The sequence below is a fragment of the Sphingopyxis sp. H115 genome, assembly GCF_001468465.1.
GTDB lineage: Bacteria > Pseudomonadota > Alphaproteobacteria > Sphingomonadales > Sphingomonadaceae > Sphingopyxis.
In genome coordinates this window covers 55,534-110,959 of record NZ_LNSA01000001.1, presented here as the reverse complement: position 1 = coordinate 110,959, position 55,426 = coordinate 55,534, and the positions used below count along the sequence as shown (strand labels likewise).

57 protein-coding genes and 2 tRNA genes (2 of these 59 running past the window's edge) are annotated in these 55,426 nt (G+C 63.7%); 21 read left to right on the top strand and 38 right to left on the bottom strand.

Features of this window, described 5'->3' with window-relative positions; all coding sequences use genetic code 11:
• From ATE71_RS00565 to mazG, 9 genes are all read left to right on the top strand, one after another.
• Positions 1-592 carry the 3' portion of a septal ring lytic transglycosylase RlpA family protein gene (locus ATE71_RS00565; protein WP_235587846.1) on the top strand. It extends 383 nt beyond the left edge of the window, so 592 of the gene's 975 nt are visible here — the last part of the coding sequence; its start codon lies off the left edge, out of view; the stop codon is at positions 590-592.
• A gap of 11 nt (positions 593-603) precedes the next feature.
• Positions 604-1,857 carry a D-alanyl-D-alanine carboxypeptidase family protein gene (locus tag ATE71_RS00560; RefSeq protein WP_152998571.1) on the top strand — a complete coding sequence of 418 codons (1,254 nt, stop codon included), beginning with the start codon at positions 604-606 and terminating at the stop codon, positions 1,855-1,857.
• Positions 1,854-2,474 (top strand): dTMP kinase, encoded by a 621-nt coding sequence (tmk, locus tag ATE71_RS00555; RefSeq protein ID WP_058801429.1) that lies wholly within the window; start codon positions 1,854-1,856, stop codon positions 2,472-2,474. Before ATE71_RS00560 ends, tmk begins: the two co-directional genes overlap by 4 nt.
• On the top strand, positions 2,471-3,445 hold the full coding sequence (locus tag ATE71_RS00550) for a DNA polymerase III subunit delta' (protein WP_058801428.1): 975 nt from the start codon (positions 2,471-2,473) through the stop codon (positions 3,443-3,445). The genes tmk and ATE71_RS00550 overlap by 4 nt, the downstream gene beginning before the upstream one ends.
• A 38-nt stretch (positions 3,446-3,483) precedes the next feature.
• Positions 3,484-5,061 (top strand): methionine--tRNA ligase, encoded by a 1,578-nt coding sequence (gene metG, locus ATE71_RS00545; RefSeq protein ID WP_058801427.1) that lies wholly within the window; start codon positions 3,484-3,486, stop codon positions 5,059-5,061.
• On the top strand, positions 5,061-5,837 hold the full coding sequence (locus ATE71_RS00540) for a TatD family hydrolase (RefSeq protein WP_058801426.1): 777 nt from the start codon (positions 5,061-5,063) through the stop codon (positions 5,835-5,837). Before metG ends, ATE71_RS00540 begins: the two co-directional genes overlap by 1 nt.
• 13 nt (positions 5,838-5,850) lie before the next feature.
• Entirely contained in the window at positions 5,851-6,615 is a 765-nt protein-coding gene (locus ATE71_RS00535) for an MBL fold metallo-hydrolase (RefSeq protein ID WP_058801425.1), read from the top strand.
• Positions 6,612-6,788, top strand: a complete 177-nt coding sequence (locus ATE71_RS22645; protein WP_201022895.1) for a hypothetical protein — start codon at positions 6,612-6,614, stop codon at positions 6,786-6,788. The genes ATE71_RS00535 and ATE71_RS22645 overlap by 4 nt, the downstream gene beginning before the upstream one ends.
• Positions 6,789-6,851: 63 nt before the next feature.
• Complete coding sequence (gene mazG / locus ATE71_RS00530; protein ID WP_058801424.1) at positions 6,852-7,625, top strand: nucleoside triphosphate pyrophosphohydrolase; 774 nt, start codon at positions 6,852-6,854, stop codon at positions 7,623-7,625.
• On the opposite strand, the gene hflX is transcribed toward mazG, so the two are convergent.
• The 7 genes from hflX to dusB form a co-directional block, all read right to left on the bottom strand.
• Positions 7,603-8,955 carry a GTPase HflX gene (hflX, locus tag ATE71_RS00525; protein ID WP_058801423.1) on the bottom strand — a complete coding sequence of 451 codons (1,353 nt, stop codon included), beginning with the start codon at positions 8,953-8,955 and terminating at the stop codon, positions 7,603-7,605. The genes mazG and hflX overlap by 23 nt on opposite strands.
• Positions 8,952-9,455, bottom strand: coding sequence for an RNA chaperone Hfq (gene hfq, locus ATE71_RS00520; protein ID WP_058801624.1), 504 nt, complete (start codon positions 9,453-9,455; stop codon positions 8,952-8,954). Before hfq ends, hflX begins: the two co-directional genes overlap by 4 nt.
• Before the next feature lie 119 nt (positions 9,456-9,574).
• Positions 9,575-10,954, bottom strand: coding sequence for a sigma-54-dependent transcriptional regulator (locus ATE71_RS00515; protein ID WP_058801422.1), 1,380 nt, complete (start codon positions 10,952-10,954; stop codon positions 9,575-9,577).
• Positions 10,944-13,235 carry an ATP-binding protein gene (locus tag ATE71_RS00510; protein ID WP_235587845.1) on the bottom strand — a complete coding sequence of 764 codons (2,292 nt, stop codon included), beginning with the start codon at positions 13,233-13,235 and terminating at the stop codon, positions 10,944-10,946. The genes ATE71_RS00515 and ATE71_RS00510 overlap by 11 nt, the downstream gene beginning before the upstream one ends.
• A gap of 92 nt (positions 13,236-13,327) precedes the next feature.
• Positions 13,328-14,746, bottom strand: a complete 1,419-nt coding sequence (locus tag ATE71_RS00505; RefSeq protein WP_058801420.1) for a sigma-54-dependent transcriptional regulator — start codon at positions 14,744-14,746, stop codon at positions 13,328-13,330.
• The gene (locus ATE71_RS00500) at positions 14,743-15,834 is read right to left on the bottom strand and encodes a two-component system sensor histidine kinase NtrB (RefSeq protein ID WP_058801419.1); all 1,092 of its coding nucleotides are present in this window, start codon (positions 15,832-15,834) and stop codon (positions 14,743-14,745) included. The genes ATE71_RS00505 and ATE71_RS00500 overlap by 4 nt, the downstream gene beginning before the upstream one ends.
• Positions 15,831-16,844: a tRNA dihydrouridine synthase DusB gene (dusB, locus tag ATE71_RS00495; RefSeq protein WP_058801418.1), complete on the bottom strand. Its 1,014-nt coding sequence runs from the start codon at positions 16,842-16,844 to the stop codon at positions 15,831-15,833. Before dusB ends, ATE71_RS00500 begins: the two co-directional genes overlap by 4 nt.
• A gap of 96 nt (positions 16,845-16,940) precedes the next feature.
• On the opposite strand from dusB, the gene ATE71_RS00490 reads away from it, so the two are divergent.
• Together ATE71_RS00490 and ATE71_RS00485 are read left to right on the top strand one after the other, a co-directional pair.
• Positions 16,941-18,119, top strand: coding sequence for a bifunctional 2-C-methyl-D-erythritol 4-phosphate cytidylyltransferase/2-C-methyl-D-erythritol 2,4-cyclodiphosphate synthase (locus ATE71_RS00490; protein ID WP_058801417.1), 1,179 nt, complete (start codon positions 16,941-16,943; stop codon positions 18,117-18,119).
• A 3-nt stretch (positions 18,120-18,122) separates the two neighbouring features.
• Positions 18,123-18,680 (top strand): CinA family protein, encoded by a 558-nt coding sequence (locus tag ATE71_RS00485; protein ID WP_058801416.1) that lies wholly within the window; start codon positions 18,123-18,125, stop codon positions 18,678-18,680.
• Between the two features lie 200 nt (positions 18,681-18,880).
• Here the strand turns inward: ATE71_RS00485 and ATE71_RS00480 are convergent, their stop codons facing one another.
• Together ATE71_RS00480 and lipA are read right to left on the bottom strand one after the other, a co-directional pair.
• Positions 18,881-19,324, bottom strand: a complete 444-nt coding sequence (locus ATE71_RS00480; RefSeq protein WP_058801415.1) for a type II toxin-antitoxin system RatA family toxin — start codon at positions 19,322-19,324, stop codon at positions 18,881-18,883.
• 7 nt (positions 19,325-19,331) lie between these two features.
• Positions 19,332-20,267, bottom strand: a complete 936-nt coding sequence (gene lipA, locus ATE71_RS00475) for a lipoyl synthase (RefSeq protein ID WP_058801414.1) — start codon at positions 20,265-20,267, stop codon at positions 19,332-19,334.
• Positions 20,268-20,329: 62 nt separating this feature from the next.
• Between lipA and ATE71_RS00470 the strand changes: the two genes are divergently transcribed.
• The 3 genes from ATE71_RS00470 to ATE71_RS00460 are packed head-to-tail and all read left to right on the top strand — an operon-like array spanning position 20,330 to position 22,936.
• The gene (locus ATE71_RS00470) at positions 20,330-20,968 is read left to right on the top strand and encodes a carbonic anhydrase (RefSeq protein WP_058801413.1); all 639 of its coding nucleotides are present in this window, start codon (positions 20,330-20,332) and stop codon (positions 20,966-20,968) included.
• A 13-nt stretch (positions 20,969-20,981) separates the two neighbouring features.
• Positions 20,982-21,560 (top strand): hypothetical protein, encoded by a 579-nt coding sequence (locus tag ATE71_RS00465; RefSeq protein WP_058801412.1) that lies wholly within the window; start codon positions 20,982-20,984, stop codon positions 21,558-21,560.
• Positions 21,561-21,610: 50 nt separating this feature from the next.
• Positions 21,611-22,936 (top strand): chloride channel protein, encoded by a 1,326-nt coding sequence (locus ATE71_RS00460; protein WP_058801411.1) that lies wholly within the window; start codon positions 21,611-21,613, stop codon positions 22,934-22,936.
• Here the strand turns inward: ATE71_RS00460 and ATE71_RS00455 are convergent.
• Entirely contained in the window at positions 22,933-23,337 is a 405-nt protein-coding gene (locus tag ATE71_RS00455; RefSeq protein WP_235587844.1) for a PaaI family thioesterase, read from the bottom strand. The genes ATE71_RS00460 and ATE71_RS00455 overlap by 4 nt on opposite strands.
• Before the next feature lie 47 nt (positions 23,338-23,384).
• Complete coding sequence (ettA, locus tag ATE71_RS00450; RefSeq protein ID WP_058801409.1) at positions 23,385-25,064, bottom strand: energy-dependent translational throttle protein EttA; 1,680 nt, start codon at positions 25,062-25,064, stop codon at positions 23,385-23,387.
• A gap of 126 nt (positions 25,065-25,190) precedes the next feature.
• Here ettA and ATE71_RS00445 point away from each other — a divergent pair, with 126 nt between their 5' ends.
• From ATE71_RS00445 to ATE71_RS00435, 3 genes are all read left to right on the top strand, one after another.
• On the top strand, positions 25,191-26,609 hold the full coding sequence (locus tag ATE71_RS00445) for a M20/M25/M40 family metallo-hydrolase (RefSeq protein ID WP_058801623.1): 1,419 nt from the start codon (positions 25,191-25,193) through the stop codon (positions 26,607-26,609).
• 148 nt (positions 26,610-26,757) lie between these two features.
• Complete coding sequence (locus tag ATE71_RS22360; RefSeq protein WP_082664993.1) at positions 26,758-27,042, top strand: hypothetical protein; 285 nt, start codon at positions 26,758-26,760, stop codon at positions 27,040-27,042.
• 167 nt (positions 27,043-27,209) lie between these two features.
• Positions 27,210-28,439 (top strand): DUF2235 domain-containing protein, encoded by a 1,230-nt coding sequence (locus ATE71_RS00435; protein ID WP_058801407.1) that lies wholly within the window; start codon positions 27,210-27,212, stop codon positions 28,437-28,439.
• 9 nt (positions 28,440-28,448) lie between these two features.
• Here ATE71_RS00435 and ATE71_RS00430 read toward each other — a convergent pair.
• The 5 genes from ATE71_RS00430 to ATE71_RS00410 form a co-directional block, all read right to left on the bottom strand.
• Positions 28,449-28,525: transfer RNA gene (locus ATE71_RS00430), tRNA-Pro, on the bottom strand.
• Positions 28,526-28,561: 36 nt separating this feature from the next.
• Positions 28,562-30,037 (bottom strand): M20 family peptidase, encoded by a 1,476-nt coding sequence (locus ATE71_RS00425; protein WP_058801406.1) that lies wholly within the window; start codon positions 30,035-30,037, stop codon positions 28,562-28,564.
• 122 nt (positions 30,038-30,159) lie between these two features.
• Positions 30,160-30,235: transfer RNA gene (locus ATE71_RS00420), tRNA-Ile, on the bottom strand.
• An 80-nt stretch (positions 30,236-30,315) separates the two neighbouring features.
• Entirely contained in the window at positions 30,316-31,329 is a 1,014-nt protein-coding gene (locus ATE71_RS00415; RefSeq protein WP_058801405.1) for a polysaccharide deacetylase family protein, read from the bottom strand.
• Between the two features lie 25 nt (positions 31,330-31,354).
• Positions 31,355-33,001 carry a histidine kinase dimerization/phospho-acceptor domain-containing protein gene (locus ATE71_RS00410; RefSeq protein WP_235587842.1) on the bottom strand — a complete coding sequence of 549 codons (1,647 nt, stop codon included), beginning with the start codon at positions 32,999-33,001 and terminating at the stop codon, positions 31,355-31,357.
• 169 nt (positions 33,002-33,170) lie between these two features.
• Between ATE71_RS00410 and ATE71_RS00405 the strand changes: the two genes are divergently transcribed.
• Positions 33,171-33,644 (top strand): Lrp/AsnC family transcriptional regulator, encoded by a 474-nt coding sequence (locus tag ATE71_RS00405; RefSeq protein ID WP_058801404.1) that lies wholly within the window; start codon positions 33,171-33,173, stop codon positions 33,642-33,644.
• Positions 33,645-33,727: 83 nt separating this feature from the next.
• Here ATE71_RS00405 and ATE71_RS00400 read toward each other — a convergent pair whose 3' ends face one another.
• Positions 33,728-35,035 (bottom strand): tetratricopeptide repeat protein, encoded by a 1,308-nt coding sequence (locus tag ATE71_RS00400; RefSeq protein ID WP_058801403.1) that lies wholly within the window; start codon positions 35,033-35,035, stop codon positions 33,728-33,730.
• 171 nt (positions 35,036-35,206) lie between these two features.
• Positions 35,207-35,500, bottom strand: coding sequence for a hypothetical protein (locus tag ATE71_RS00395; protein ID WP_058801402.1), 294 nt, complete (start codon positions 35,498-35,500; stop codon positions 35,207-35,209).
• Positions 35,501-35,568: 68 nt separating this feature from the next.
• Here ATE71_RS00395 and ATE71_RS00390 point away from each other — a divergent pair, with 68 nt between their 5' ends.
• The 3 genes from ATE71_RS00390 (at position 35,569) to ATE71_RS23135 (ending at position 38,466) form a co-directional block, all read left to right on the top strand.
• Complete coding sequence (locus tag ATE71_RS00390) at positions 35,569-37,929, top strand: hypothetical protein (protein ID WP_058801401.1); 2,361 nt, start codon at positions 35,569-35,571, stop codon at positions 37,927-37,929.
• Between the two features lie 86 nt (positions 37,930-38,015).
• A complete protein-coding gene (locus ATE71_RS22770; protein WP_235587841.1) occupies positions 38,016-38,138 on the top strand; it encodes a histidine phosphatase family protein in 123 nt (40 codons plus the stop codon).
• Positions 38,116-38,466, top strand: a complete 351-nt coding sequence (locus ATE71_RS23135) for a histidine phosphatase family protein (protein WP_414892268.1) — start codon at positions 38,116-38,118, stop codon at positions 38,464-38,466. Before ATE71_RS22770 ends, ATE71_RS23135 begins: the two co-directional genes overlap by 23 nt.
• Positions 38,467-38,606: 140 nt before the next feature.
• Here the strand turns inward: ATE71_RS23135 and ATE71_RS00385 are convergent, their stop codons facing one another.
• The 20 genes from ATE71_RS00385 to ATE71_RS00295 all read right to left on the bottom strand — a co-directional run.
• The gene (locus tag ATE71_RS00385) at positions 38,607-38,867 is read right to left on the bottom strand and encodes a DUF1467 family protein (protein ID WP_058801400.1); all 261 of its coding nucleotides are present in this window, start codon (positions 38,865-38,867) and stop codon (positions 38,607-38,609) included.
• A 16-nt stretch (positions 38,868-38,883) separates the two neighbouring features.
• Positions 38,884-40,518 carry a ribonuclease J gene (locus tag ATE71_RS00380; RefSeq protein ID WP_058801399.1) on the bottom strand — a complete coding sequence of 545 codons (1,635 nt, stop codon included), beginning with the start codon at positions 40,516-40,518 and terminating at the stop codon, positions 38,884-38,886.
• Positions 40,515-41,300, bottom strand: coding sequence for a type III pantothenate kinase (locus ATE71_RS00375; protein ID WP_058801398.1), 786 nt, complete (start codon positions 41,298-41,300; stop codon positions 40,515-40,517). The genes ATE71_RS00380 and ATE71_RS00375 overlap by 4 nt, the downstream gene beginning before the upstream one ends.
• 13 nt (positions 41,301-41,313) lie before the next feature.
• Positions 41,314-42,117, bottom strand: coding sequence for a biotin--[acetyl-CoA-carboxylase] ligase (locus ATE71_RS00370; RefSeq protein WP_082664990.1), 804 nt, complete (start codon positions 42,115-42,117; stop codon positions 41,314-41,316).
• Positions 42,039-43,469, bottom strand: coding sequence for an NADH-quinone oxidoreductase subunit NuoN (gene nuoN / locus ATE71_RS00365; RefSeq protein ID WP_058801397.1), 1,431 nt, complete (start codon positions 43,467-43,469; stop codon positions 42,039-42,041). Before nuoN ends, ATE71_RS00370 begins: the two co-directional genes overlap by 79 nt.
• Positions 43,466-45,019, bottom strand: a complete 1,554-nt coding sequence (locus ATE71_RS00360) for an NADH-quinone oxidoreductase subunit M (RefSeq protein ID WP_058801396.1) — start codon at positions 45,017-45,019, stop codon at positions 43,466-43,468. Before ATE71_RS00360 ends, nuoN begins: the two co-directional genes overlap by 4 nt.
• The gene (nuoL, locus tag ATE71_RS00355) at positions 45,016-47,064 is read right to left on the bottom strand and encodes an NADH-quinone oxidoreductase subunit L (RefSeq protein WP_058801395.1); all 2,049 of its coding nucleotides are present in this window, start codon (positions 47,062-47,064) and stop codon (positions 45,016-45,018) included. Before nuoL ends, ATE71_RS00360 begins: the two co-directional genes overlap by 4 nt.
• A gap of 4 nt (positions 47,065-47,068) precedes the next feature.
• Complete coding sequence (gene nuoK, locus ATE71_RS00350) at positions 47,069-47,374, bottom strand: NADH-quinone oxidoreductase subunit NuoK (protein ID WP_058456728.1); 306 nt, start codon at positions 47,372-47,374, stop codon at positions 47,069-47,071.
• A complete protein-coding gene (locus tag ATE71_RS00345) occupies positions 47,371-47,982 on the bottom strand; it encodes an NADH-quinone oxidoreductase subunit J (protein ID WP_058801394.1) in 612 nt (203 codons plus the stop codon). The genes nuoK and ATE71_RS00345 overlap by 4 nt, the downstream gene beginning before the upstream one ends.
• A 12-nt stretch (positions 47,983-47,994) precedes the next feature.
• Entirely contained in the window at positions 47,995-48,477 is a 483-nt protein-coding gene (gene nuoI, locus ATE71_RS00340) for an NADH-quinone oxidoreductase subunit NuoI (RefSeq protein ID WP_058801393.1), read from the bottom strand.
• Positions 48,474-48,905, bottom strand: coding sequence for a hypothetical protein (locus tag ATE71_RS21935; RefSeq protein ID WP_152998569.1), 432 nt, complete (start codon positions 48,903-48,905; stop codon positions 48,474-48,476). Before ATE71_RS21935 ends, nuoI begins: the two co-directional genes overlap by 4 nt.
• A gap of 50 nt (positions 48,906-48,955) precedes the next feature.
• Positions 48,956-50,008, bottom strand: coding sequence for an NADH-quinone oxidoreductase subunit NuoH (nuoH, locus tag ATE71_RS00335; protein ID WP_058801392.1), 1,053 nt, complete (start codon positions 50,006-50,008; stop codon positions 48,956-48,958).
• Complete coding sequence (locus ATE71_RS00330; RefSeq protein WP_058801391.1) at positions 50,005-50,229, bottom strand: hypothetical protein; 225 nt, start codon at positions 50,227-50,229, stop codon at positions 50,005-50,007. The genes nuoH and ATE71_RS00330 overlap by 4 nt, the downstream gene beginning before the upstream one ends.
• Positions 50,226-50,504 (bottom strand): hypothetical protein, encoded by a 279-nt coding sequence (locus tag ATE71_RS00325; RefSeq protein WP_058801390.1) that lies wholly within the window; start codon positions 50,502-50,504, stop codon positions 50,226-50,228. Before ATE71_RS00325 ends, ATE71_RS00330 begins: the two co-directional genes overlap by 4 nt.
• Positions 50,501-52,513 (bottom strand): NADH-quinone oxidoreductase subunit NuoG, encoded by a 2,013-nt coding sequence (nuoG, locus tag ATE71_RS00320; protein ID WP_058801389.1) that lies wholly within the window; start codon positions 52,511-52,513, stop codon positions 50,501-50,503. The genes ATE71_RS00325 and nuoG overlap by 4 nt, the downstream gene beginning before the upstream one ends.
• Entirely contained in the window at positions 52,506-52,856 is a 351-nt protein-coding gene (locus ATE71_RS00315; protein WP_152998568.1) for a hypothetical protein, read from the bottom strand. Before ATE71_RS00315 ends, nuoG begins: the two co-directional genes overlap by 8 nt.
• Entirely contained in the window at positions 52,856-54,145 is a 1,290-nt protein-coding gene (gene nuoF, locus ATE71_RS00310) for an NADH-quinone oxidoreductase subunit NuoF (RefSeq protein WP_058801387.1), read from the bottom strand. The genes ATE71_RS00315 and nuoF overlap by 1 nt, the downstream gene beginning before the upstream one ends.
• Positions 54,145-54,324 carry a hypothetical protein gene (locus ATE71_RS00305; RefSeq protein WP_058801386.1) on the bottom strand — a complete coding sequence of 60 codons (180 nt, stop codon included), beginning with the start codon at positions 54,322-54,324 and terminating at the stop codon, positions 54,145-54,147. Before ATE71_RS00305 ends, nuoF begins: the two co-directional genes overlap by 1 nt.
• Positions 54,324-54,992 carry a complex I 24 kDa subunit family protein gene (locus tag ATE71_RS00300; protein WP_058801385.1) on the bottom strand — a complete coding sequence of 223 codons (669 nt, stop codon included), beginning with the start codon at positions 54,990-54,992 and terminating at the stop codon, positions 54,324-54,326. Before ATE71_RS00300 ends, ATE71_RS00305 begins: the two co-directional genes overlap by 1 nt.
• A 429-nt stretch (positions 54,993-55,421) precedes the next feature.
• A protein-coding gene (locus ATE71_RS00295) for an NADH-quinone oxidoreductase subunit D (protein ID WP_201022902.1) crosses the window boundary here: on the bottom strand, positions 55,422-55,426 show its end. The gene runs 1,213 nt beyond the window's last position; only the last 5 of its 1,218 coding nucleotides appear in the window; the start codon falls outside the window, past its right edge — the gene reads right to left on this strand; its stop codon occupies positions 55,422-55,424.

The following is a 55,426-nucleotide window of genomic DNA, read 5'->3' as shown; positions in this document are numbered from 1 at the left end:
GCTGATCGACCTGTCGCGCGGCGCGGCGGAACAGTTGGGCCTGAGCGAAGGTGTGAGCGGGGTGCGCGTGCGCCGGACCAGCCCACCCGCCGCCGAACGCGCCCAGCTTCGTGCCGGCCAACCGGTTCGCGAACGGATCGCAACCCCCGGTTCGTTACTCGCGATTCTGCGCCGCAAGATGAAGGAACTGCCCGTTCCCAAGAGTGTAGCGGTGGCTGCGGCGCCGATTGCCACACAGCCTGCGGCGCCGATCGCCTCGGGTAAGGCGAAGCCCGGCGACGATCGATTCATCGTCGAGGGGCCGGGGGCAACGAAACCAGATACAAAGCCTGCGCCGGTCGCCAAGCCCGATCTGGCCAAGCCCGTTGACTCCCAGGTCGCCCCCAGTGGCTTCGTCGTCCAGGTCGGCGCGTTCAGCAGCGAAGCGCGCGCCAATAGCGCGGCAAAGTCGGTTGGCGGATCGGTATCGAAGTCCGGCAGATACTGGCGCGTGCGCATGGGCCCGTTCGCCGGAGAGGCCGAAGCGCAGGGCGCGCTTGGCAAGGCGAAGGCCAAGGGCTTCCGCGACGCGGTGGTCCAGCGCGACCGGTGACGCGCCGACCGATGCGGCAAAGGGGAATATGGGCGAAGGTCGGGGCGGCGGTCCTGACGCTCGCCGCGCTGGCGGTTGCCCTTCCGGCGGCGTCGGCGGGTGACGCGCGACTAAAAAATGGCCCCGCCCAGAACGCGCCAGCCCAAAAGGCAGCCGCAAGCCGGCCGCTATACGTCACGCAGGCGCCGATCGTGATGCTGAAGGATCTCGATTCAGGCGCAATCCTTTTCTCGCGCGGCGCTGACAAGCGCTTCGCTCCCGCGTCGATGGCAAAGGTGATGACCGCCTATGTCGTCCTCGAGCTGATCAAGAAGGGCGAACTCGACCGCAACCGGCAAATCACGGTCAGCGAGGCGACGTGGAAGAAGTGGAACGGCGGCAACGGCGGATCGACGATGTTCCTGCGGCCCGGAGAAAAAATCTCGGTCGACGAACTGCTCAAGGGATTGATCACCGTCTCGGGCAATGATGCAGCGGCAGCGCTGGCGGTCGGGATCGACGGCAGCGAAGCGGCTTTCGTCAAACGAATGAATGCAGTGGCGGCCGATATTGGAATGGCGTCGAGCCGGTTCGGGACGCCCAATGGCTGGCCGGACGGTGGTGTTACCAAGGTGAGCGCTGCCGACCTTATCACGCTCGCCGACCGGCTGATCCGCGACCATCCGAGCGGCTATGCGCGCTATTTTTCACTGTCGAAGCTCCAGCACGGCACGTCGCCGGACGGCAAGCCGATCGTCCAGCCCAACCTCAACCCGATCCTCGGCCGCTTCGAGGGGGCAGACGGGCTAAAAACGGGTCACACCAGCGAGGCGGGCTATTGCTTCCTCGGCTCAGCGAAGCGCGATGGCCGCCGGCTGATCATGGTCGTCGCGGGGATGCGCAGCGAAAAGGCGCGGCGCGACGAGGCCGAACGGCTCATGACATGGGGTTTCGAAGCTTGGGAGGGTAGGGAATTACTCCCCGCCGGCGCAAGCGTCGGGCGCCTTGATGTCGGCAAGGGCGCCAAGCCCGCCGTCGCGACCGAAACCGGCATGGCCGTACGGATGACGGTTCCCAAAGGCTATGTCGGCGGCTACCGCGCGGTCATGCGTTCCAAGACTCCCCTGCCGGCGCCCGTCGCGCGCGGCGCGCGGGTGGCAGACCTCGTCGTCCGGCCCGACGGCCTGCCGCCGCAGACGACACCGCTGCTGGCCTCGGCCGATGTTGGCGAAGGCGGCTGGTGGGCACGCGCACGGACCGGATTCTACCGGCTGACCGGGCTGTGACCGGGCGCTTCATCACGCTGGAGGGCGGCGAGGCGGTCGGCAAGTCGACACAGATCGCCGCGCTCACTGCCGGAATTGAAGCGCACGGGATCGAGGTTGTGGCAACGCGCGAGCCGGGTGGCAGTGCGGGCGCCGAAGCGATCCGGTCGCTGCTGATGGAAGGCAGCGACGACCGCTGGGACGCGCGGAGCGAGGCGCTGCTCTTTGCTGCAGCGCGCGCCGATCATGTCGCACGGCTGATCCGACCGGCGCTGGCGCGCGGCGCGTGGGTCTTGTGCGACCGCTTCGTCGATTCGAGCCGCGCCTATCAGGGCGGCGGCGGCGGGATAACCGACGCGGACCTGATGATGCTGCACGACTTCGGGTCCGAGGGGCTGATGCCCGACCGCACCTTCCTGCTCACCGTCAGCGCTGACGAGGCGGCGCGGCGGCTGACCGAACGGGGGGGTAGCGATCGGATGGGGAGCAAGCCGGCCGATTATCAGGAACGCCTTGCCGCGCGTTTCGTCGACTTGGCGCACGCCGAACCGGACCGCTGGCGGATTATCGATGCCGACGCGCCGGCCGCGCACGTCACTGCGGCGATCCTCGCCGAACTGGCCGGGTGGCTGCCATGATCGGGCACAGCGATGCCGAAAAGGCGTTCCTCGAAGCGTGGCAGGGCGACCGGCTTCACCACGCCTGGCTTCTTGCGGGTCCGCAAGGGATGGGCAAGGGCGCCTTTGCCGATCGCGTCGCGCGGTTCCTTGTAACCCATGCCACCGCAGGCGAAGCGGAATCGCTCGACGATCGCGGTGAGGAATCGGCGGCGCGACTGGTCGACGCAGGCAACCATCCAGAAATTCTTCGCCTCGTTCGTCAGGCGAAAGACAAGGCCAAGGACCTCGCGCGCAATATCACGATCGAGCAGGTTCGCGAACTCAAGGCGCGGCTCCATTTTTCGCTTTCTCTCGGCGAACGGCGCGTGATCATCGTCGACGCGATCGACGACCTCGAAGCCTCGGCATCGAACGCCCTGCTCAAGACGCTCGAGGAACCGCCCGCCAAGACACTGTTCCTGCTTGTCAGTCACTCGCCCGGACGCTTACTGCCAACGATCCGGTCGCGGTGTAGAAGCCTTCGTTTTCAACCGGTTGATCATGACGTCATGACGGCGTGGCTGCACGAGATGCGGCCGATGCTCGAAATGGCCGAGGTGCGCGCGATCGTCGCTGCATCGGGTGGCGTTCCAGGCAAGGCGCTAGCGCTGATCGATAGCGATGTGGCGACGATGGAAAAGAAGCTGCTGGCCATTGCCAGTTCGGGAGACCCCGAAAACCGGCTCCGCGAAGCGCTCGCCCGTGAAGTCGGCGGAACGAGCAATCGCGCGCGGCTGGAATTGGTGATCGACATCGTACCGGGCCTGCTCGCAAGGATCGCGCGCGAGCGTCCGGTTGCGGAGGTCGCGCCCGTCCTTGCGCAGTGGGACCGCGTCCAGCGCACCGTTCGCGATGCGATCCGCGGATCCTACGACGGTGCGATGGTGGGGTTCGAAATCGGCAACTGCCTCGCCGAACTCGCGCCAAGAGCGGGTCAGCCGGCACGCTGACGCTTTCCCTTGCGCGCGGCAGCGGCTAAGGCGCGCGCATGTCCGAAAACAAAGCCCCCTTCTATATCACCACGGCGATCAGCTATCCCAATGGCCGTCCGCATATCGGCCATGCCTATGAAGCGATCGCGACCGATGTGATGGCGCGTTTCCAGCGCGCGCGCGGCCGCGACGTGCGGCTGACCACCGGAACCGACGAGCATGGCCTGAAAATGTACCAGACGGCGCGCGACCAAGGCCGCGCGACCATAGAATTTGCCGATGAAATGTCGGGATATTTCCGTGAGATGTACGGCAAGCTGAATATCAGTTTCGACCATTTCATGCGCACGTCGGACCCCGCGCACCATGCCGCGTCGCAGGCGCTGTGGCGCGCGATGGAGGCCAATGGCGACCTGTATCTCGACCGCTATGAAGGCTGGTATTCGGTGCGCGACGAGGCTTTCTATGACGAAAGCGAACTGGTTCAGGGGGAAGGGGAGGCAAAGCTCTCGCCCCAGGGGACGCCGGTCGAATGGACCGTTGAGGAAAGCTGGTTCTTCCGCCTGTCGGCCTATCAGGACAGACTGCTCGCGCTCTACAACGAGAATCCCGATTTCATACGTCCCGAAAGCCGCCGGAACGAAGTGATGCGCTTTGTCGAGGGCGGGCTCAAGGATCTCAGCGTTTCGCGCACCAGTTTCGACTGGGGGGTACCGGTGCCGGACTCGCCGGGCCATGTCATGTATGTCTGGGTCGATGCGCTCACCACCTATATGTCGGCGCTCGGTTTTCCCGATCAGGGTGGGGAGTGGGGCCAGTTCTGGCCGGCAGATATCCATATGATCGGCAAGGATATCGTTCGTTTTCATACGGTTTACTGGCCGGCTTTCTTGATGAGTGCAAAGCTTCCTCTACCCAGGCAGGTGTTCGGCCACGGCTTCCTGCTCAACCGCGGCGAAAAGATGTCGAAGTCGCTGGGCAACGTCGTCGACCCGATGGAACTCGCCGAGCGTTTCGGGGTCGACGCGCTACGCTATTACCTGCTCCGCGAAGTGAGCTTCGGTCAGGACGGCAGCTATTCGGCCGAAGCGATTGTGCGCACCGCCAACGCCGATCTTGCGAACAGCTTCGGCAATCTCGCGCAGCGCAGCTTGTCCATGATTTTCAAGAATTTGGACGGCAAGATTTCGGTAGACTATGCGCCCGCGCAGGACGATAGCGACCTGCTCGCCGATCTGGCCACGATGGCGACCGAGCGCCTGCCGCGCGAGTTCGAGCAGCTCGCTTTTTCGGTCGGGATCGAGGATTGGATCCGCGCGGTCTTCGCGTGCAACCAATATGTCGACACGCAGGCCCCCTGGGCGCTGCGCAAGACCGATCCCGACCGCATGCGCGCGGTGCTGATGACCCTGTTCCAAGCGGTCCGCACGCTGGCAATCGCGATCCGCCCGGTCGTGCCGGCAGCGGCTGACAAATTGCTCGACCAGATGGGCATCGCAGAAAATGCGCGCGATTTTGGGGCGCTCGCCGACGCCGACTGGTTCACCACGCTCGCCGCCAGCGGCTTCACCGTCGGCCAACCGGTCCCGATCTTCCCCCGGCTCGAGCTTCCTGAAGGGGAAGGGGAGGCATAATGCTCGTCGATTCGCACTGCCACCTCAACTACAAAGGACTTGCCGAGCAGCAGGGTGAGGTGCTGGCGCGCGCGCGCGCGCGGGGCGTTACCGCAATGCTCAACATCGCGACCCGCGAAAGCGAGTGGGACGATGTGCTTGCCGCGGCCGAGGCCAATGCCGATGTCTGGGCGAGCGTCGGCATCCATCCGCACGATGCCGACAACCATCCCGATATCGACACCGCGAAGCTGGTCGAGCGCGCCGGGCATCCGCGCGTCATCGGGATCGGCGAGACTGGGCTCGACTATTATTACGACAAGAGCGACCGCGTGCGGCAGCAGGACAGCTTTCGACGCCATATCCATGCGTCGCAGGCGACTGGATTGCCGATCATCGTCCACACGCGCGACGCCGAGAACGACACGCTGGCGCTGCTGGACGAGGAGATGGGCAGGGCGGAATTCCCCGGCGTGATCCATTGCTTCACCGCGAGCGACGATTTCGCGCGCAAGGCGCTCGACCTCGGCCTGTTCATTTCGATTTCGGGCATCGTGACCTTCAAAAATGCTGCGGAGCTTCAGGCGACCGCTAAATGGCTGCCGCGGGACCGGCTGCTCATCGAAACCGATTCCCCCTTCCTCGCGCCCGTTCCGCACCGCGGCAAGACCGGCGAGCCGGCGTTTGTCGCCGACACACTGGCGTTCCTTGCCGACCTGCGCGGCGACGACAGGGATGGGCTGGCGGCAGCGACGGCCGCCAATTTCTATGCGCTTTTCAGCAAGGCGGCGTCATGACGTCAGGCGCGGCATGAAGGTCAGAATCCTGGGCTGCGGCACGTCTTCGGGCGTTCCGCGGATTGGCAACGACTGGGGACAGTGCGATCCGGACAATGTGCGCAACCTGCGCAGCCGGGCATCGATCATGGTCTCGCTCGGCGGCTTTCGTATCCTTGTCGACACCAGCCCCGACATGCGGCTCCAACTGCTCGACGCCGGGGTCGGCGAACTCGACGCCGTCATCTGGACACACGAACACGCCGATCACACGCACGGTCTGGACGACCTGCGCCAGGTCATGCACCTGCGCCGCTCGCCAGTCCCGGTCTATGCCCGCGATCATGTTCTCGACATCCTCAAATGGCGCTTCACTTATGCATTTGCGGGAAATGCCGGTTATCCGGCATCAGTCGATCCGATCGACCTGAACGACCATCAATCGATCGGCCCGATCGAGGTTTCGGCGATCGAAATGCCGCACGGGCCGATCAAAGCGACGGGCCTGATCTTCAGCGATGGTGCGCACAAGATAGCCTATGCTACTGATTTTTCTAAATTCACCGACGAGATGGTGGAATTTTTTCAGGACGTCGACCTGTTCGTGATCGACGCGCTGCGCCGCTATCCCCATCCGACGCATCCGCATCTCGCGATGACGCTCGAAGGGCTGGCGAAGGTCGGCAATCCACGCGCGATCATCACGCATATGGACAATACGATGGATTATGAAGACCTTGCGGCGGAATTGCCGTCAGGCGTCGAACCCGGGTACGACGGATTGGAGGTGCAGCTATGACCGGTGACACGACCGTCCAGATTCTCTGGTTCGCGGGCGCGTTCGCGCTGGTGCTAAGTTCGCTGCTCGCGCGGCGCTTACCGATGGCCGACTGGGTTAAAATGGCGCTCGCGTGGGTGGCGATCTTCGGGCTGGTATTCCTGGTCATCCGTGCATGGCAGGCGGTGACGTGACGCCGGGCACTCCTCCTTCCTGTGCAACTATATTTAACATAATATATATTATCGGATAATTTCATGACCGGAGCTGCTACGCTGTCCCCCATCGAGCGCCTGCTCGCAATCATGCGCCAACTGCGCGATCCCGATGGTGGATGCGAATGGGATCTGGCGCAAAGCTTCGGTACGATCGCTGCCTATACGATCGAGGAAGCCTATGAGGTTTCGGACGCCATCACCGGCGGCGATCCTGCTGCGATTTGCGACGAGCTTGGCGACCTGTTGTTGCAGGTCGTCTTTCACAGTCAGATCGCGGCCGACGAAGGCCTGTTCGGTTTCGACGACGTCGCCAACGCGATCAGCGATAAGATGGAACGCCGACACCCGCATATCTTCGGCGACGGCAAGACCGACGACGTGCGTCAACAATGGGAACAGATCAAGGCGGCCGAACGCGCCGTCGACGGTCCGACGAGCGCGCTCGCCGGAGTGGCCTCGTCCTTGCCCGCGTTGCTGCGCGCGCAAAAGCTGCAGGGCCGTGCTGCACGCGTCGGTTTCGACTGGCCCGATACCGACGCGCCGCGTGCAAAGATCGACGAGGAGCTGGCCGAAGTCGCACAAGCGACAACCGATGCCGAGCGCCATGAGGAAGTCGGCGACTTGCTGTTCGCGGTCGTCAACTATGCCCGCAAGCTCGGCATCGATGCCGAGAGCGCGCTGCGCGATGCCAATCTGAAATTCGCGCGGCGCTTTGTCGCAATGGAAGATCGCGCCGGCGGCAGCCTTGCCGGGCTATCGCTCGACGATCAGGAAAAACATTGGGTCGCGGTCAAGGCCGCGGAGCGTTCTTAGCCGGCCATAACCGCTCGAACCGTGCGTTGTCGGCCGGGTCGAGGCGGACGGTCAGGACATGGCCTTCGCCCTGCGGCTCGTCTGCGAGAACCTCGCCGCGCGCGTGGAGCCACGCCGCCGCCTCACCCTCGCCATAGCCCAGATAGATGCGCTGCACCTTGTGCTGCGCGGTCAGTTGCGATGCCATCAGGACGCGCGCCGCCTCGACTCCCTCGCCCGTTACCGCCGAAATGACCGCGACGTCGGGCCGCCGCGCCGCCATCTCCTCGATCGCCGCGCGCGCGTCGGCATCGGCGGTATCGATCTTGTTCCAGATTTCGATCTGCGGAACCGCGGCGGGGGCATCGCCCTCCCCGTCGTCTTGCGGACCGTTGACGCCGAGCGAATCCAATATGGCGCGCACATCGTCATACTGCGCTTCGCTGTCGGGATGGACGATGTCGCGGACGTGGACGATCAGGTCGGCGGTCGTCACTTCCTCGAGCGTCGCGCGGAAGGCGGCGACGAGTTGCGTCGGCAAGTCGGACACGAACCCGACGGTGTCCGACAGGATCGCCTTTTCGATGCCCGGCAGCCCGATTTCGCGCATCGTCGGGTCGAGCGTTGCAAAAAGCATGTCCTCCGCCATGACGTCACTTCCCGTCAAGCGGTTGAAGAAGGTCGATTTTCCAGCGTTGGTATAGCCGACGAGCGCGACCACCGGCCAGGGTGCGCGCTGGCGTTTCGACCGCTGGAGCTGGCGCGTCCGCCGCGCATCGTCGAGCGAACGACGGATGCGTGCCATGCGGTTTCGGATCATCCGCCGGTCGGCCTCGATCTGCGTTTCGCCGGGGCCACCTAGGAAGCCAAAGCCACCGCGCTGGCGCTCGAGGTGCGTCCAGCTCCGCACGAGCCGGCCCGCCTGATAGTCGAGATGTGCAAGCTCGACCTGCAACCGTCCTTCGGCGGTCGCGGCGCGCTCACCGAAGATTTCGAGGATCAGCCCGGTGCGATCGATGACCTTGGTCCCGAAAGCAGTTTCGAGATTGCGTTGCTGGATCGGACTGAGCGCAGCGTCGACAACGACGAGTTGGACACCCTTTGCTGCGATGTCAGGCGCGATCGCGTCGATCTGCCCGACGCCGAGCAGCGTCGCCGCGCGTGTCTGCCGGAGCCGCAGCGTGTGGACAGCAACGACGTCAAGCCCGATCGCGAGCGCAAGACCCCTCGCCTCCTCGGCGCGTGCGTCAAGGTCGCGCGCGAGGCGCTGGCTATGCCATTCGGGCACGACGACAAGCGCGGCGGCGCCGCGCGTTACCTCGTCCTCATTGTCGATTATAGGGTCGATCAGGCGTCGTCCGTTTCGCCGTCAGCCTCGCCATTGTCGGTCAGGTTGATCGGCCCGTTTGGTTGAACCGTCGAAATCGCGTGCTTGTAGACGAGCTGCACCTGCCGCTCGCGCTCGAGCAGCATGCAGAACAGGTCAAACGCCACGATATCGCCCTGCAGCATCACGCCGTTGACGAGGAACATCGTCACCGATTCGTCGGACCGGCGCACCGCGTTCAGGAAAACATCCTGCAGCGCCTTTCCCCTGCCGGCGGGCGCCTCGCGCAGATTGTCACCGAGCAGCGCAAGATCGAAGTCGTGCGACGGCATCACGGTCGAAATCGCATGCTTGTAGACAAGCTGCGACTGCCCATCGCGGCGAAGCAGCAACGAGAAATTGTCGAACCAGGTGATGATGCCCTGCAATTTGACGCCCTTGACCAGGAACATGGTCACCGGGGTCTTGCTGCGGCGCACAGCATTGAGGAAAAGATCTTGGAGATTCTGATTCTTATCGGACATATTTGCCTCCTGTTCTTGGCGGCGAAGCCGCGTTTCGATGCTCGGTAGACCCGGCATCTTTGACATTCTTTGCCGCCCCACTATGCGGCAAACCATAAGGAACGTCTAGCGCAAAGCCGTCAGCCTTCACCGTCCGAACTCTCGGTAAGGCCCAAAAGTTTCAGTTTGCGGTGCAGCGCCGATCTTTCCATCCCGATGAAGCTAGCAGTGCGCGAGATGTTGCCCGAAAACCGATTGATCTGGATACGCAGATATTCGCGTTCGAAATTCTCGCGCGCCTCCTTGAGCGGAATGGCGGTGATCGATTCCGAATTGGGGAGGATATCTGCCCCTCCCCGTACCAGTTCGGCGGGCAGCATGTCGGCGTCGATCCGGTTCAATCGGGCGCTCGGCGCCAGGATCATTACGCGCTCGATGACGTTCCTGAGTTCGCGGACGTTGCCGGGCCATTCATGCGCCTGGAGCGCGGCCATCGCCTCCGAACTGATTTCGGGCGGCGGAACGCGGCGATCGGCGGCGTAGCGGCGAATATAATGGTCGCAAAGGCTCGCGATATCGTCGCGCCGTTCGCGCAGCGGCGGGATATGCACCGGGACGACGTTGAGCCGATAATACAGATCTTCGCGAAACCGGCTTTCGGCAATTTCGGTCATCAGGTCGCGCGCCGACCCCGAAATGATGCGCACATCAACGCGGATCATGGTGCGCCCCCCGACGCGCGTGAAGCTCTGGTCGGTGAGGACACGCAGGACTTTTCCCTGCGTCGTGAGCGGCATGTCGGCGACCTCGTCGAGAAACAGCGTGCCGCCGTGCGCCTGTTCGAGCAGCCCGACGCGGATCGAACCGTCCTCCGCCTCCGACCCGAATAATTCGGTCTCGACCGTTTCAGGATCCATGCGCGCCGAGGAAATGACGCGGAACGGCGCATTCTGCCGTCCACTCCAACCATGGAGGACGCGCGCGGCGACCTCCTTGCCGACGCCCGGCGCTCCTGTGATCAGCACACGGCTTCCTGTCCCCGCGACGCGCTTCAACGTCGCGCGGACATTGTTGATCGCCGCGCTCGTGCCAGTGAGTTCGTCTGACGGCCCCGCCTTTTCGCGCAGCTGCTCATATTCGAATTTCAGCCGCTCGCTTTCGGTCGCGCGCGCGACGAGGTGGAGCAGGCGCGACGCCTCGAACGGCTTTTCGATAAAGTCGAACGCACCGCGCCGGATCGCCGCCACCGCTGTGTCGAGCCCGCCGTGCCCCGAAATCACGATGATCGGCAACGTTGGGTCGAACGCCTTTATCGCCTCGACGAGGCCGAGCCCGTCAAGCCGCGAGCCTTGGAGCCAGACGTCGATCAGCGCAAGCGAGGGGCGCCGCTGGCGGATCGCTTCGAGCGCCGAATCGCTGTCGGAGGCGGTGCGCGCCTCATAGCCTTCGTCTTCCATGACCCCTGCGACGAGGTCGCAGATGTCGCGTTCGTCGTCGACGATCAAAATATCAAGCGCCATGATCTTCTCTGTCCTGCCGATTCCGGATGCGTCCGGGAACCGATTCGCCCTGTCCCGTGCCGGCCTCGCCGCCACGTCCCGCCAGTGGCCGTAACCGATCCGGATAGAGCGTAAGCGTCACGCGCGTCCCCTGCCCGGCCGGATTGTCCGAAAATTCGAGTTCGCCATAATGTTGCTCGACAATCTTTTTGACGATCGCAAGGCCGAGCCCCGTGCCGCCCTGCCGCGTCGTCATATAGGGTTCGGCGATGGCATCGCGCGCTTCCGGAAGCCCAATGCCGTCGTCGGTCACGCGGATCAGCAATTCGCCGCCCGGCCCCATCGCGAGCTCGGCATCGACGTGTCCGACGGGCATACCTTCCGAGTTTTTCGCCTTTTCTTCAATCGCTTCCACCGCATTTTTGACGATATTTGTTGTCGCCTGCGACAGCAGGCGACGGTCGCAAACGAGTGGTTCGATTTCGTCCTCGGTACGGATCGCAAAGACGATGTCGGGCTTGGCCACTTCAAACAGGAACACCGCCTGCCGCACGATGTCGCGAACATCCTCGACCCCGAAGGTCGGCTTCGGCATTCGCGCGAAACTTGAAAACTCGTCGACCATCCGCCGCATGTCGTGGACCTGGCGGATCACCGTGTCGGTGAGCTTCCGGAACGTCGCGGCGTCGTCCTCGACCTTGTCGCCGAAGCGGCGCTGCAGTCGTTCGGCGGCGAGCTGGATCGGGGTGAGCGGGTTCTTGATCTCGTGCGCGATGCGGCGCGCGACATCGGACCAGGCGGCACGGCGCTGGTCTAGCAATTGCTGCGTGATATCCTCGAAGCTCAGGACAAAACCGTCGCCCTGCGCGACCGCCTTGGCCGCCAGCGTCGCGGGCTCGGCATCCTTGCGAGCGAGTTGGACGATCGCCTCACGCTCGTCGCCGGTCAGCAATTGCGCCAATTCGGGCGCGACGTCGGCAAGCGGCCGCCCGGTCAGGCATTCGGCTGATTGGCAGATCAGCCGCTCGGCTGCGGCATTGGCGAGCAGGATGCGGTGATCGGCATCGACCGAAATCACGGCCGACGAGACGCCGCTCAGCACCGCTTCGATAAAACTGCGCCGCGCCTCCAACTGTTCGTTGACGTTGACCAGTGCACCGGTCTGCCCTTCCAGTTGCTCGGTCATCCGGTTGAAGGCGCGTGTCAGCACCGAAATCTCGTCGTCGCGCGCCGGTGGCGTCACGCGGACTGACAAGTCCCCGCCAGCGGCTGTCCGCGTCGCCCCGATCAGCGTGCCGAGCGGGCGAACGATGCGGTCGGCAACGACGATCGCAGCAATAACGGCGAGCGCCAGGAGGAGAAGCGAGCCCAGATAGAGCGCACCATTGAATTGCAACTGGAGCTGTTGGGATCGCTCGAACAAATTATTATAGTCGGCGAGAACGGCGCCCGCCCGTGCCGATTGCTGAAAACCCGGAACATTGATGTCGCGCGAGGCGTAGACGTAGGCACGGTCAGTGCCGGGTAAACGCGCGGCGGCTTCAATCCGGTTAGCCTGTCGTATGACGACGATATCTTCACCGGCGTTGAGGCGACGGATCATCTGAGAATTCAGCCGATTTTCGGCCGCCCGGTCGTCAGGATTGATGGCCGCCGCCGTGCGCGCGACACCGTCTCCCCCGATCTCGATGACCGCCGATTCATTGAGGCTGCGAACCACGACCTGCTGAAAGTAATAGTTGCCGAACTTCGGATTATCGATCGGCACAAGGCTCAGCTGTTTGCCCAGATCCGCCGCCATCGCAAATGTATTGGCTCCGACTTGGCGCTCGTTTTCCTGATAATAGCCTTCTGCGAGGCTCGCTGCATTTTCGAACATGCCACGAGAGCGATCCGAGAACCAGAAATCGACCCCGAACTGGAACAGTAATGAGGCGAAGATCACGACGAGGAGGGTCGGCGCCGCCGCGATCAACGAAAAGAGCGCGACAAGCCGGACGTGGAGACGACCGTTGCCGCCCGCCATCGACCGGACCGCGCGGGCGCGGGCAATGCGGCTGCCGATGAGCACGATCAGTGCCATCGCCGGCACTAGATTGGCGACCATGATCGCTGCCACGAGCGCGGGCGTCAGCAGTCGCTCGCTCTGCGCATCACCCGTTACGAACACATAGGTCGCGATCGCAACGCTGATGATGAGCGCAAGCGTGTAATATTCGGGTGCGGCAAAACGCCAGAAGCCCGAGCGTACGTCCTCGACCTCTGAATCCGTTTCGAAAGTCAGGGAAGAGGATTGCGCCATTGTTGCTGCGTTACGACAATCCTGTTGCATAGAAAACACACAATTTGCGTGTGTGTCGCCCAAATGCCCCGATTCCGGGTTTATCGTGGAACTCAGGGGTGCGCCGGGTCGATATCCAGCTGCCCCAACCGCTTGCGGAGCGTATTGCGATTGATCCCCAGACGCCGCGCGGCTTCGAGCTGGTTTCCGCGGACGTCGCGCAACACACGCCGGAAAAGCGCCGCCTCGACGATCGCTTCCAGCTTCTCGTGGATAGCCCCGTCGCTTGCGGCGCACGCCATTTCTTCGCGCGCCCAGTCGTCGATCGCGCGGGCGATGAGCGTCGCCGGCTCCACCGCGCCGCCGTCCCCGCCGCCTTCGTGCAGCACGGTTTCGACGTCGCGCACGGTGACGACCGTGTCGCGCGACAGCACCGCGAGCCGCTGCACGACATTGCCCAGTTCGCGGACATTCCCCGGCCAGTCATATCGTTCGAGCCATTGCATCGCCGCGGGTGCGAACTGCCGGTCGGGAAGCCCCGAACGACGTCCGGCATCGACGAAATGGCGAACGAGCGCGGCAATGTCACTGCGTCGGTCGCGAAGCGGCGGCAGGGTGACCGGAATGACGTTGAGCCGGTAAAAGAGATCTTCGCGAAAGCGCCCGTCGGCGACGAGCGTACGCATGTCGCGGTGCGTCGCCGCGATGACGCGCACGTCGGCGCGGAGCGCCTGGCTGCCGCCGACGGTCGAATATTCGTTGCTCTGCAGCACGCGAAGCAGGCGCGTTTGCGCCTCAAGCGGCATGTCACCGATTTCGTCGAGGAACAGCGTGCCGCCCGCCGCTTGTTCGAAGCGCCCGGCATTGCGGCTGTGCGCGCCGGTAAAGGCGCCCCTTTCGTGGCCGAACAATTCGGCCTCGATCAATTCGCGCGGGATTGCCGCCATGTTGATCGCGACAAACGGCCCCGCACGGCGCAGGCCCGTCGCATGGATCGCGCGCGCCACTACCTCTTTCCCGGTCCCCGATTCGCCGAGAATCAGGACCGCAAGATCGTTAGACGCGAGCCGCGCGATCGTGCGATACACAGCCTGCATCGCAGGCGCCCGCCCGACGAGGCCGTGGCTGTCGGCCTGCCCCGGATCGATGCGGATCGCCGACTCGGCTTGCCGCTGAAGCGCGGCACGGACGCTCGCGGTCAGTTCGTCGAGGTCGAACGGCTTGGGCAGATAGTCATAGCTGCCAATTCCGGTCGCGCGCACGGCGGTGTCGAGCGTGTTCTGCGCCGACAGGACGATCACCGGCGTGTTCGCATCGACGCCCGCTCCGGGCAAGGAATCTATCCCATCGCCGTCGGGCAGAACGACGTCCGAAATGACGAGGTCGGGACGGTTGTCGGCAAGCCAGGCGTTGCGTTCGGCGATGCTCGCGACCGACGCAAAATGTGCGCATTCGCCAACCAGCGTTTCGCGGATAATCATCGCGATCGCGGGATCGTCCTCGACCAGCAGGATGGTCTTGCCCTTGCTCATGCCGGTCGTCCCTTTTGCGCGACGGGAAGGTGGACGCGAAAGCGCGTCCAGTCGCCGTCGCGGATATGCTGGACCGTGCCGCCCATGTCGCGCGCCAGCTTGGCGACCAGTGCGAGGCCAAGCCCCCGCCCTTCCCGCTTCGTCGTCACGAACGGGTCGAATAGATCACCCCGGATATCGGCGGGAACGCCGGGGCCATTGTCGCTGACGCTGACCTCGATCGGCAGTGCGATCCGGCCGCGCCCGTCACCATTGTCGATCGACAGGCCATGCCGGTAGGCGGTCGTCAGCCGCACAACGCCATCGTCGCGTCCGTTCAGCGCTTCGCAGCCGTTCGTCACGAGATTAAGCAGGATCTGCACCAAGGCGTCATGATTCCCGTAAACCAGCGGTAACGACGGATCGAAATCCTCTGCAAAACGGACGCCGGGGAACTGGCGCGCGCGCGCCGTCTCCATCGCCTGATGGATCGGTTGATACAGGTTGATCGGACCGCAGGCGATCGGCTGCCCGCGCGAAAAATGCTCCATCTGGTCGATCAGCGTCGCGATCCGGTCGACCTCGGCGCAAATCAGCGTCGTAAAGCGTTCGCCCGCGGCATCGGTCTTTCGCGCTAGCAACTGCGCCGCGCCCTTGATCCCTGCCAGCGGATTCTTGATCTCGTGCGCCAGCATCGACGCCGCCGCCCCCGCCGCACGTCCTGATCGCCCGATTGCGCCGCCCATCAGTTCGGAATCGCTGTGCGACGCCACCAGCGCGAGGATGCGATGCCCGCTGGTCCCATAAGGCACCATCTGCATGTCGACGAAGATCGATTTGCGCCCGCCCGCCGAAATCTCGGTCCGATGGGCGAAAAGCGCCGACGTCGAGGCGTCGCTCATTCGCTGGCGATAGCTACGGTCCATCCGGATGACGTCATAGATGACGCGTCCGACCATGGCCGACCGGCTGACATTGCAAAGCTGTTCAGCAGCCGCATTGACGAACAGCACCACCCCGCCGCCGTCGATCAGCAATGTGGGAACCGGGTGCGACTGGATCAGTTCATCATGGTCGAAGCTCGGGATGCTCGACGTAAGCGCGGTCACGCGGCCGCCCTGACCAGATGCCCCTTGCCGAGATGCGGGCCGTAAAAGGCTTCGAGCGCGTCGAGCACACTCTTGCTATCAGGTATTTGGTTGACCTTGTTGCGGAATTCGGCCGAACCGTGAAGTCCCTTGACGTACCAGCCGAGATGCTTGCGCGCCATATTGACCCCGGTCACCTCTCCATAATGATCGATCATCGCGCGGTAATGCGACGTGATGACGTCATATTGTTCGTGGAGGTCGGGGTCGGGTCGCTCGGCCTCGCCGCGCAATGCGGCCATCACCTGTCCGAGCAGCCAAGGCCGGCCATAGGCGCCGCGCCCAATCATTACGCCATCGGCGCCGCTCTGCGCGAGCGCGGTGCGGGCGTCGTCAGCCGAACAAATGTCGCCGTTCACTATCACCGGGATCGAAACCGCATCCTTGACCTTGCGCACGAAGCTCCAATCGGCTTCGCCACGGTACATCTGGTTGCGCGTGCGGCCGTGGACGGTGACGAGCTTGGCTCCCAAATCCTCGGCGATATGCGCGAGTTCGGGAGCGTTCAGACTGTCGTGACACCAGCCCATGCGCATCTTCACCGTCACCGGCACCGAAACCGCCTTCACGCAGCTGTCGATCAGTGCGGCCGCAAGCTTCAGGTCGCGCATCAGCGCCGAACCCGCGTCGCCGTTGGTGACCTTGCGCACGGGGCAGCCCATGTTGATGTCAATGATCGAGGCGCCGCGATCTTCGTTGAGTTTCGCCGCCTCGCCCATTTCATAGGGGGTGCAGCCGACCAGTTGCATCGACACGGGCTCTTCGACCGGATCCCACGCCGCCTTCTGGATCGACTGGCGCGTTTCGCGGATCGCGGCCTGGCTCGCGATCATCTCGGTGACGTTAAGTCCCGAACCATAGTAGCGCACGAGCTTGCGGAACGGCAGATCGGTGACGCCCGTCATCGGCGCCAGAATCACGGGATCCGTAATGGTGATATTACCGATCTGAATGGGCCGGAGCGGCGCCATGGCGGGAGCTTTCGTCATAACTGCCTAAATTTTAAGCAGCCCCTACACGCTAAGCCGCTTTCCCGCAAGGCGCGGCTGCGCTAACCGGCGCGGACGATGACCGAGTCCGCTCCTTCTCCCGCCCCACGCGTCGCGGCGATATTGCTGGCCGGCGGTCGGGGAACCCGCACCGGTTTCGCAAAGCCGAAACAGTTGGAACTACTCGGCGACCGGCCGGTGCTGCGCTGGAGCCTCGATGCGCTGGCCGGGCATCACGCAGTTTCGGCGGGCGTGCTGGTAGCCGACGATGATGCCATGGCGGCGATCGCGCCCATGCCCAACGGATGGACTTCCGCCGATCCCGGCGCGGAACGACAGCATTCGGTGGGCAATGCGCTTGCCGCCCTCGCCGGCTGGGAGGACGACGCGCTCGTTCTGGTCCACGACGCCGCCCGCCCTGGTTTGACCCCGGACCTTATCGACCGCCTGCTCGCGGCGTTGAGAGATTGCCAAGCCGCAATCCCGACCCTGCCGGTGCCGGACACCCTCGTCGAACAGTTGAACGATGGCGCGGGCGGGGTTGTCGACCGCGCCGCGCTGGCCCGCGTGCAGACACCACAGGCCTTTCGTCTCGGCACGCTGCGTAGCGCGCATGCCGAAGCCGCGGAGACGGCGGCAACCGACGATGCACAACTCGTGCGGAGGCTGGGGGTTGCCGTGATGACGGTCCCGGGCGACCCGCGGCTCCACAAACTGACATATGCCGAGGATATGGCGATTCTTCGGGGATTATTGGGGATTGGCACGATGATGCGAACCGCGGTCGGCATGGGATATGACGTCCATCGCCTCGTAGCGGGCAAGTCGCTGTGGATCGGTGGGATAGAAATCGCCCATAGTCATGGGCTTGAAGGTCATAGCGATGCCGACGTCGCGCTCCACGCCTTGACCGACGCGATCCTCGGCGCGCTTGCCGATGGTGATATCGGCGATCATTTCCCGCCCAGCGACCCGCAATGGCGCGGCGCCGCCTCGCATCGCTTCCTCGCCTTTGCCGCTGGGCGCGTCGCGGCACGCGGCGGCCGCATCGACCATGTCGATTTGACGATCATCGCCGAGGCGCCGAAAATCGGTCCGCATCGGCCGGCCATCCGGGCGCGGATTGCCGAAATCCTTGCGATTTCGATCGAACGGGTTAGTGTTAAGGCAACAACGACAGAGCGGTTGGGATTTACCGGCCGCCGTGAGGGGATAGCGGCCCAGGCCGTCGCGACCTTGCAATTTCCGGAGAATTGAACCTTGCAGTCTGTCGAACAAGCGCGCCTCGCCGCGCGCGACGACCTCGCTACGAGCGTGCTCGCTAACAATCGCGCCGCAGGGCGGCGGGTCGCCGTGGCCGAAAGCTGCACGGGCGGCATGGTCAGTGCCGCGCTGACCGACATTGCGGGCAGCTCGGATGTTTTCTCGGCCGGGTTCATCACCTATTCGGGACACGCCAAGCAGACACAGCTCGACGTCAGCAGCGAGATTATCGAAACCTTCGGCGAAGTCTCGCTTGCGACCGCGTGGGCCATGGCGGCAGGTGCGCTGGCAAACAGCGATGCCGACGTCGCGGTCGCGATCACCGGCATCGCGGGCCCGGGCGGCGGCTCCGAAAAGAAACCCGTTGGCTTGGTCGTTTTCGCGCGCGCCCTGCGCGGACAGGACCCCGACGACTATTTCACCCAGCGCATCCAATTTGATTCGACCGACCGCTCCACGATCCGCCATCACGCGACGCTATTTGCGCTCAGCCTCCTCCAGCCCGAAAAGGACGGACTGCGGCCGTCGGAGGATGTCGTGCTGCCGGCCCCCTGAAACGTGACCCCTCGCGAGAAGGACTTACTCATTCGGGTTACGCTTGACCCGCTCGACCAAAAACTCGACGGCAGAAAAAGCCATCGGGAGTGCCGCCGCCAAGAGCAACGACCCTATATGCTTGAGCATCGACCCAAAAAATAAGACGGCGATCAGGGCACCGGCGAAGTTTCCAATGGCTCCGGAAAGGAGCCTGGGTATCAGCCGCCCGCCGCCCCATAAAGCTCGTCGGCGCGTGTTTCGAACGCCGCGATCATCTTTCTGAGCGCCTTGTCGAACATCTGCCCGGCGAGCGCTTCGAACATCCGGCTGCGGAATGAGAAATCGACCATGAAGTCGACACGGCAACCGCCACCCTCGAGAGGCCGGAAGTGCCATTCATTGCTAAGATGCTTCATCGGGCCGTCGATGTAGCTGACGATGACCTCGTGCGGGCGCTGTTTGTGGACGCGGCAGGAGAAGCTTTCGCGCAGCCCCTTGAAGCCGACGATCATGTCGGCAACCGTCTCATGCTCGCTGTCGTCGCGGATGCGCAACGCGACGACCCACGGCAGGAATTCGGGATAGCGCGCGATGTCGGTGACGAGCGCGAACATCTGTTCGTCGCTATAAGGTAGCTCGCGCGTTTCGTGATGCCTTGGCAATGGGCGCTCAGTCCGCCTTGACGCGCGCCAGCTGCGCTTCGCGCGCCGCGCGCATCCGTTCGAAATCGTCGCCGGCGTGATAGCTCGACCGGGTCAGGGGCGACGAAGCGACCTGCAGGAATCCCTTGGCCCGCGCGATCTGCGCATAGGCGTCAAAGGCCTGAGGCGTGACGAATTCGGCGACCTTCGCATGTTTCGGCGTCGGCTGGAGATATTGGCCCATCGTCATGAAGTCGATGTCGGCGCTTCGCATGTCGTCCATTACCTGATGCACCTCCATCCGTTCTTCACCGAGCCCGAGCATGATGCCCGACTTGGTGAAGATCGATGGGTCGCGACGCTTCACGCTTTCGAGCAGGCGCAGCGATGCATAATAGCGCGCGCCGGGGCGGATCGTCGGATAGAGCCGCGGGACGGTTTCGAGATTATGGTTATAGACGTCGGGACGCGCATCGACGATCGCGGCGACCGCGCTTTCGGGCTTGTTGCGAAAGTCCGGCGTCAGGATCTCGATCGTCGTCTGCGGCGTTTCGCGGCGCAGCGCGTTGATAACCTTCACGAACTGGCTGGCGCCGCCGTCGGGAAGATCGTCGCGATCGACCGAGGTGATGACGATATGCGTCAGCCCCATCTTCGCCGCCGCGATTGCTGTATGCTCGGGCTCGAGCAGGTCAACCGGGCGCGGCATCCCGGTCTTGACGTTGCAAAAGGCACAGGCCCGCGTGCAGGTGTCGCCGAGGATCATCACCGTCGCATGCTTCTTGGTCCAGCATTCGCCGATGTTCGGACACGCCGCTTCCTCGCACACCGTATGCAGGTTCAGCTCGCGCATCAGCTTGCGTGTTTCGGCGTATCCGGGGCTGGTCGGCGCCTTGACGCGGATCCAGTCGGGCTTGCGGCTGCGCTGGCCGGGAGCGGCCGCGGATGTGGCAGGAGCGTTCATGCCGCCCACATAGTCGCGCACGCGCCTCTTCTCAACCTCTCTACCTATGCTAAGGCGCGTCCATGACTCACTTTACCGACATGATCGACGGCTACCGGCGTTTCCGTAACGGCGGCTGGCAACAGCAACGCGAGCGCTGGGATGAACTCGCCGTGGGCCAATCACCCAAGGTGATGGTTATTGCGTGCTCCGACAGCCGCGTCGAACCCTCGCAGATATTCGACACCAATCCGGGCGAGATCTTTGTCGTGCGCAACGTCGCGGCGCTGGTGCCGCCGTTCGAAACCACGCCGGGCCGTCACGGCGTTTCGGCGGCGCTTGAATTCGCCGTCCAGTTCCTGAAGGTCGAGGAAATCGTCGTGATGGGCCACGGCCTGTGTGGCGGCTGCCACGCTGCGCTTCACAAGTCGATGGAGGGCGCCGAGCCGGGCCGCGGCGGCTTCATCGCCGACTGGATCGCGATGCTTGACGAAGCGAGCGAGGAGGTACGGCACGCGCATGCGGACCTCGACACGCGCGACGCGGGCCGCGCCATGGAAATGGCAGCAGTGCGGGTAAGCATTGACAACCTAAGAACTTTTCCCTGCATTCAGGAAAAGGAGCGGCGCGGTACGCTGACGCTGCGCGGGGCGTTTTTCGCAATCAGCGACGGCGTCCTGCATCTGATGGACGACGCGACGGGAGACTTTTCTCCAGCCTGATCAGGAGGGCGATATGAGCAAGAATGCATTCTGGGTCACGGTCATCATTGTCGCGGCGATCGTCGGCGCGCTTTTGGGGCCCGCTCTTGCGCGATCGCTCTCGCCCGGGGCGATGCTGATCTTTTCGGTAGTGACGCTCGTCGCGATTGTCGGATTGGTCGTCTGGTCGCTGTCGGCCAACAAATCGGGAAAAAACGCAGGCACCGAAGCGCTCGCGGATGCGCGCGCGATGCGGGCTCCCGAGGGCAAGGCGCGCATTTATGTCACGCGCCGCGGTTTCGTCGCGGCGTTGCAGGGAATGAATATCGCCCTCGACGATAGCGCAAGTGGCCAGATCAAGTCCGGACAGATGTTGATGGCAGACGTGGCGCCGGGCGTGCACCGGCTGCACGCCGCGATGGCGAAGGGCATCATGGCGCGGACGGGCGCGATGGAGATCGAGGTCGGCGCCGGCGACGTTGTCGTGATCGACGCGATGTTCGAAATGAGCGCGCTGAAGGGCGACGCGAAGCTGACCCGGCTCGACGGTGCGAAGGCCCGCGAAAATGTCCATGCGACCAAGCTGGTCCTGTGGGAAGTCGCACCGAGCTGAAATCGGACCCGCGGGGTTGCGCCGCGCGGCGCGGCGGTCCATGCGGCCCCATGCCCTTCAAACTGACTCTTCCGCGCTGGGTCCGGCTCTGGCGGTTGCGGATCAATCGCCGCGCGCGCAGCGAGGTCGTAGATATCCGCCGTCGCGTGGCAATGGTCGGGGGCGCTGTTTTGCTCGGCCTCGTCGCACTGGCGTTTGCGGCGGCGGGCGACCATGCACAGCAACTGATCTTTCGCGTCACCGACCGGGTGTGGTGGCTGCCGATCCTGATCACGCCTGCCGCCTTTGCATTGATCGTCTGGACCGCGGCGCGATTTTTTTCCGAATCGCGCGGATCGGGGATTCCGCAGATCATCGCGGCCGGACGCCGCCCCGACGAGGCGGTGAAGGGCCCACTCGTGTCGCTGCGCACCGCCATCGCCAAGCTGGGACTCACGCTGGCGACGCTGGCCGCGGGCGGTTCGGTCGGGCGCGAAGGGCCGACCGTCCAGGTCAGCGCCGCGATCATGGTCGCGGTTCACCGGTTACTGAAAGTTCGCGTTACGGCGGGCGTGTTCATCGCCGGAGGCGCCGCGGGCGTGGCGGCCGCGTTCAACACCCCGCTCGCCGGGATCGCCTTTGCGATCGAGGAACTCGCCTCGGCCTATGAACAGCGCGTCGCCGTGCTAACGATGGGCGCGGTCATGATCGCCGGCCTCGTCAGCCTCGCCATCGCGGGCGACTATGTCTATTTCGGTGTGATGCGCGAGACGCTGCCGGTGGCGGACGTTCTGATCATCGCCCCGGTCGCGGGGGTCGGCGGCGGCCTCGCCGGCGGCCTGTTCGCGCGGATCGTCCTCGCGGCAAGCGCACGGACCGTGGGCTGGGCGCGCTATGCTGCGCAGCGCCCTGTCGTGTTCGCGGCGGGATGCGGCCTCGTCGTCGCCGTCGTCGGGGTCGCGACGAACGGCGGCACCTGGGGTACGGGCTATGACGTCACCAGATTCCTCGTCGAAGGCAATCAGGGCAAGCTGTGGTTTTTCCCTGCCAAATTTGCCGCTGCGCTCGCTTCGACGTTGAGCGGCGCGCCAGGCGGCATCTTCGCACCATCGCTCGCCGTCGGCGCGGGCTTCGGCAATCTCCTCACCCCGGCCTTTCCCGAAAGCCCGGCGGGCGCGGTCGTGATGATGGGGATGGTCGCCTATTTCGTCGGCGTCGTGCGTGCGCCGCTGACCGCCGTCATCATCCTGATCGAAGCGACTGCGGCGCGTGGCGTGATCCTGCCGCTGTTCATGACCGCGCTAATCGCCGACTGGACGAGCGCGCAAATCTGTCCGACGCGCCTCTATCATGGGCTCGCGATGCGAATGCTGCCTGGAAAAAGCGCTGCGGCCTAAGGAATCGCGTAGGTGACGTTCGCCTGACCGACGGGCTTGTCGGCGTCGTCGGTCCAGATGCGGATATCCATTACCGCCAGCCGCTTGCCGAGGCGTAGCAGATGCGCGTCGGCGAACAGCGGTCCAGGGCGGCAGGGGCGCAGGAACTGGTAATTGAGCGCGCTCGTCACCGCCATCGCGACGGGACCGATATGCGCAAGGACGAGCGCATAGGCAGCCATGTCGGCAAAGCCCATCTGCGTCGGTCCCGAAATCAGCCCGCCGGGACGCAGCGCCTGTTCATTAGGATCGAGGCGCGCCTGAATATGGCCCGGAACCGCCGAGACCACGCGCCCGCGCGATCCCGGCTGCGAATGCGGGAAAGCCTCCGCCATGAAGGCGTTGAGCGCGTCAGCGTCCATGCGGATCGCGCCCGACGAGATCGGAGCCGCCTCCCCCGCCATCGCCTTTAGCGCGACAGCTTTTTGTAGGTCGTCGCGTGCGGGCGCGTCGCGCCTTCGCCGAGGCGGCGGATCTTGTCTTCCTCATAGGATTCGAAATTGCCTTCGAACCATTCGACATGGCTGTCGCCCTCGAAGGCCAGGATATGCGTCGCAAGGCGATCGAGGAAGAAGCGATCGTGGCTGATAACCACGGCGCAGCCCGCGAAATTCTCGAGCGCTTCTTCGAGCGCGGCGAGGGTTTCGGTGTCGAGGTCGTTGGTCGGTTCGTCGAGTAGCAGGACGTTGCCACCCTGCTTCAGCATCTTCGCCATATGGACCCGGTTGCGCTCACCGCCCGACAACTGGCCGACCTTCTTCTGCTGGTCGGTGCCCTTGAAGTTGAACGCGCCGACATAGGCGCGCGTCTGCATCTCGTGCTTGCCGATCGACATCATATCGTGGCCGCCCGAAATTTCTTCCCAGACATTATTGTTCGGGTCGAGCGCATCACGGCTCTGGTCGACATAGCCGAGGCGGACGGTATCGCCGATCGACACGCTGCCATTGTCGGGCTGTTCCTGCCCGGTGATCAGCTTGAACAGCGTCGACTTGCCCGCGCCGTTCGGACCGATGACACCGACAATGCCGCCGGGCGGCAGTGTGAAGGACAGATCCTCGAACAGCAGCTTGTCGCCATAAGCCTTCGAGATGTTCGAGACCTCGATTACCTTGCCGCCGAGGCGCTCGGGAACCTGGATGACGATCTGGGCCTTGCCGGGCGCCCGGTTTTCCTGCGCCTCGACGAGCTGATCGAACGATTTGATACGCGCCTTCGACTTGGCCTGGCGGGCTTTAGGAGATTGCCGGATCCATTCGAGTTCGTCCTTGATCGCCTTCTGGCGGCCCTGGTCCTCGCGCGCCTCCTGTTCGAGGCGCTTGCCCTTCTTTTCGAGATAGGTCGAATAATTGCCCTCGTAGACGAAATAGCGGCCGCGATCGAGTTCGAGGATCCAGTTCACGACATTGTCGAGGAAATAGCGATCGTGGGTGACGAGGATGACGTTGCCCGGATAGTCGACCAGATGCTTTTCGAGCCACGCGACGCTTTCGGCGTCGAGATGGTTGGTCGGTTCGTCGAGCAGCAGGATCGAGGGCTTTTCGAGCAGCAGGCGGGTGAGCGCGATGCGGCGCTTTTCACCGCCCGACAGATTCTCGACGCTCCAGTCGCCCGGCGGACAGCGGAGCGCTTCCATCGCGATTTCGAGCTGGTTGTCGAGCGTCCAGCCGTCGACCGCGTCGATTTTTTCCTGCAGCGTGCCCATTTCTTCCATGAGCGCGTCGAAATCGGCGTCGGCGGGCGGGTCGGCCATCAGTGCGCTGATCTCGTTGAACCGGTCCATCATGTCCGCAACGGGGCGCACGCCGTCCATGACATTTTCCTTGACCGTCTTGGTCGGGTCGAGCTGCGGTTCCTGCGCCAGATAGCCGACGGTGATGCCTTCGCCGGGCCAGGCTTCGCCGGTGAAATCCTTGTCGATGCCGCCCATGATCTTCATCAGCGTCGATTTACCCGTGCCGTTGGGGCCAACGATACCGATCTTGGCATCAGGATAGAATTGCAGGCTGAGGTTGTTGAGCGTCGGCTTTTGCGCGCCGGGATAGGTCTTGGTCAGACCCTTCATCACGAAACTATATTGGGCGGCCATGATATGCTCCGGTATGGGCTGGGCCGCGGTGCGCGGCCGGGAGAGATGTTGCGCGCCGGTTAGCGAATGGGGGCGCTGTTGGCAATCGGCGCTTGCGCGGGCGGCACGCGGCGCTACCACCACGACATGATCCTTTCCTTCCCCCTGCCCCGCCTTGCCGGAATTGCCGTCCTCGTCCTTTCGACCACCAGCGCGTCGGCGTCGATTCCGCCCCCACCGGGCGCGGCCGAACTGGCGCAGCGCGGCGACGATATCGCCTGGACGATCACCGAGGGCCTGACGACCGAAATCGGGCCGCGCATGGCGGGTACCGAGGCCGAAGCAGCGGCGCGGCGCTGGGCTGTAGCGCGACTGCAAGCGATGGGCTTCGCCAATGTGCGCGAAGAGCCGTTCGACATGCCCGTCTGGGTGCGCGGCGAGGAAGAGGCTTGGCTGACGGGCCCCTTTCTGCCGCAGAAGCTGGCGATCGCGGCGCTCGGTAATTCCGCATCGACGGGAACGAAGGGTATCGAGGGCGATATTGCCTATTTCGACAGCTTCGACGCGCTCGTCGCGGCGCCCGACCATCTCGTGAAGGGCCGTATCGTCTTTATCGACCACAAGATGCAGCCGACGCAGGACGGCAGCGGATACGGCTACTACGGCCGCGGGCGTTTCACCGGGCCCAATGTGGCGGCAAGGAAGGGTGCTATCGCGATCGTCATCCGATCGATCGGCACCGACGCGCACCGCAATCCCCATACCGGCGTGACCAATTTCGAGGCCGGGGTAAAGCCGATCCCCGCCGGCGCGATCTCGAACCCCGACGCCGACCAGCTCGTGCGCCAGTGGAATCGCGCGCAGCAGATGCGCGCGAAGGAAACCCCGCTCGGCTATATCGCCGAACCGCTGCGGATGAAGCTGGTCCTGACGCCGCAGGACACCGGGATCCGAAAATCGGGCAATGTCCTTGCCGAAGTGCCGGGCAGCGACCCGAATGCCAGCCCCGTCATCGTCGCGTGCCACCTCGACAGCTGGGACCTTGGCACCGGTGCGATCGACGATGCGGCGGGCTGCGCCATCATCACCGCCGCCGCGAAGCATGTCATGAGCGCGGGCCAGCCGCGCCGCACGATCCGCATTCTCTGGGCGGGCGCCGAAGAGGTCGGCGTGTTCGGCGGCAAGGCCTATTTCGAAAAACATGGGACGGAAAAGCATGCCGTTGCGCTCGAATCCGATTTCGGCGCCGACCGAGTGTGGCGGATCGACTTCAAACTGCCCGACAGCGCGAAAGAGCTGGCCGACCGGCTGGCGGCGGCGGTGATGCCGTTCGGCGTCGTGCGCGGAAGACAGCCGGCAAACGGCGGCGCCGACATCGGCGCGCTGGTGCAAGCAGGGGTCCCCGCGATCGACCTGGCCCAAGATGGCGCACGCTATTTCGACATCCACCACACCCCGGACGACACGCTGGACAAGATCGATCCCGCGCAGTTGCGGCAAAATGTTGTCGTTTGGTCGGCGGTGCTGGCGATTCTCGCGAACAGCGGCGACGCGGAGCTTCCATGACTGTTACGAGGAAATGACAGATTTCCGCGCGCGGGCCCACCATCTCAATTATTTTTGTTGACGATTCACGCGGAACGGCTAAATCCCGCCGCTCGCGGAACGGGAAAGTTTCCGGGACGCGAAAGGCATTTTAGGGAGCCCACACATCATGAAGAAGTTTGCTGCTATCGCCGTTGCTGCCAGCATGTTCGCCCTCGCCGCTTGCGGTGAAAAGGCTGCTGAAGAAGCCACCACCGAAGCTCCGACCGCTGAAGCGGTTGCCGAAGAAGGCGCCGACGCCGCTGCTGCCGGCGCCGAAGCCGCTGCTGCTGGTGCCGACGCTGCCGCTGCCGGCGCCGAAGCCGCTGCTCCGGCCGACGCTGCTGCCGCTCCGGCCGACGCTGCTGCTGCTCCGGCTGACGCCGCTGCCGCTCCGGCTGAAGAAAAGAAGTAAGTCGCAGCCCTTCGGGGCGATGACTGAAACGAAAAGAGCGGTCTTCCCTCGGGAAGGCCGCTTTTTTTGTGCCCGATGTCCGTTATCGGGCCGTACCTCGGCCTTGCGGGGCTTGCCGGGCTGTGAGACACCTTCACGGACCGATCGGAATGCCAAGCGATAGGAAAATGCCTGAAAGCGCTCGCGGAAAACGCCTCGTTCTGTTGCTTGACGGCACTTGGAACAGCTCGGCGGACAACACGAGCGTGTGGCGCCTCAGCCAGCTTGTTGCGCCGCGGGACGGCGCAGGGGTCGAGCAGCTTTGCTATTATACCGCTGGGGTCGGCACGCCGCGCGGCGAGGCGATCCGCGGCGGCATCTTCGGCCACGGGCTCGATCGCGATGTCATCGGTGCCTATCGCTGGCTCATGGGCCACTACGACCAGGGCGACCAGATATTCCTGTTCGGTTTCAGCCGCGGCGCCTTCACCGCGCGCAGCGTTGCGGGGATGATCGCCCGGTGCGGATTGCTGCGCCCGGGCTCGCCACTGTCGGTCGAGGAGCTTTACGAACGATATCGTCTCGATGCGAAGGCGGCCTCTTTCGTCGAGCTTCACCAGACGAAGGATCTGCCGCCGCAGGAAAAGCGCCTACTGCGCCATTCGCGGCGCGTGCCGATCAAAATGATCGGCGTATGGGATACCGTCGGGGCGCTCGGCGTCCCGTTCGGCAATATTCGAGGTATCAGCCGGCGCCGCTTCGGCTTCCACAATACGCAGCTTTCGGCGATCTTCGAACATGCCTATCACGCGCTCGCACTCGACGAGCATCGCGCCGCCTTCGCGCCGACGCTGTGGACGCGTTTCATCCCGGCGCGTCCCGATCCGCCCGGCAAACGCCGCGTACGACAGACAATCGTCGAACAGCGCTGGTTCGCGGGTGCGCATGCCAATGTCGGCGGCGGCATCGCCGGTGACGACATGCCGCAGTTATCGCTGGCCTGGCTGATGGCAAAGGCCGGCGCGCTGGGTCTTGCCTACCGCGGCGCAGTCGTCCCCACGGGCTATGAGATCACCGCGCCGATCCACGACAGTTTTCACCGTTTCCTGCGCGGACTCTACCGACTCCTGAAACGCGGACGGCGGTTCCAGCGCCCGATCGCCGCGCCTGCGACGCAAGTCGACAAGGGACATTGGCTGACCGCCAACGAGACGATCGACGCCAGCGTCTTCGACCGCTGGCGCAAGGTTCCCGCCTATCGCCCGGCCGACCTCGTACGGTGGGCGGCCGCGCTGGGGATCGATCCCGGGACATTGCACGGCGCCGTCGATGCGCGCACCGGTGCGGTGATCACACCCCCAGCCCCGCCCAAGGCGCGATCGCGGCGCCGGCAGACGACGGCAAAGAGAGCGAATTAGCAGGAAAAATGGTCGGGGAGACAGGATTCGAACCTGCGACATCTTGCTCCCAAAGCAAGCGCGCTACCGGGCTGCGCCACTCCCCGACGCTGGGGCGCCTTAAACAGGCTGGACCGCGAAGTCTATCCCGCAGACGTCGCAATCAGCCGCGCATAGAAGGCAATCATACGCCGAAAGCTGTCGATCGTCATATGTTCGTTGGTGCCGTGGATCATCGCCGTCTCTTTCAGCGTGAAATGCATCGGCATGAAACGATACACGTCGTCCGATACCGATTCCATGCTGCGGCTGTCGGTTGCAGCGACGACCAGATAGGGTGCGACGACCGCATCGGGCGCGTCGGCACGCGCCGCCGCGACGACATATTTCCATCCCAGCGAATTGCTCGAAGAGACGCGCGACGGTTCGTTCGGCGGCTTTACCCAGCTGAGCTTGACGGGAGCGTCACCCACCGCGGCCTTGGCGCGCGCCATCACATCGGCCGAGCGGTTCCACGGCGCGATACGATAGTTAATGAGCGCGCTCGCCGACTGGGGCAGGACATTTTCCTTCGGGCTGCCCTCCAGCATCGTTGGCGCGATCGTCGTATGGAAGGCTGCGGCGGCCGATGGCGAAGCCGACAATTGCCCTTTCAGCACCGGGCCAAGCAACCACTGGTTGGCGACCGCCACCTTGGTCGCACCGCCCTTATGCGCGGCCAGCGCCTCGACCATTGCAGCGCCGGGACCGCGCATTTCAATCGGGAACGGCTTTTCGGCGATCGCGAGCACCGCGCGCGCGAGCGTGGTAACCCCGGTCTCCGCAGGCGGCATCGAACTGTGCCCGCCGGGCGCATCGGCGGTGACCTTCATCGTCGCATAGCCCTTTTCGGCGACCCCGATCAGGATCGCAGGGCCGTCGATGATCGGCGTGTCGCGCAGCACCACGCTGCCTTCGTCCAACGTGAATAGCGCCTTGACGCCGGCAGCTTCGAGTTTCGCCGCCGCCGCGACCGCGCCCGAACCGCCCGCCTCTTCGTCGTGGCCGGAGACCAGGTAAACGCCGCGTTTCGGCTGAAATCCCTGCACCGCCAACGCTTCGATTGCCTCGAACAGTCCGACCAGCGAACCCTTGTCGTCGACGGTACCGCGGCCCCACACCGCCTGCTCCGCGATCGTGCCTGAAAAGGGCGGATATTTCCAGTCGCCTTCGGTGCCCTCGGTAACGGGGACGACATCCTGATGCGCCATGAGAATGATCGGCGCCAGCGAGGCATCGCTTCCCGGCCAGTGATAGACAAGCGTCCGGTTCGGCAAGATGGTGCGCGTCATCGCCCGGTGTGTCGCAGGATAGGTGGCGGCAAGCCAAGCGTGAAGACGGTCCCATTCGGCGATTTCATTCTCCGCCGGGTCCTGATGCGATATCGTCCGGAATTGCGCCGCGGCGCTCAGATGCGCGATGGCGGCGTCGAGATCGAACGAGGGTGCCGCTGCCAAGCGGATATCGCTGCCATCGGCGATATCGGTGGGCGCGAAGGTCGCCGTGCGCACCCCCACCACGCCTGCCGCAATCGCTGCGATCGCCAGACCGCCCAGCAGGAACCTCCGCCGCTTTCCCATGCCCCCTCTCCTTTTCCTGATGCCCCAATGGACCGCCACCGGTCCCATTTTGCAAGGGAAATTCGGGCTTGCCCGGGCAAATCGTCCGTCGGGCGGCGCAGCGATATCGCAACCGTTAAAAATGGTGGGCCCGGCAGGACTCGAACCCGCAACCTAGCCGTTATGAGCGGCCAGCTCTAACCATTGAGCTACAGGCCCCCCGTTGAAATCCCGGCGGGGATGTGCGGGCGATAGCGGAGGCCGAGCCGCATTGGCAAGCGGCAACGAAGCGGCGACGATCAGCGCGCGCCTTTGCGCTCCGCCATCGCCCAAATCGCGTCCGCGTTCGTCGGTTCGACGCCGCGGCGGGAGAGATGATCGAGTACGATGTCCCACCAGCGATAGAAGAGCGCCAGATCGGCATCGCTGCGCACATATGGCGTGTTTCCCGGTTGCAGCGACGGCGAGTGGAAGGAGAAGGTCAGGACCGGCAAGCGCGCTTCGATCGCGATATCGATCGCGTGGCACGCCTTTTCGGCCGGTATGCCTTCGGGCGTCAGCGCGATCCGCTCGACCAAGCCAAGCCGCGCGAGTGCCGCATGACTATTCGACGAGGTGCGATGATAGAGCCAGCGGCCCGCGCGCCCGAGAAGACCAGCAAAAACCGTCGTGACGGGCATTTCGAGCACGGCGCCCTGTCCAGTGCGAACCCACCAGGGATGCAGGGGGGCATCACGATAATTGGGGCCATGCCCCGCGCGATAGTCGAAACCGGAACGAACCGACGTGTCGCAGCGGAACCCCAGTTCGGCGAGCATCGTCGCCGTTTCGGGGCCAAGCCCGTACCGTCCGGCGCGATAGGCCGTGGGCGCGACGCCAAAGCGATCGCGGATCGCATCGCGGAGCGCTGTCATTTTTGCGCGCTGCAACGCGCTGGGCAGATTGCCGGTATAGCTGTTGCGCGCGTTGACATCTTCGTCGTGCGGCGGCGTCACCCACGGGTGGAGTTGTGCGCCGATTTCGCAGCGTCCGGCTTGCTGCGCCGCGCCGAGAATTTCGACGGCATGGTCGTCGGCAACGATTGGCCAGTCGACAAGATAGATGGGGCGAACCGCAGCGCGTTCGAAATAGCGCTGACAATCGGTGAGCGCCGGGACCGAGCCAAGCCCATGGCCCGTCCGCGAAAAGGGGGCGTCCCAGTCGAAATCCTCTTCGGTATCGATCGTCACCCAGAAACGTGGACGCTCATCCGCTTCCAGCTGGATCAGGTCCGGTGCAGCCGGATACGCAAAGAAATCGCCCGCAGGCCGCACATGCTCCCCTTCGCCCGCCCCCGGGCTACTCGCCTTGCTGGACTTCCAGCCCGACCTCGGCCTTCGAGTTGGCCGACGGCACATGCAAGGTCAAGGCGTTATGCCCGATGTCGAGCCGTCCGCCCGCGGCGCGCGCCAAGCTGTCGACAAGCCGCAGCGAAAAACCCAGGCTGAGAACGGCCGCTCCCGGCGCCTCCCCGTCGGGGCTGAAACCGGGATCGAGCAGCTCGGCAGCGGTGGCGAAGCGAATCGGCGCGGGACGGACGATGCGCAGTTGCAGCATGTCGTCATGCGGCGATTCGGTCACCAATTGGCCGACCAGGATCGCACCAGGTTCGGATATATCGACCAGCGCTGTCAGCATGCGGCCGACCATCCGCCGTGCGTTGGCATCGTCGGTCACCGCGACAAAGGGGCCCCCGACGCGTGAAATGCTGAGGTCGATGCGGCGTTCGGCGAGAAGCCCGCCCAAATCGCTTTCGACCTGCGCGACGATGGCGCCGACATCGACCGCGCTGTTCGATGTCAGGTCCGCAGGCGCGGCGTTGCTGCGTGCCGCGGTTTCCAGATCGTCGATGATCGACTGCACCGAAGCTGCGTCGGCGACGATGGTTTCGGCCATCGCCCGATAATCCTGGCTGACCGGCCCGAACATCTGCCCCGAAATAATCTGGGCGAAGCCCGAAATGGCGTTCAGCGGACTGCGCAATTCATGGATGAGCTGACGGATCGAATCGCCCGAATCCTCGGGCGTCTGCCGACCATAAGGCGTTTCATTGCGGTACGGACGGCGCGCGCTGGCGCGATATCCGCGGAACTGTCCCGTCGCGGGGTCGAACCAAGGCAACGCGGAGAACCGCCACTCGCCGGCGTCGGCCGCCGTTCCTTCGAGGATCATTCGGGCGTTGATGATCTCCGCGCGCTGGCGAAAGGCTCCGGCGGCAACGCCATCGGTGCCCGGTTCGCCGCCAAAGGCCGCCTCGGCGATCGACAAGCCGATGACCGCGCCGCGCGTGACGCCCTCGACCCAGTGAATGACCCCGTCGGGACCGGTTTCGAATAGAAAGGCCGCGCGGGGTGGGCGCTGGGCGGGCGGCTGGCTACGCGACGACTGATATTTGTCGATTCGGCGGACCAGCTCGCTGATCTGGCTCGGCCCGGTCTCCGCCACGAGCTCGACCTCGTCCGTGACGGTTCCTTCGGGCGCGTCCTCGACGACGTCGGCGACCTCGGGGTGCGGCAGCGCGACCGATGCGCTGCCAAGGCTGGCGAGCGCGCGATAGACACCATCGGGCAGGTCGCCGCGTCCGGCCAGGACCGATCGCGCCATGGCGTTCGTCGCGGGAAGCAGCGCCAACCAGTCGGCTTCGCTGAGGCGCGTGTCACGCAGCATGATCGCCGAAACCGCTGGAACATCGTTGGCGTAGAATGCGACGAGCGGCGCAAACCGGCCGTGTCGTGCCAGCGCCCGCGCGCTATCGCGCCGCACTGATTCGGGCACTTGCGGCCGCAGGACGGCAAGCGCGTGAAGGCTGCGGCGAATATCGTCATCGTCCAATTGATTGCCGCGCTGCGCCAGAATATCGGATAGTTGACGCCACGCGGCGATGCTCGCGCGGCGGTCCGCCGGCGCTTGGCGTAAGATGGTGGCGATCATCGAGTCAGCGGTCACGCGAAGCCAGCCCCACACCTTCGGTCGTTGGTTACAATATGCTTACCGGCTAGCGTGAATCATCCGGTCATGAAAGTGCCTTAACCATCCGCGTCGCATTGTGGGACAATTGCAATCGGCTGAAATAATATTATGGTCCTCGCAGTTTTGGAAAGCGGATGTTTCAACGATGGCTAGTCAGAAATTCGATCAAATCGATTTGCAGATATTGGGCGAACTGCAGAAAAACGGGCGAATGACGAATGTCGAACTGGCGCAGATGGTTGGACTGACCGCGCCGCCGTGTCTCCGCCGCGTCCGCGCGCTCGAGGAAGCGGGCGTCATCCGCTCGTACCACGCCGACCTCGACGCGGCGAAGCTGGGCTATGGCATCACTGTCTTTGCGATGGTCAGCCTGCGCAGCCAAGCCGAAGCCGATTTGAAGGCATTCGAAGATTATGTCGGCGGGCTTCCGGAAGTGCGCGAATGCTATATGCTGAACGGCGAAATCGACTTCCTGCTCAAGGTGGTCGCCCGCGATTTGCAGAGCTTTCAGTCCTTCCTGACTGCACATCTGACCTCGGCGCCCAATGTGACCAGCGTCAAAACCTCGCTGACGATCCGCACCGCAAAGCAACTGGCGGGAATCCCGGTCGAAACCTGACGGGCATGGCTGGCGCGGCCCAATGAAAAGGGCGCCGTTCCTTCGTGGAACGGCGCCCTGTTTTTCATCGAAGGTCGAATAACTCAGCTTCCGGTGGTCGGCGCCGGCGCGGCAGCTGCCGCCGGTGCTGCGCCCGCCTTGGCATGGATGGCCCAAAGCTGCGCGAGGCGCTGGCGATTGCCCTGCACCTTGGCAAAGCTGGCGGCTGCGGCATCGGCTTGCCCCGCGAGCGCCTGGGCGACGCCGAGGCGATACTGGACGAGGCCGTCGGTCGGAGCGGCCTTCAGCGCCGCTTCGTAAAGCGGGATCGCCTTTGCCGGCTCGCCGTTGCCGACGAGCGCATCGCCGGTCGCGCGCGCGGCCTTCGGATTGGCGAGCGTGGCGGGCTTACCAGCGTCCGCGGCGACCGCCGACGCGTCGGCCGCGGCGCGCGGTTCCTGCGATTCAAGGATCTTGTCGAAATGCGGGTCCTTCGCCGGAATCACGCCGGCCTTTTGGCCATGCTTGATGACGCCGACGACTTCGCCGGGGAAGCCCGCTTCGACCGCCAGCGCCGAATATTCAAGATATTCGGGGCGCTGCAACATCGAATTGGTCGCCTTCATCAGGCGCAGGATGTCGAGCGTCAGATCCTTGTCGCCGGCAGCCTGCTGAAGGACGATATAGAGCGTATTCCGCCAGGTCGCGGGAGTCGGATAGTCCTGCACGCGCATCGCCAGCACGTCGAGCATCTCGTTCGTGCGGTTCGCCTTCTGGAAGGCCTGCGCCGGGCGGACATAAAGCTCTTCCGACGGGCGCGTGCCCGCGGCGCGCGCCGCGTCGATACCCGCCTTGGCAATTTCCCAGCCCTTGTCGATCTGTCCGGCGCTGAGATAGCTGTCCATCAGCATCGCCGGGAGGCTCGTTTCGGTCGAACCCGCGGCTTTCGCGGCCTCGAGACGCTGGATCGCCTTCGGGTAATCCTTTGCGCCATAAGCGAAATTGCCCGAGAAGAAATTATAGACTGCGACGCTTTCCGCCGGCGTCTTGCCGCTTTCGAGCATCGCGTCGAGCCCCTGCGCCTGTAAACCCTGGTCCTTGTTCAGCAGGCCGAGCTGGAGCTGGTAAAAGCCGACCAGATATTTGTCGTCGGGCGTGGTCGCGGTTGACTGGCCTTCGGCGAGCGCGGCCTGCATGGCCGCAGCATCCTTCGCTTTGCCCGCGTCTTCCAGCTTTTTAGCCGCCGGCATGAAAGCCTTGCTGACGGAAATGCCCCCGCCCTTGGCTTCTTCTTTCTTCTTCTTTTCTTTCTTCGGCTTGTCCTGGGCAGCAACCGGGGCCGTCGTCGTCAGCGCGCAGCCCAACAGGACGGCCATCGCCGCCAAGGGCATCGAGCGGAAACGGGTGAACATCGAAATCTCTCCTCAGAATCGGTTGCCTTGCCCCGCCTGCACCAACGCAAAGGGGCTCGGCCGCGCGTCGTAAACGCGGCTAAACCCGTCGCGTTGCCAAGGCAAGACAGCCGGCATCGATATTTCATCTGGCGGAGAACGGCTGAACCGGAATTGAACCCGGCTGGGCTGTCAGATTTCTTCGATCGCCTGGTTGATTTGGCGTAGCACGGCAGGATCACCCGGTGCCCCCGACATCGCTTCTTCGGCCAGCTGGATCAGCGATATGATGCCGAACGTCGCCGCCAACCCCTTCAGACGAAGCGCCGCGACCTCCCAATTGGCGTCACAGCGTGCCCGTCGCATCAGGTCGGCAAGGTCGCGCGCGCTGCCGGTGAAGGCGCTGCGCAGGTCGAGCGCCATCGCCCGATCGTCGCCGATCGCGGCGCTGAGGTAACGATCGAGAGGACCACTATCGAACGACATTCCACAGCTTTGGCAGCGCGTGGTTAAGTTTCCGTTTCAAGACGGCCATTTGGTGCTAAGATGGTCCGATGACGGGGGACAAGAAAATCGTGGGATTGTGGCGGGATTCCGCGGCAAATCCGGAAACAGACAGTGCCGCGCCGAACGATGTTGCCGCGGCAGAAACCGTGCGCGCGCCCGAAGCGGAGGCGCCCGCCGAACGCGATTGGCTCGACATGTCCTCGCTGACCGAGGCCGAACCGAACGAGGATAGCGCGCATCGATCGCCCGCCTGGCGTGACCGCATCGCCCCGCCCCTCCTTCTCCTTCTCGCGATCGGCTGGACGGGTTTCGCGTTCTTCGTTGCGACCGGCGGCTTTGCACGCAGCCCGGCGCTCGCCGACTGGCCGACGCTTGTTGCGACGGTCGCTATGCCGCTGACCCTGCTCGCGGTCCTCTGGATGAGCCTGTTGCGGTCGAGCCGGTCCGAACAAGCACGCTTCGCGCGCATAACCGACTCCCTTCGCCAGGAAAATCTGGCGCTGAACCAGTCGATGCATTCGCTTGGGCTGCACCTCGCCGATGCGCAAAAGCAACTCGGCGAACAGGCGCGAATCGTGCAGCAGCTCGGTCTCGATACCGTGCTCAGGCTCAACGAAAGCAGCGACAAGCTTGCCAGCAACGCGTCGGTGATCGCCAACGCGTACGACCAGCTCGCGCGGTCGGGCGATGTCGCGATGCAGCGGATGGACGGGCTGCTCGCCGGATTGCCGCGTATCGACGACGTGGCGCAGCGGCTGGCGGTGAATTTTCGCGAAGCCGGGCTCGTTGCGCATCAGCAGGGCGCTAATCTCGAAGCCCGGCTGGCCGCGCTTGGCGAGGAAGCGGCCAAGACCGCGCAGGCGGGCGAGGCTTCGGCCGCGAGCATCCTCGAGGCAATCGTTGCCTTGCAAGGACAGACGAAAGAAACCGAAGCCGATCTGCTCACGGCATCGGCTCAGGTTGCCGACGCGCATGGCGCGGCGCTGGCGCGGATGACCGAGGTGACCGCAGCCGCGCATAACGACATGACTTCGACCATCGCTGCGGTGGCCGGCCAGATGGACCAGAGCTGGCAACAGTTTCGCGACGGAGTCGACGCTGCTGCGGCGCAAATGGACCGGAAACTCGCGGCCGCCCGCGAGGCCGGCGATGCGATGGGCACACAGCTTGCCGCGCATGCCGTCGCCAGCGACGCGCTCGCCACACGCATCACGTCGCACGTCGCCGAAGTCGGCAAGCAACTCGAGATCCTCGACATCAGCGTCGGTGCCAGCACCGGCGTCATCGGCCGCGCGATCGACGACACGAAGGCCCAGCTCGCCGCCTTCATGCAGGAAGTTCAGAACGGCAATGCTTCGGCGCACCAGCTGATAACCCACGCCGAATCGCTGCTCCTCGCGCTCGACGCTGTGACCCGCGAACTCGACGAAACCCTGCCCCACGCGCTCGACCGCATCACCGCGCACGGCAAGACGACTCAGGGCTCATTGTCTCAGCTGCGCCCCCTGCTCGATGCTTCGGAACTTGTCGCGCAGTCGACGATGTCGCACGTCAACGCCGTCCAAGCGACGCTCAAATCGAACGAAGAGCAAATGGCGGGCCACGCGGCGAGCCAGCAGGAGCTGGTCGATCGCCTTAACGGATCGCTCGCCGAGGCCGAGGCCGCGCTTGCCAAGTTGCGCGACGGTGCCGACGAATTTGCCGAAGAGGGCGGCGCGCGCATGATCGCGACGCTTGACCAAGTCCGCGCTACGGCTGATTCGGCGGCCGACGAGGCGCGACTGACACTCGAAAAGCTCGTGTCGGGTGCGCGCGACGCGATGCAGGCGACCGCGACGGGTGCGATCGATGCTGCGTTCAAGAATGAGGTGATGGCGCAGCTCACGGCGATCGAAGAGGCATCGGCGCGCGCGGTTGCCGCCGCCAATGGCGCGGCCGACCGGCTGATGCGCCAGTTGATCACGATCATGGACACCAGCGCGAGCGTCGAACAGCGTGTGAGCGAAGCCGAGCAGGCGATCGCCGCATCGGATCGCGATTCGCTCGCGAAACAGGTCGGCCTGCTTACCGAGGCGCTGAAATCGACCGCGATCGACGTCACCAAGATCCTGTCTAGCGAAGTCAGCGACACCGCATGGGACGCTTATCTCAAGGGAGACCGAGGCGTCTTTGCCCGGCGCGCGGTGAAGCTGATCGAGAATGGCGAGGCCAAGGAAATCCTGCGCCTCTATCAGGCCGACGACACTTTCCACGCGTCGGTGAACCAGTTCATCCACGATTTCGAGGCGATGCTGCGCCTGCTTATCGGCGCGCGCGACGGATCGGCGATCAGCGTCACCTTGCTCTCGTCCGACATCGGCAAGCTATATGTCGCGCTCGCGCAGGCGATCGACCGCCTGCGGAATTGATCAGCATGTCAACACGCCGGATTGCCCGATTGCGGTCAATCCGGCCAATCTGGCAATTGCCAGAAGCCGCGATATCCGAAGTGTCGATGACTGAAATCTATCTGATCCGCCATGGCGAGACCGAGTGGAACGCTGCGGGCCGTTTTTTTGGGAAAACTCGTCTGTCCGTTGACCAACACCGGGATCGTGCAGGTAAAGCATTGCGGTGAAAGGCTTTCTGCTCTCGGGATCGAGTTCGACGGTCTGGTCGCAAGCCCACTGGGAAGAACCCTGCAGACCGTTTCGATTGTAGCTGGCTGTGGCCGGTTTCCCGATGTGCATTATGATGATCGGCTGGCGGAGGTTTCGGTTGGCTCTTGGGACGGGTTGAGCACTTCGATATCGATGCCCGGTGGCCGGACGGGCTCGATGGCGCGACACCCTTTGACTGGTTCTTCAGATCACCCGACGATGAGCGCTATGAAGCGGCTTCCGAGCGTGCAGCGCAAAGGCCGGACCATGCTCAAGGATCGGTGGTTGCGATTTCACACGGTCTGATTGGCCGCATCCTCAGAGCGGGCTTATCTCAAATTTGCGGAAGAGCGCGCTCTCTGCCTGCCCGTTCCCCAAGATGTGATTTTGCAGCGGGCAAACGGGCAAATAAAAGCCATGATGCGAGCAAGATCTGGCGCGCTCGTTCAGGCGCGCCCGGTCAGCACATCGGGGTCGGCCCAGCCGGTGACATAGGCAATATAGTAAAGCCCAAAGGCAATGGTCGCGGCGATCGTCATCTGGAGCAATATGCGGCCCGGGCGGAAAGTCGCGGGCGCGCCCGGTTCCTGTCCGCGCACAAGCGGCGTCGCGTCATCGCCCGCGCGCCGGCCATGGAAGGGCAGCACGAAAAAGGCACTGAATGCCCAGAAGAGCAGATAGATGGCGAGCGCCGAAGTCCACTTCATCGCGTTTGTCTCCAGCTCAGATATCGACCAGCATCACGTCGACGACAGGCTTCTTACCCGTCCAGTCGGTCGCGATACGCCGCACGCCAAGTCGGATCGCCTCGCGCAGCTTTTCCTCGTCGCGCGCGGGGCCGGTCGCCGCCTGCTGCGCAGCTTCGCGCATCTCGTCGATAAAGGCTTCGCGCTCGTCCTCGACCGGCACGCCGCGATAGCTGATCGCGCTTTCGACGAAACGCTTGTCCAAAAAGATGGCCGCGACGGTGATATGGCCGTTGAGCGACAGCTTGCGTCGCTCGCCCATCGTCTCTCCGTCGGCAGGCAGGATGACGTCGCCGTCGAGGATCAATCGTCCCGCACGAACGCGCTCGACGATCCTCGCAGGACCGGGTGCGAGCTGCACCAAATCGCCATTCTCCTGGATCAACGCGTCGGGCACGCGCTTTTCGAGCGCGAAGCGCGCCTGTTCGTGCATATGACGGATCTCGCCGTGCACCGGCACGACGAGCTTGGGCCTGAGCCAGCCATAGAGCGCCGCCAGTTCGGGCTGCCCCGGATGGCCACTGACGTGGATATGCGCCTGCTTCTCGGTCACGGTCAGCACGTCCTTGGCGGCGAGCTGGTTCATGATGCGCCCGATCGCGACTTCATTGCCGGGAATCTGCTTCGACGAGAAGACGACGGTGTCGCCCGCCTCGAGCTTGATCTGGTGCATATCGGCGGCCATGCGCGCCAGCGCGGCGCGCGGTTCGCCCTGCCCGCCCGTCGCGATCACCATCACCTTGTCGCGCGGCAGGCGCATCGCCTCGTCGAAATCGACCGATGGCGGAAAATCCTTGAGGTAGCCGACCGAGCGCGCGACGCCAAGGATGCGGTCGAGCGAGCGGCCCGCAACGCAAAGCGTGCGCCCGGTCGCCCGTGCAACTTCGCCCAATGTCGCGAGCCGCGCGGCGTTCGATGCAAAGGTGGTGACGACCACCCTCCCCTTCGCCGCGCCGACCGCCTGCTCCAGTCCCTTGCGCAGCCCGCCTTCGCTTCCCGACGCGTCGGGGTTGAAAGCATTGGTCGAATCGCACACGAGCACGTCCACGCCTTCATCGCCGATCGCGGTCAGCGCCGTGGCGGTCGCGGGCTGCCCAAGGATCGGTTCTTCGTCGAGTTTCCAGTCGCCGGTGTGAAAAACCCGGCCATAGGGCGTGTCAATCACCACCGCGCTCATTTCGAGGATTGAATGCGCAAGCGGGACAAGCCGGATGCCGAACGGCCCCAGCTGGAAACTGTCGTCTATATCGACGACCTTGATTTCGACTTCCTTTTCCAGTCCCTCTTCGGCGAGCTTGTGTGCGATCAGCCCCGCGGTGAAGCGGTTGGCATAGAGCGGCACGCCAAGATCGGCGGCAAGATAGGGGATCGCACCGATATGATCCTCATGCCCGTGCGTGAGTATGATGCCCAAAAGGTCATGCTTGCGATCCTCGATGAACTCGAGGTCGGGCATGACGATGTCGATGCCCGGATAATCATGGCTGCCAAAGGTCACGCCAAGGTCGGCCATGATCCATTTGCCGTCGCAGCCATAGAGATTGGCGTTCATGCCGATCTCGCCCGACCCGCCCAGCGCGAGGAAGAGCAGCTCCTTGCCCGGATTCGTCATATGCTTCCATTCCGTTGATGATAAAGGTGCATCAATCCGTTCAAGGTCAGGTCGGGCTCGATGCGATCGAACAGATGCGCCTGTTCCTGGAAAAGCGTCGCAAGGCCGCCCGTTGCAATGATGGTCAACGGATTGGCTATTTCGGCTTTCATGCGCGCGATCAGCCCCTCGATCATCGCGACATAGCCCCAATAGACGCCGATGAGCATCTGGCTTTCGGTCGTGCGGCCGATCACGCTGGCAGTCTCAGGCGCCTCGATCGCGATACGCGGCAGCTTCGCCGCAGCCGCGACCAGCGCTTCGAGCGACAGGTTGACCCCCGGCGCGATGATGCCGCCAAGATAGGCGCCGTCCGGGCCGATATGGTCGAGCGTCGTCGCCGTTCCGAAGCTGATGACCAGCTTGTCGCGCCCCGGTTCGACCGCCTGCGCCGAGATGGCGTTGACCGCGCGGTCCGCGCCGACCGATTGCGGCTCGGCTACCTTGAGCGCTATGCCCCAGGTCACCGGATCGCGACCCGCGACAAGTGCGTCGACCCCGAAATATCGATGCGCGAGCAGCTGGAGATTGTGCAGCGCGCGCGGAACGACGGTCGAAATGATCACCGCCTCGACGTCGGTGCGATCATAGCCTTCGATCCGCATCAGCTGGTCGAGCCAGACGATATATTCGTCGGCGGTACGACGGTCATCGGTTGCGATGCGCCAGCGCGCGAGCAGGTCGGTACCGCGAAAAAGAGCGAACTTGGCGTTGGTGTTGCCGACGTCGATCGCGAGCAGCATCTGAATGGACACCCTAATTCCCCTCCTCGACCGGACGCCGCAATTCTACGTCTCCTGCGTGGATTACCATGGTCTCACCGCCATCGCGGCGCAAGCGCAGCGCACCATCTTCTGCAAGACCGTCGAAATAGCCGTCGATGCCCTGCTCGGATACGCGGAGCGGCGTGCCTAGGGGATGGGCCTGCGGCAGCCATGCGCGGACGATGCTCGCGACGCCTTCCTGCCGCCAGGTCCAGAGCGCGTCGATCATCGCGATGCCGAGCGCATTGGCGAAATGGTCGCGGTCGATCGCGGCCCCCTTTCCCGCCAGCGTCGCGGTCGGCCGATCGGGCAATTCGGGCGCGGCGATCAGGTTGACGCCGATGCCGATGACGACCGCATTGCCGGTGCGTTCCATCAAAATGCCGGCGCATTTCTTCCCGTCCACCAACAGGTCGTTGGGCCATTTGAGCTGCGCCTCGATCTCGGGGGCCAGCGCGGCGACGGTTTTTGCCAGGGCGACACCCGCGACGAGCGCCAGCGTTGCTGCCGACGGATCGCCGATCGTCAGGTGGACGACAGTCGAGCCCATGAAATTGCCTCGTCCGTCGTTCCAGCCGCGGCCCAGACGGCCGCGCCCGGCGGTCTGGCGATCGGCGAGCAGCCAATGCCCTTCGCCGACATGCTCGCCACCCGCCAGCCGCGCCAGCAGGTCGGCGTTGGTCGAACCTGTCTGCGCTACCCGCTCAATCGGCGGTATCAGAACAGCACCGCAGCGGCGCTGGCCGAAAGGACCGCCAGCACGGGAATGAAGAGATAGCCGATGACCGACAGCCACAGCGCGCTCGCGGTGATCACCGCATCCTCGACGATCGCGCCGCCACCGGAAAACTCAGTCTCCGATTTATCGTCGAAATACATCGTCTTGATGATAGCGATATAATAAAAGGCGCCGATCACCGAAGCGACGATGCCCGCGACCGCCAGCGGCACGAGGTTCGCGTTCACTGCGGCCTCGAACACCAGATATTTCGGCCAGAAACCGAACAGCGGCGGAATGCCGGCGAGGCTGAACAGGAAAACCGCCATCGCCGCCGCAAGCCCCGGGCGCCGCTGCGACAGGCCGGCCATCGCAGCGATGCTTTCGACCTGGTTCCCGTCGGCATCACGCAGCCGGAGCACGACGAGAAAGGCGCCGAGCGTCGTCAGCATATAGACAAGCAGGTAGGTCAGCACGCCTTCGACACCCTGCTGCGTTCCGGCAGCTAGGCCGACGAGCATGAAACCGACATTGTTGATCGACGAATAGGCCAGCAGGCGTTTGATATTCTTCTGCCCGATCGCACCGACCGCACCGAGGATGATCGACGCGAGAGCAAGGAAGATGACGATCTGCTGCCACGCGCCGACGGCGGGTCCCATCGCGTCGATCACGACGCGCGTCATCAGCGCCATCGCCGCGACCTTGGGCGCGGTGGCGAAGAAGGTCGTCACCGGGGTGGGCGCGCCTTCATAGACGTCGGGGGTCCACATGTGGAACGGCACGGCGCTGATCTTGAAGCCGAGACCCGCAAGCACAAAGACGATCCCAAAAATCAGGCCGATGTTGAGCTCGCCACCCATGACCTTTGCGATGCCCGCAAAATCGGTGGTTCCCGAAAAACCGTAGAGCAACGAGATGCCATAGAGCAGCATGCCCGACGCGAGCGCGCCGAGAACGAAATATTTGAGGCCCGCTTCGCTCGACCGTTCATCGGTGCGCATGAAGCTGGCGAGCACATAGGCCGCAAGGCTGTTAAGTTCGAGCCCGACGTAGAGCGTCATCAGATCGCGTGCCGAGGCCATGATTCCCATGCCGAGCGCGGCAAACAGGATCAGGGTCGGATATTCGGCGCGCATCCCGCCGCTGAAGAAGCGCGGCGCGATGACGATGCAGACGAAGCTAGCGGCATAGATCAGCAGTTTGGCGAAGCCGCCGAAGCTGTCTACCGAGAGCGTGCCTGAAAAGACCGTCGCCTCGACCCCGAACAGCGCGACCACGGCAGCCGCCGCAGCAGCGAGCGTCAGCAGCGCGCTGAGCTGATAGATGCCGACCTGCCGGTCGCCCATGAAGGTGCCGAGCATCAGTGTGATCAGCCCCCCGATCGTCAGGATCAGTTCGGGCCAGATAAGGGCGAGATCGGCGCTCATTGGACGCCTCCCGCATGAGCGGAGCCATGGGTGGTTTCACCATGCGTCGCAGCGGGCTTCGGCTTGCCGGCGGTAAGATGCGCGTCGCCCGCAGGCTTCGCCGGCGCAAGGCGCGCTACCACCGTGGTCACATCGCCGCGCATCGGGGCAAGGAAGCTTTCGGGATAGACGCCCATCCACAGCGCCACAGCGGCCAGCGGCACCATGATCGTCCATTCGCGTGCGTTGAGGTCAGGCATCGCCTTCACATCGTCCTTGGTGAGTTCGCCGAACACGACGCGGCGGTAGAGATAGAGCATGTACGCGGCGCCGAGAATGATGCCGGTTGTGCAAACGAAGGCTACCAAGCTCGAAGCTTCGTAGATGCCCGCGAGGCTCAGGAACTCGCCGACGAACCCGCTGGTGCCGGGCAGCCCGATCGACGCCATGGTGAACAGCATGAAGAACAGCGCATAGACCGGCATGTTTACCGCGAGCCCGCCGTAACGGTCGATCTCGCGCGTGTGGAGCCGGTCGTAGATCACGCCGACGCAGAAGAAGAGCGCAGCCGAAACGACGCCATGGCTGAGCATGATGATCAGCGCACCTTCGATGCCCTGCTGGTTGAAAGCGAACAGGCCCGCGGTGACAATCGCCATGTGCGCGACCGACGAGTAAGCGATGAGCTTCTTCATGTCGTTCTGCACCAGCGCGACGAGGCTGGTGTAGACCACCGCGATCATCGACAGCGCGAAGACGATCCACATCAACTGCCCCGACGCATCGGGGAACATCGGCATCATGAAGCGCAGAAAACCATAGGCGCCGAGCTTCAGCAGCACGCCCGCGAGGATCATCGACCCCGCGGTCGGCGCCTGGACGTGCGCGTCGGGAAGCCAGGTGTGGACGGGCCACATTGGCATCTTGACCGCAAGGCTGGCGAAAAAGGCGAGCCACAGCCAGGTCTGCATTTCCGGCGGGAAGTTGTAGCTCAGCAGCGTCGGGATGTCGGTCGTGCCTGCTTCCATGATCATCGCGATCATCGCGATCAGCATCAGCACGGATCCGAGCAGCGTGTAGAGGAAGAATTTGAACGCCGCATATTTGCGGTTCGCGCCACCCCAGATGCCGATGATGAAATACATCGGGATCAGGCCGGCCTCAAAGAAAATGTAAAAGAGCAGCAAATCCTGCGCCATGAAGACGCCGATCATCACGACTTCCATGATCAGGAACATCGCCATGTAGAGCCCAACGCGTTGTTTGATCGCATCCCAACTCGCAAGAATGCAAAGCGGCATCAGGAAGACGCTGAGCATGATCAGCATCAATGCCATGCCATCGATGCCGAGGGCCCACTGGAAGCGGCCGAACAGATCGGCGCGTTCGGTGAACTGCCACTGCGCGCCGCCGATATCGAAATTCGCCCAAAGGATGCAACCGAGGACGAACGTCGCGAACGTCGCGCCGAGCGCGACGAAGCGCGAGGCTTTGTCGCCGACAAACAGACAGACGATGGCGCCGACAAGCGGAACCGCCAGCATCAGCGAAAGGATGGGAAAGCCGCTCACAGGAAATTCACCATGGCCCAGCTGGCGAGGCCGACAAGACCGAGCAGCATCACAAACGCATATCCATAAACATAACCCGATTGCAGCCGGACCGCGAGACGGGTCCCCCCAGCGACGAGCGCCGCAGCGCCATCGGGACCGAAGCGGTCGATGGTGCCTTCGTCGCCCTTCTTCCAGAAGAAGCGGCCGATCCAGAAGGCGGGCTTCACGAAGAGGACGTTATACAGCTCGTCGAAATACCATTTGTTGTACAGGAACTGGTGGAGCAGCTTGAACTGCGCCACGAAGCGCGCCGGCAAGGTGGTGTTGCGGATATAGCTGTTCCACGCCAAGAATAGCCCGATCGCCATCACCGTAAACGGCGTCCACTTCACCCAGGTCGGCACTTCGTGCGCGGCGTGCATCAGATGCTCGTCAAATGCGATACTACCCGCCCAGAAGGCCATGCCTTCCTCGGGATAGATGAACGGGTGCGCAAAGACGAAGCCCGCGAACACTGCGCCGATCGACAGCACGATCAGCGGCACAAGCATCGGCCAAGGGCTTTCGTGCGGATGATAGCCTGCGGTCCCGTCGCCGGACGCGTCATGAAGGTGGTGCTCGTCGTGCGGCGCATGCCCTTGATCGTCATGACCGTGGCCGTGATCATCGTGAACCGCATGCTGGATATGCTCGCTCTGTTCCCAGCGCGGCTTGCCATAGAAGGTCAGGAAGACGAGGCGCCACGAATAGAAGCTCGTCAGCAGCGCGGCAAAGATGCCGACCCAGAAGGCGACCTGACCGCCACCGCCGGCAGCAAAGGCTGCTTCAAGAATGCCGTCCTTCGAGTGGAAGCCGGCAAAGCCCGCCACGCCCGCGATACCGACGCCGGTAATCGCCAGCGTACCCATCATCATCGCCCAGAAGGTGATCGGGATGCGCTTCCGCAGGCCGCCATAATAGCGCATGTCCTGTTCGTGGTGCATCGAATGGATGACCGAGCCGGCACCGAGGAACAGCAGCGCCTTGAAGAAGGCGTGCGTGAACAGGTGAAACATCGCTGCGCCATAGGCACCGACGCCCGCAGCGAAGAACATGTAGCCGAGCTGCGAACAGGTCGAATAGGCGATGACGCGCTTGATGTCCCACTGCGTCGTGCCGACGGTTGCGGCGAAGAAGCAGGTCGCAGCGCCGACGAAGGTCACGACGCCGAGCGCGATGGGCGCGGTTTCGAACATCGGCGACAAGCGGCACACCATGAAGACGCCCGCGGTGACCATCGTCGCGGCATGGATCAGCGCCGACACCGGGGTCGGGCCTTCCATCGCGTCGGGAAGCCAGGTGTGGAGGCCAAGCTGCGCTGACTTGCCCATCGCGCCGATGAACAGCAGCAGACAGAGGATCGTCATCGTGTCGAGACGCATTCCCATGAAGGTGATCGACGAGCCCGCCATGCCCTGTGCGGCCGCCAGAATCTCAGGGATCGAGACGGTGCCGAACACAAGGAAGGTGCCGAATATGCCGAGCATGAAGCCAAGGTCGCCAACGCGGTTGACCACGAACGCTTTGATCGCCGCAGCATTGGCGCTGGGCTTCTTGTACCAGAAACCGATGAGCAAATAGGATGCGAGACCGACGCCTTCCCAGCCGAAGAACATCTGGACGAGATTGTCTGCGGTCACCAGCATCAGCATCGCGAAGGTAAAGAGCGAGAGATAGGCGAAGAAGCGCGGCTGGTCGGGGTCTTCCTCCATGTATGACCATGAATAAAGGTGGACGAGCGCCGACACCGTCGTGATCACGACGAGCATGACCGACGTCAGCGTGTCGACGCGCAGTTCCCAGTTGAACTGGAGGGCGCCCGAGCTGACCCAATGCAACACGGTCACGACTTCCGCCTGCCCCGTGCTGGCCACGAACGACAGAAAGATCGGCCAGCTCAGCGCGCAGCTCGTGAACAGCGCGCCCGTGGTGACCAGCTTCGATGCGAAGGGACCGATGGCGCGCTGGCCAAGCCCTGCAACAAGCGCCGCCAGCAGCGGCAGGAAAACGATCGCCTGAATCACCGGCTTACCCCTTCATCCGGTTGGCATCGTCGACGGCAATGGTGCCGCGGCCGCGGAAATAGATAACGAGAATGGCCAGACCGATCGCAGCTTCACCCGCGGCGACGGTCAGCACGAACATCGAGAAGACCTGTCCGACGAGATCGTTCAGCGCCGCGCTGAACGCGACGAGGTTGATGTTTACTGCCAGCAGGATCAGCTCGATCGCCATCAGGATGACGATAATATTCTTGCGGTTGATGAAGATGCCAAGCACGCCGAGCGTGAACAGCACCGCCGAAACGGCGAGATAGTGGCCGACCGAAATCACAATTCCATCCCCTGCCCGACGCCCGGATCGACGAGGCGCGTCGCGTCCTGCGGACGGCGTTGATTCTGCTTTGAGATATTCTGCGTGCGCACGCCGCCGCGCTGGCGATGCGTCAGCACGATCGCGCCGATCATCGCGACCAGCAGGACGATACCCGCCGCCTCGAACAGGAAGATGTAGCGCGTATAGAGAAGCTCGCCGATCTGCTGGATATTGCTCTTGTCGGTCACCGCCGGTGCGGCGCGCGCGGCCAGATCGACGCCGCCGGCGCTCCATGCACCGACCGCGAACACCAGTTCAGCGGCAAGGATGATTGCGACCAGCGCGCCGAGCGGCAGGTAACGCACGAAACCCGCACGCAATTCCGCGAAATCGATGTCGAGCATCATCACGACGAACAGGAACAGCACCGCGACCGCGCCGACATAGACGATGACGAGCAGCATCGCGATAAACTCCGCCCCCGCGAGCAGCATCAGCCCCGCCGCGTTGAAGAAGGCGAGGATCAGCCACATGACGCTGTGGACCGGGTTGCGCGCGAAAATCACCATCGCCGCGGAGGCGATGACGACGGTCGCGAAGAGGTAAAAGGCGAAGAGCTGAATCATGTGCGCGCGCCCTTATCGATAGGGCGCGTCGGCGGCAAGATTCGCCGCGATCGCGCGTTCCCATTTGTCGCCATTGGCGAGCAGCTTGGCCTTGTCATAGAGCAGTTCCTCGCGCGTTTCGGTCGCGAATTCGAAGTTCGGCCCCTCGACGATCGCATCGACCGGGCATGCTTCCTGACAGAAACCGCAATAGATGCACTTGGTCATGTCGATGTCGTAGCGCGTCGTGCGGCGCGACCCATCGTCGCGCGGTTCGGCCTCGATCGTGATCGCCTGCGCCGGGCACACCGCTTCGCACAGCTTGCACGCGATGCAGCGTTCCTCGCCGTTCGGGTAGCGACGCAGCGCATGCTCGCCGCGGAAGCGCGGGCTGAGCGGGTTCTTTTCAAACGGATAGTTGATCGTCGCCTTGGGCTTGAAGAAATATTTCAGCGTGAGGGCATGCGCCTTCACGAATTCCCACAAGGTGAAGCTTTTGACGAGATGGGCAATCATGACCCGGCTTCCTTTTCGCCGACGGCGTGAAATTTTGAGAGACAGTGCCCCGTAGCGAAGGCCACGATTTGACCGAGTTTGTCACCCGATGGCGGCGTGTAGCGGGTTACAGTGGCCAAACTACGAGCGTCGCGGACAAACTGAAAATTGAAATCATATCGTACGCTTTCGGGTGTGACTTCGTACATCAAATATTCTCGCACCTCTGGTGCCGACTTCGCCAGCCGAACGCGCTTGGCACCTAATAAATTTGTAGGAGCCTGACCCGTCACCACAGTCTCGAGCTCAGTATACGGATCCCAGCCGACAGGGGCCTCGGGAAATCGACCTTCAACGGTGAAGCTTTCACCAGTCGCGTCGAAAAAATTGCAGCTCCAGCTCGTCGCCGGGCGAGCTTCGCCAAGCGGCGGTTCAGGCACCACCCGCATTGGTCCGGGCTCCTGCGTACTTAACACGGCAACTATGATAGGGAGCCAGCTCACGCTCCATACCTCGTCAGCATCAGATAGCCGGAGATCAGGAAGATCCAGATCAGCGATATCGGCAGGAAGATTTTCCAACCCAGCCGCATCAGCTGGTCATAGCGGTAGCGCGGGACGGTCGCCTTCACCCAGCTGAACACGAAGAAGAAGAAGAGGATCTTCGCGAAGAGCCAGACGATGCCCGGGATGTCGAACCAGGGGATCAGGTCGATGTTGAGCGGCGGCAGCCAGCCGCCCCAGAAGAGCACGGCGTTGAGCGTACACATCAGCAGCACATTGGCATATTCGCCGAGCCAGAAGAGCGCGAAGCTCATCGACGAATATTCGGTCTGATAACCTGCGACGAGTTCCGATTCCGCTTCGGTCAAATCGAACGGCGCGCGCGCGGTTTCGGCGAGCGACGAGATCAGGAACATCACCGCGAGCGGGAAAAGCAGCAGGTTGAAGCCGAAAGCATTGACGATGCCGAGCCCATGGCCCTGCTGCGCCTTGACGATCTCGTTCATGTTGAAGCTGTCGGCGAACAGCACGACGCCGATCAGGATGAAGCCGATCGAGACTTCATAGGAGATCATCTGCGCCGACGCGCGCATCGCCGAAAAGAAGGGATATTTCGAGTTCGATGCCCAGCCCGACAGGATCACGCCGTACACGCCGAGCGACGAGATCGCGAGGATGTAGAGCAATCCGACATTGATGTCGGCGAGTACCGCGCCCGAATTGAACGGGATCACCGCCCAGGCGAGCAGCGCGACGGTGAAGGTGATGATCGGCGCGATCAGGAACAGGCCCCTGTTGGCGCCGCTCGGGATGATCGTTTCCTGCAGGAACACCTTCAACCCGTCGGCGAAGCTCTGCAACAGGCCGAAAGGACCGACGACGTTCGGGCCGCGACGCAGCGCAATCGCCGCCCAGATCTTGCGATCGGCATAGATGATCATCGCGACCGCGAGCATCAGCGGCAGCGCGATGAGCAGGATGCCCGCAATGATCGCGACGCCCCACGCCCAATTCGGGTCCATACCCCAGGAAATGAAGGTCTCGGTCATTTCCCGTCCCCTCCGTTATCGGTGATATCCGACTGATGGGGAGGAACCGTCCAGCCGTCGTGCACGGCAGCTTTTACCGTCGAGCGCGCGGCATGTTCCTGGTTACGCCAACCGTTATGCGGCCCGGGCTTGTCCGACTTGCCGCGCGGATTGAACCCGCGCCACACCGAATAGCCCATCCCGACCAGCAGCACGCTGGCGATTGCATGCACCGGGGTCATTCCCCTGCTCCTCTAATTGGTAGCCGAGCGTCGAGAAGCCACAACAGCGCCGCTCCGAAGAAAGGCCAAGCAGCCGACGATAGGCCTGACGCCAGCGCCGTAAGCACCACCAAAATTGCGCTCGGACTATGTGATTCATAGGGCGAAGCGACGCCACTGGACACCATGTCCCACTGGCTGCCAAGCACGCCAGCGAAGGTCATCACAGCAACGATAATGGCCACCCAGAACAGGATCAGTGACCCCTTGTGCATGGATTTGGCGTAAAAACTCATTCCGCCGCCTCCGCAAAATCCACACCATGCACCAGCTCTTCCGAGCAACGCTGCATCGTCGGCGACGCGCGGCAGATGGCGTTGGTGAGGTAGAAATCCTTGATCGGCGACGGGATCGCGCGCGCTTCAGGCTTGGTGGGCAGCTTCGGCACCGTCCAGCCATAGTCGGCGAGACCTTCGACCCCCAGCGCCGGCACCGCCGCGACCATCGCCGCACGGCACTGGTCGAAGCTGTCGAACCCGACGTTCACGCCCAGCGCGTCGGCCAGAGCACGGAAAATGCTCCAGTCCTCGCGCGCGTCACCGGGGGCGAACACCGCCTTTTCGCTGCGCTGGACGCGGCCTTCGGTATTGACCGTGGTGAAGTCCTTTTCGGTCCAGGCCGCGGCCGGCAGGATGACATCGGCGGCGTGCGCGCCCTTGTCGCCATGATGGCCGACATAGACCTTGAACGTATCGGGCAGCGCCGCGAAATCGACTTCGTCGGCGCCGAGGAAGAAGGCGAGCTTCGGCTTCGCCGCGATCACATCCTTGATCCCGCCGGGCAGGCCATAGCCGAGCATCAGCGAGCCCATGCGCGCCGCCGAGAAATGCACGACGTTGAAGCCGTTCCAGCCGTCCTTGACCGCATTCACCGACTTGGCGAGCGCAAGCCCCGCGCCATGAACGCCGGGCACCGAGAGCGCGCCGCCGCCAAAGATCAGCATCGGCCGCTCCGCACCCTTCAGCGCGTCGGCGACATGCTTCGGCAGCTTCGCAACGAGCGAGGCGTCGTCGCCGAGCCACTCGGTCTTGTACGTCAGGTCGGTTTCGGGGCCGATGGCAAAGACCTTCGCGCCCTTCTTCCACACCGCCTTGCGGACGCGCGTGTTGATCAGCGGCGCTTCCCAGCGCAGGTTGGTGCCGACGAGCAGGATCACGTCGGCATTTTCGGCCTCGGCAATCGTCGTGTTGAAATTGACCGCCGACAGGCTGGTGACGTCATAGTCGAGCCCGGTCTGCCGCCCTTCGAGCAGATTGCCGCCGAGCGCATTCACCAGCGCTTTCGCCGCGAACATCGTCTCGCAATCGGCAAGGTCGCCCGCGATCGCCGCGACCGACGAACCGGCGTTCACCGCCTTGATCGCCGCGAAAGCTTCGGCCCAGCTCGCGGGCTGGAGTGCGCCGTTCACGCGCACATAAGGCTGGTCGAGACGGCGACGGGTCAGGCCGTCGACATGGTGGCGCGTCTTGTCGTTCGCCCATTCTTCGTTCACGTCGTCGTTGACGCGTGGCAGGACGCGCAAAACCTGCCGCCCGCGGCTGTCGATGCGGACGTTGGTGCCGACCGCGTCCATCATGTCGATGCCGAGCGTCTTGGTGAGCTCCCACGGACGTGCTTCGAACGCATAGGGTTTGCTGGTCAGCGCGCCGACCGGGCACAGGTCGACGATATTGCCCGAAAGCTCGCTCGCGACCGCATGCTCCAGATACGACGTGATCTGCATATTCTCGCCGCGATAAATAGCGCCGATATCCTCGACCCCCGCGACTTCCTCCGCAAAACGGACGCAGCGCGTGCACTGGATGCAGCGGGTCATCACGGTCTTGACGATGGGACCCATATATTTTTCGGTGACCGCGCGCTTGTTCTCGTCATAGCGCGTTGCGCCGCGGCCATAGGCCACCGACTGATCTTGCAGGTCGCATTCGCCGCCCTGGTCGCAGATCGGGCAGTCGAGCGGGTGGTTGATGAGCAGGAACTCCATCACCCCTTCGCGCGCCTTCTTGACCATCGGGCTGTCGGTCTTGATCACCTGCCCCTCGGCGGTCGGCAGCGCGCACGACGCCTGCGGCTTCGGCGGGCCGGGCGACACTTCGACCAGGCACATGCGGCAATTGCCGGCGATCGACAGGCGTTCGTGGTAGCAGAAACGTGGAATTTCCTTCCCCGCCAGCTCGCACGCTTGCAGAACGGTTGCGCCCTGCGGGACGTCGAGTTCTACGCCATCTACGGTTACTTTAGGCATCGGAGTGACTATCCTCGTTGCGCACGGAGTTCGCCAGCGCGGATGGCTTCGGCCTCTGTGAGCGATTGTTCCACAAGACAAACAGGCCCGCCACAGCGAGCGGCAGCATCGTCAGCGAAACAAGAAAAGCGATATAGAGAATCCAGACTCCCAGATAGAGGGGGCCAGCCAGAACGAGCGACCATTCCATGCAGCCGCTGGGAGCCGACGTGCCGCAGAAATAGGACTGAAAACCCGGAAACCGGTCATAAAGCTGCACGCTTAACACGGCCATGGCGAGCGACAGTAATGCTCCGATCGTCCAGATGACGCCCTGCCCTTGCGGTTTATGCGACGCGGCCATCACTCCGCCGCCTCCAGCGCGCCGCCGTTCTCGCGGATACGGCGCTCGATTTCGGGACGGAAATGCTTGATCAGGCCCTGGATCGGCCACGCGGCGGCGTCGCCCAATGCGCAGATGGTGTGACCTTCGACCTGCTTGGTGACATCGAACAGCGTGTCGATCTCGCTGATGTCGGCGTCGCCGGTGCGCAGGCGTTCCATCACGCGCCACATCCAGCCGGTGCCTTCGCGGCACGGGGTGCACTGGCCGCAGCTTTCATGCTTGTAGAAATAGCTGATGCGGCTGATCGCCTGGACGACGTCGGTCGACTTGTCCATCACGATCGCAGCGGCGGTGCCGAGGCCCGATCCGACGGCTTTCAGCCCGTCGAAGTCCATCGGCGCGTCCATGATTTCGGCTGCGGGGACGAGCGGAACTGACGAGCCGCCGGGGATTACCGCGAGCAGATTGTCCCAGCCGCCGCGAATGCCGCCGCAATGCTTGTCGATCAGCTCGCGGAAGGTGATGCCCATTTCTTCCTCGACGACGCACGGCTTGTTCACATGGCCGCTGATCTGGAAGAGCTTGGTGCCCTTGTTATTCTCGCGCCCGAAGCTCGCGAACCAGGTTGCGCCACGCCGCAGGATCGTCGGGACGACCGCGATGCTCTCGACATTGTTCACCGTCGTCGGGCAGCCATAAAGGCCCGCACCCGCCGGGAACGGCGGTTTCAGGCGCGGCTGGCCCTTTTTGCCTTCAAGGCTTTCGATCATCGCGGTTTCTTCGCCGCAGATGTAGGCGCCCGCGCCGCGGTGGACGAAAACATCGAAGTCGTAACCCGACTTGGCTGCATTCTTGCCGAGCAGGCCGGCGTCATACGCCTCCTGCACTGCGGCGAACAACGTCTCGGCCTCGCGGATGAACTCGCCGCGGATGTAGATGTACGCCGCGCGCGCGCGCATCGCATAGCCCGCGATCAGCGCGCCCTCGATCAGCTTGTGCGGATCGTGACGGATGATCTCGCGGTCCTTGCAAGATCCCGGCTCGGATTCGTCGGCATTGATGACGAGGAAGCTCGGGCGGTCGGCGCGCGGTTCCTTGGGCATGAACGACCATTTGAGCCCGGTCGGGAAGCCCGCGCCGCCGCGGCCGCGCAGCCCCGACGCCTTGATCTCCTCGATGATCGCGTCCTGGCCGCGGCTCATCAGATCCTTGGTCTTGTCCCAATCGCCGCGCGCCTGCGCGGATTTGAGGTTCCACGGCTGGAACCCGTAGAGATTGGTGAAAATGCGGTCCTTGTCGGCGAGCATCAGCGGCGCCCCTTTCCGAACAGGGCCTCGGCGCCAAAATAGAGCGCGAGGATGACCGCGACCACCAGCGCCAAGTGCAGGACGCTGAACGCGACCTTCATGACAAAGGCGATCGCGACGAAGGCGATCATCACGAAGACGATCAGGACGATCAGGTGAAGGATTTTCTGCAAGTCCATCACCAGTCCTTCCGGTAATCATGGTTCGACGACACCATCTCTTTGAGCGTCGTCGGCCCGCCCTCGGGCTCGCTCGTATGGCGTCCCGGCACCTGCGTCCCCGCCTTCGGCGTGTCACCGGCGGCGAGCGCGTCGAGGATGCGCGTCATGCTGTCGTAATCGAGATCTTCGTAATTATCGTCGTTGATCTGGACCATCGGCGCGTTGGTGCAGGTGCCCATGCACTCGACCTCGGTCAGCGTGAACAGCCCGTCGGGCGTCGTCTTGCCCTTGGTCATCCCGCGGTTCTTGCACGCGGCCATCACGTCGTCCGACCCGCGCAGCAGGCACGGCGTCGTGCCGCAGACCTGTACATGATAGCGGCCGACGGGCACGAGATTGTACATCGTGTAGAAGGTCGCGACCTCATAGGCGCGGATGAACGGCATATCGAGCGCGGCGGCGACATATTCGATCACCGGCACGGGCAGCCAGCCCTGCGTCTGCGTCTCGGCGCCGACCTGGCGCTGCGCGAGGTCGAGCAGCGGCATCACCGCCGAGCGCTGACGCCCCGCGGGATAGCGCGCGATGACCTGCTTCGCCTTCTCGGCATTTTCGGCCGTCCACGCAAAAGCGCCCCAGCGCGCGCGGGTTTCGGCTTCATCGGGAATTTGGGGTGCGTCAGCCATTCTTCCGGTTTCCTTTGACCTGGGCTGAATTATCGTCCGCTACAGATCCGATCTCGGGAAAAGGCTTCATTGTAAAAAACCGAACGATTTTACCGTTGCTAACCACAAATCCAGATATTCCCGTCTGGTTTCCGTCGGCCAACTCACACGTCCACTGGACACGGATATGCGAGCCCTGGTCTGTAAGGCCCCCTATGGGTGGCGAGATCATCGCCGGTCCATGCGAGCAGTGGCGTGCCAAATGAGTGACATATTCCAGACTGAATGCTGGACCAGCAGCCACCATTTCAGACGCCTTGCTAGGGTCAGATTTGACTACTTCAAGGAAGCTCGAAACCATGTTCCAAGGCTTGGGCGCCGTTACTTCCTCGGCAGCTGCAGAGAAGCTTATAGTCGCCAGCCCGAGAAAAAGAGCGATAGGCACGGCCCTCACC

What these genes read in the sequence shown, in the direction of transcription:
- ATE71_RS00560 (WP_152998571.1), top strand. Translation starts at nt 604, where the DNA reads ATGCGGCAAAGGGGAATATGGGCGAAGGTCGGGGCGGCGGTCCTGACG.
- ATE71_RS00550 (WP_058801428.1), top strand. Translation starts at nt 2,471, where the DNA reads ATGATCGGGCACAGCGATGCCGAAAAGGCGTTCCTCGAAGCGTGGCAG.
- metG (WP_058801427.1), top strand. Translation starts at nt 3,484, where the DNA reads ATGTCCGAAAACAAAGCCCCCTTCTATATCACCACGGCGATCAGCTAT.
- ATE71_RS00540 (WP_058801426.1), top strand. Translation starts at nt 5,061, where the DNA reads ATGCTCGTCGATTCGCACTGCCACCTCAACTACAAAGGACTTGCCGAG.
- ATE71_RS00535 (WP_058801425.1), top strand. Translation starts at nt 5,851, where the DNA reads ATGAAGGTCAGAATCCTGGGCTGCGGCACGTCTTCGGGCGTTCCGCGG.
- ATE71_RS22645 (WP_201022895.1), top strand. Translation starts at nt 6,612, where the DNA reads ATGACCGGTGACACGACCGTCCAGATTCTCTGGTTCGCGGGCGCGTTC.
- mazG (WP_058801424.1), top strand. Translation starts at nt 6,852, where the DNA reads ATGACCGGAGCTGCTACGCTGTCCCCCATCGAGCGCCTGCTCGCAATC.
- hfq (WP_058801624.1), bottom strand. Translation starts at nt 9,455, where the DNA reads ATGTCCGATAAGAATCAGAATCTCCAAGATCTTTTCCTCAATGCTGTG.
- ATE71_RS00515 (WP_058801422.1), bottom strand. Translation starts at nt 10,954, where the DNA reads ATGGCGCTTGATATTTTGATCGTCGACGACGAACGCGACATCTGCGAC.
- ATE71_RS00510 (WP_235587845.1), bottom strand. Translation starts at nt 13,235, where the DNA reads ATGGCGCAATCCTCTTCCCTGACTTTCGAAACGGATTCAGAGGTCGAG.
- ATE71_RS00505 (WP_058801420.1), bottom strand. Translation starts at nt 14,746, where the DNA reads ATGAGCAAGGGCAAGACCATCCTGCTGGTCGAGGACGATCCCGCGATC.
- dusB (WP_058801418.1), bottom strand. Translation starts at nt 16,844, where the DNA reads ATGGCGCCGCTCCGGCCCATTCAGATCGGTAATATCACCATTACGGAT.
- ATE71_RS00490 (WP_058801417.1), top strand. Translation starts at nt 16,941, where the DNA reads ATGACCGAGTCCGCTCCTTCTCCCGCCCCACGCGTCGCGGCGATATTG.
- lipA (WP_058801414.1), bottom strand. Translation starts at nt 20,267, where the DNA reads ATGAACGCTCCTGCCACATCCGCGGCCGCTCCCGGCCAGCGCAGCCGC.
- ATE71_RS00470 (WP_058801413.1), top strand. Translation starts at nt 20,330, where the DNA reads ATGACTCACTTTACCGACATGATCGACGGCTACCGGCGTTTCCGTAAC.
- ATE71_RS00465 (WP_058801412.1), top strand. Translation starts at nt 20,982, where the DNA reads ATGAGCAAGAATGCATTCTGGGTCACGGTCATCATTGTCGCGGCGATC.
- ATE71_RS00460 (WP_058801411.1), top strand. Translation starts at nt 21,611, where the DNA reads ATGCCCTTCAAACTGACTCTTCCGCGCTGGGTCCGGCTCTGGCGGTTG.
- ATE71_RS00455 (WP_235587844.1), bottom strand. Translation starts at nt 23,337, where the DNA reads ATGGACGCTGACGCGCTCAACGCCTTCATGGCGGAGGCTTTCCCGCAT.
- ettA (WP_058801409.1), bottom strand. Translation starts at nt 25,064, where the DNA reads ATGGCCGCCCAATATAGTTTCGTGATGAAGGGTCTGACCAAGACCTAT.
- ATE71_RS00445 (WP_058801623.1), top strand. Translation starts at nt 25,191, where the DNA reads ATGATCCTTTCCTTCCCCCTGCCCCGCCTTGCCGGAATTGCCGTCCTC.
- ATE71_RS22360 (WP_082664993.1), top strand. Translation starts at nt 26,758, where the DNA reads ATGAAGAAGTTTGCTGCTATCGCCGTTGCTGCCAGCATGTTCGCCCTC.
- ATE71_RS00435 (WP_058801407.1), top strand. Translation starts at nt 27,210, where the DNA reads ATGCCTGAAAGCGCTCGCGGAAAACGCCTCGTTCTGTTGCTTGACGGC.
- ATE71_RS00425 (WP_058801406.1), bottom strand. Translation starts at nt 30,037, where the DNA reads ATGGGAAAGCGGCGGAGGTTCCTGCTGGGCGGTCTGGCGATCGCAGCG.
- ATE71_RS00405 (WP_058801404.1), top strand. Translation starts at nt 33,171, where the DNA reads ATGGCTAGTCAGAAATTCGATCAAATCGATTTGCAGATATTGGGCGAA.
- ATE71_RS00400 (WP_058801403.1), bottom strand. Translation starts at nt 35,035, where the DNA reads ATGTTCACCCGTTTCCGCTCGATGCCCTTGGCGGCGATGGCCGTCCTG.
- ATE71_RS00395 (WP_058801402.1), bottom strand. Translation starts at nt 35,500, where the DNA reads ATGTCGTTCGATAGTGGTCCTCTCGATCGTTACCTCAGCGCCGCGATC.
- ATE71_RS00390 (WP_058801401.1), top strand. Translation starts at nt 35,569, where the DNA reads ATGACGGGGGACAAGAAAATCGTGGGATTGTGGCGGGATTCCGCGGCA.
- ATE71_RS22770 (WP_235587841.1), top strand. Translation starts at nt 38,016, where the DNA reads ATGACTGAAATCTATCTGATCCGCCATGGCGAGACCGAGTGGAACGCT.
- ATE71_RS00385 (WP_058801400.1), bottom strand. Translation starts at nt 38,867, where the DNA reads ATGAAGTGGACTTCGGCGCTCGCCATCTATCTGCTCTTCTGGGCATTC.
- ATE71_RS00380 (WP_058801399.1), bottom strand. Translation starts at nt 40,518, where the DNA reads ATGACGAATCCGGGCAAGGAGCTGCTCTTCCTCGCGCTGGGCGGGTCG.
- ATE71_RS00375 (WP_058801398.1), bottom strand. Translation starts at nt 41,300, where the DNA reads ATGCTGCTCGCGATCGACGTCGGCAACACCAACGCCAAGTTCGCTCTT.
- nuoN (WP_058801397.1), bottom strand. Translation starts at nt 43,469, where the DNA reads ATGAGCGCCGATCTCGCCCTTATCTGGCCCGAACTGATCCTGACGATC.
- ATE71_RS00345 (WP_058801394.1), bottom strand. Translation starts at nt 47,982, where the DNA reads ATGATTCAGCTCTTCGCCTTTTACCTCTTCGCGACCGTCGTCATCGCC.
- nuoI (WP_058801393.1), bottom strand. Translation starts at nt 48,477, where the DNA reads ATGATTGCCCATCTCGTCAAAAGCTTCACCTTGTGGGAATTCGTGAAG.
- ATE71_RS21935 (WP_152998569.1), bottom strand. Translation starts at nt 48,905, where the DNA reads ATGCGGGTGGTGCCTGAACCGCCGCTTGGCGAAGCTCGCCCGGCGACG.
- nuoH (WP_058801392.1), bottom strand. Translation starts at nt 50,008, where the DNA reads ATGACCGAGACCTTCATTTCCTGGGGTATGGACCCGAATTGGGCGTGG.
- ATE71_RS00330 (WP_058801391.1), bottom strand. Translation starts at nt 50,229, where the DNA reads ATGACCCCGGTGCATGCAATCGCCAGCGTGCTGCTGGTCGGGATGGGC.
- ATE71_RS00325 (WP_058801390.1), bottom strand. Translation starts at nt 50,504, where the DNA reads ATGAGTTTTTACGCCAAATCCATGCACAAGGGGTCACTGATCCTGTTC.
- nuoG (WP_058801389.1), bottom strand. Translation starts at nt 52,513, where the DNA reads ATGCCTAAAGTAACCGTAGATGGCGTAGAACTCGACGTCCCGCAGGGC.
- ATE71_RS00315 (WP_152998568.1), bottom strand. Translation starts at nt 52,856, where the DNA reads ATGGCCGCGTCGCATAAACCGCAAGGGCAGGGCGTCATCTGGACGATC.
- nuoF (WP_058801387.1), bottom strand. Translation starts at nt 54,145, where the DNA reads ATGCTCGCCGACAAGGACCGCATTTTCACCAATCTCTACGGGTTCCAG.
- ATE71_RS00305 (WP_058801386.1), bottom strand. Translation starts at nt 54,324, where the DNA reads ATGGACTTGCAGAAAATCCTTCACCTGATCGTCCTGATCGTCTTCGTG.
- ATE71_RS00300 (WP_058801385.1), bottom strand. Translation starts at nt 54,992, where the DNA reads ATGGCTGACGCACCCCAAATTCCCGATGAAGCCGAAACCCGCGCGCGC.